Origin of the sequence: Aquirufa sp. (assembly GCF_044239315.1) — a bacterium.
Taxonomy (GTDB): domain Bacteria; phylum Bacteroidota; class Bacteroidia; order Cytophagales; family Spirosomataceae; genus Aquirufa.
The window spans coordinates 57,672-104,410 of sequence record NZ_JBIIBQ010000008.1; the positions used below are offsets into that span (position 1 = coordinate 57,672).

Below are 46,739 nucleotides of genomic sequence, written 5' to 3' on the forward strand. Positions count from 1 at the left end.
AGGTTACGAAGTAACAAAACTAGATCGCACCACATTCTCAGGATTAACGAAGAAAGATCTTCCACGCGGAAGCTGGAGATTCTTGACCGAGAGGGAGCTGGTGAAGTTGAAGTATCTACTTTAGTCGAAGCGAGGCTTCGACAGTCACCAGTCGAGAGTTAAAAGTCGCGACTTCGTCGCTTAGTCATCGCTTCGCGATTTAGTCTGCTAGCGACTAGCGACTAGTGACTAACAAAAAACCCGCTGAAGAAATTCAGCGGGTTTTTTGTGCTAAAAACTCACTTGGCGTACATTTCATCTGCTTTTTAAAGGCAGAATTAAAGGTCGCTTTATTGACAAAACCAGCCTCCATTGATAGTGATTCTAAGGTATATTTTTCTAAGTAATCCCCTTTCATTTTTTCAATGATATAGTCGATACGATGCAAATTAAGAAAATCGGTGAAGCGTTGATTATAATGATTGTTGATGATAAAAGATAAGTTTTTAGCAGGGATTTCAAGAATAACGGCAAGCTTATTGATATTTAAATTTGATTGCAGGAAAATTAAATCCGTCTTAAATGCCTCTTCGATTTTATGAATCTCCTTAGCATACATATTTATAATTAGCTCTTTATCTTCTTTTGAAATCTCGGAATTAGTGCCATTTTTTATTGACGTTATGAACGGAATTCCATACAATACTTCTGGATTAAGCAATAAATAAATACTAAAACAGAAAATGCTCGATGAAGTTATTAGTAGAGATAAATTTATTTCATTTCCATTTATTTGATTACTATATGCAAGTAAACCCGAAGATATAATCATGCTTACAATCGAAATAATTCTAGAAATAACAAAGAATTTCAGCCAATTAATAACTGATTTTAAGTGAAGTTGAGGTACAAAAAAATGGTTATTTTTTTGAGCAATTAATATGAGTCTCAATTCAAAAAAATGGTAGGTCAATCTTTGAAAAAGATGAAAATAATGAAATATTTTTTCTGGAATAATTCCATCATTTGAAGTGTAAATTGATGAAAAATTGGCCACTACTTTTTTAACTAGCAAGGCCTTTTCTGGTCCTGAAATAAAATAAAATGGCAGATAACTAATGGTGAAAATGACGAATGGAAGAAGGTGTAATAAATCTAAATAGGCCATTTTTTTCTCGTTTTTTAAGACAGAACGGACGTACAGAAAACTAATTGGCGCAAATAGTAAATTTAAAGGGGCGGCAGTCTTATACAGGAAAGGTACCTTTATAATTTCCCCCGAAACAATCAGCAAATATGCCGTAATGCAATAAGCATAGACGATCATTAAAAAAGCTAATAACTTAGTGGAATAAGGCTGGTGGAGATTTTTTTTATATAACAGCAGATAAGCCGTTATCAATGAGCAAAATATACTACCTAGAAAAAAAATATTTGACATTTAGAATAGAAATGAATTCCAAAAGTTCAAATATAGGCAGTCTTTTAGAATTAATTCACCTAAAATGGCATTTGTTAGAATTATTCCACTACTTCAAATTCTTGAGTTACAAGAATGATTGCAGCCTCTTGTTTGGTATCAGTGATGATGGCGGTATTTTTTCCACTGGTCAGAGCGATTTTTTTAGTTTTAGTTCCATCCGCCAGAAAAGTCATTTCATCACTTGTTCCATTAAATGTGTATTTTAATTTGATACCATTGGTTGGGATCGTTCCGTTAAATTTGACAGAAATAGCAACAGCATAACTGGTAGCAGGATTGATACAACCTCCAGCCTCGATGGGATTCCCATTTTCATAAACAAAACTGATATTAGTCGAAACTAAGGAGGTATTTTGGGAAGTAGGAGTAACAGGAATTGGCTCGGGAGCTTCTTCTTTTTTGCAGCTTACGAAAACAAAGGAGAATAGTAGAAAGAAAAGTAATCTCACGAGCTTTATATTAAAGTTGAAGGATAGTAATGGATTTCGAAATTCCGGCGGCTTTTACAATATAGGTCCCTGGATTTAAATTCGTAAAAATAGTTTCTCCGTTGCTAATGGATTGGGTGGCTAGAATGGTTCCATTCTGCTCTAGCGTAATAGGGGAACCGGCTTTTGCAAAGCCAACTTTAATTTGGCCTTTCGCATAGCAAGTAGCATTTTTTCTCTGGTAGGTAATTGAAGGAGGAATCTGAACTACCCACTCTTTTACCACGGTCTCATCTTCTGACCTTATTTTTAAGGTAACTGGAGAAGAGAAATCAATGGAGTTATCTCCTGATACCAGTGGACTAGTGCCTCTATAAATGCTGGCACCTGGGCTGGTACTTACTAGGGCGTTTAAGGCTGTCAAGTTTTGGTTGGCGTCTAGGAAGACCGAAATAATATTTCCATTAAACGCGATACTTTTCCTGGCAACTCCCGTAAAGTTCACATCTACAATTTCTGCACTTGAACTTAGGGCTGGACTTGCAAAGCTATAGCCTTGAAATAAATTTCCTGAGTGCTGATTATTCACAAAAGAGACCGTTTTAGGAACATCTTTAATGATATTCAAGCTTGAGTCATAGATTTTAAACTGAACGACCTCGTTCTGGGTGTTTGAATAAACCGTAAGGTAGGCATAATACCGGTTTTGGTTAGCGACAAAAATTAAATTCGCCACGCCACGGCATTGGCCATTAACAAAGGCTCCCACCATGTCAGTCGTTTTGTTTAATCGAACTCCATCTAATGTGAGAAAGCCCACATAGGTCATGGTGTATTGGAAGTCATTTTCTTTGACCGTCCATGCAGGAGTTTGGGCATAGCTTGTCAAATTACCTAAGAGGAGTAATATGCTCAGGCAGATCCACCTGAAATATCCTAGCGCTTTCGTATGCATAAACTGATCTCTCATTAATTGGTATCGGCTTGTTTGATGACTTTTTGGACGAATTCTTTTCCATCGATTTGTACCCTAACAAGGTAAATACCGTTGCTAATAAGTGGTCTGCAGGAAATTACATTTGTTCCAGCTTGAACTTGGATTGCTTGTGTATAAACAACTTGACCAGTCAAAGAAATAATTTCTATCTGAGATTCTTGCTTAACACCGGCATTTAGTTCAATAGTTAAATTACTAGAGAAAGGATTCGGATATAATTGAACACTTCGGCCCTCAGCTAGTTCGAGTACGAAAGGATTTGCAGGAGCTCCTAGGATGCGATTAGCTTCGAATTTAACGGAGGCAGTTGTCTTCTGTTTATTTCCTCCATTACTTATGTAGAAGAATAGATTTTCTGGTTTTTCGCCAAAAATTGTCAAGTAAACGAGTTCCTTATCTTCACTTCGAGATGCTTTTGCTTTTAGGACTTGTGCTTCGTCATAAACGAATACATCAGTAAAACCTGAAGGAAGCGAAATAACTGCGTTCATGTTTTGACTAAACTTATTAAATTCAGCAACCTTCTTCTCTGCCTCAAATGGCGCAGTTGTTGCCACTTGCAAAAGGCCAGTCACCGGTTTAGCCACACCCATATTCTTTGCTAAATAAGAAGGGAAACGGAAGGTCTGGTCTTTCGATGATTTTAACATATAGCCTTTTCCTGATTCTAAGTATTTCATTGAACCATTCCAGCCTAAGATTGGATCGAAGATTGCGAACTGAGTTTGGGACTTAATTACATCCCCATCTACTGCATCAAAATAGGCCATAGATTCCGATAGTAATCGATTTCCTGGAAGTGGGAAAGGAAGCCAATTCCAATTCGTTTTCACTGGGAAAGTCCAAGTAGAAATATCGACAGCGGCCCCTTTAATGTTTAAGGTTTGCTCTTTGTTAAGATACATTTTATACATAACCGAGGTGCTAAGTCCTCCGTTGCTACTAATACTTCCTGACCAGGTAGGAATAGCAATGTTCTTCGAATAGATTTCCTGTCTCGATCCTGCTACAATGCGGTCATCTGTTTCCAACGATAGCTCTTTTGTTAGCGTATTTAAATTGCTAAAATTAGGGTCGTCTACATTCATAGAAACCCAGGTCCATCCTTTATTCAAAGCAATATTTTGTTCGACCAGGCTAGTATTTGCTAGCAAGACAGGACTGCTCAAACTACCGCGAATGTCATTGTCTTGGAAATCGAGCGTTAAATTGCCATTTGCGGTTGCTTCTACTATTTTTCCAGCAGAGGCATCCCAAATTTTGAATGTGATTTTATCCGTAGTTAACTCACTACTATAGAGCGTTAAGAAGATAAAGTATTGTTTATAAGCCTCATTATAGATGGGCTTTGCGGTACCTACAAGCTTGCCATTTTGGAAGGCAGCGACTAGGTCATACAGATCATTAGAGAAGACGCCGTTAACCTGAATGCGTCCTACTAGGGTCATACTTTTATTAAAACTAGCCGCGTTGACATTCCACGAAGGCTCTTTTGCTAAAACACGTACCTTAACTTGTAGTTTTTCGTCGTAATTAAAGTCTGTTTGTAAATGTAGATTTTCAATATACTCACCCGGCGTATAATCCTTGTCAATTGTCGCTATGATAACTAATTTGCTATCTGCCGCTATAGATCCCGTGGTTCTACTTAAACTTAACCACCTCGGAATATTGGTGATAGTGAATGGACGTGTTTTACCTCCTTTGTTCAATAGCGTGATCTCAAAGCTATTCGCCTCCCCGGCTGGCTTCACTATATCGACGATTTCATTATAACCCTCTGCAAACCAGCTGATTTCATGGCGTCTATAGAAGGCTGTCCAGGTAATAGGAGAGGCCTGAGCATTATTAGCTGCATCAAACATTCGGTGAACGGTGATGTCTACCATTTGGCCTTCTAGCGATGCGATATCAGTTATGACCGGTTCGAGGATCATTTCTGTATTGTTGATGACGCGGTTTACCTCAAAGTTGATTACGGATCTTTCTGGTTTTACCGCCGGTGCGTCGACAGAAAAATTCACTTCGGATAATGTTGTGTCTGTTCTGACTACCGCAAAGCTAGTACTGATTTTATTACCCTCTATTGCATGATAATACCTTGGTCCATCAGATGAAGCAGGAGTAGGTTGATTCATGCGCGCATAAAGCAGTAGACCTATACTATTTGGACTCACTTCAAAGAAACGATCTCGCTTGATTTGATCCTCATTGCGTAAAGTATTCCAAAGTTGGAATTCATCTATTTTTCCAGTGAACCTGCGATCTACAGAATATCCAGCTAAATCTTGGCTTCCTCTAGCTCCTAGCCAAATGCGACCTCCGGAGAATCCACCAATACCTGTCATCAGGTTAGCGGAAACCGATGCTGCATCTACATAGGTTGTTAGCGCACCTTGTCGATTCAGCAGGATACTAACGTGATGCCACAAATTATCCGAGATAGGAGTGGTTGTTAATACCAGTTGCTTTCCTTCACTGTTAAAGGTTAAATTTCCAGCAGTTGTTAAATTAACTGCCCATTTATTATCAAAACCATCAGATTGGGTAATATCGGTTCCGTCCCCTTTTCCGTTTGAGAAAATGGTAGCCTCTTGATTTCCTTCCGTTTTTATCCAGAAGGAGATCGTCGCATCCATTTCTTTGGTTAATTGAACAGAAGTAACATTCTCTAGACTAAGGTGCTGCTTATTTGCAAATGAATAAGCCGTTCCTCTAGGTTTGATATCCCAGTTCGTTTTGATTTCCGCATGCTTAAATCTTGCCTTATCATAGGCAATAGTTCCATTTCCTTCATCCATAGGCCAAAAACCGATAAGGTTAGGCTCATTCCCGCTAAGTCTTGTTTCTCTATTCGCATATGCATCGGGTTGGCTGATTGTTTTATTCCAAATCCGTAAATCATGCACATTACCTTTAAACGTATTTCCCCCTAGGATAATAGCTTCGTTGTTCGCTGTAGGCAGGTTGATTCCTCCCGTTTTATTTTCTGGATCCAGGGCATCACGGAAAATAGAGACCTCTCCCGTCTTGTTTTTATATACAAAGGTATAGTGGTGGAATAAGTCATCCGTCGGAGCGCTACCTTGTACTTGTATCCCCCCGATTGTGAAACTTATTTTACCATCGATTAGGTCTATATTTATTCCGTCATTTTGTTTTAAGATCGTTGCATTAGCTGTTGAGTTTAATTTAAGCCAAAACTCTAACGTTAAATCCCCTGTCATAATCTTAGGTTGATTAATCACCATCGTATTGTTTGTTCCTTCGAATAACAAGGAGACATCGTGATTAATCTTTAGCTGGTTTGTTTGGCCCTCAATCTTCACTAAACTGGTTCCTGAACTAAATATGATAGGCTCGTTGAAACTTACCTTAATATCCTCGCCTGCACCTAAAATTCCATCTATAGGTAGGGGCGCGTTGAATTTAACAGGTGCGTTAAGGTCGATTTTCCCCGTAATAGGATCTGAAATATAGGTTGTATTATTTGTGCAACTGCTTCGGGCTCTAATTTCGTAGTTGCCGTCTGCTAGGTTTAATGCCAATACATCCATTTCGAAAGGCAGTGTAGCGCGCGCGGCTATCATCGATTTTTTATCGGGGAAACTACTCGAATTCAATAGGGTTTCGTTATTAAAATAGGTTTGCAATCTAGTCCAATTCGCGGATCCCGATGCTCTGTATTCTAAATCAATCTGCTTGAAACTCGCAAAGTTTGCGTTAAATCCGCTGACGTTAACAGTTAATTTATTCGGAGAGGCAGCCTTGTTGTAGACCCAGTTCCCTAAGGGATTACTTACTTCGACATCCGTACATGCAGGTACAAATTGCGCAGATATTACGACGGAAGAACTTACATCTACTCCATCACAAAGGGACTCTAACCGAATCTTAATATTATTATAATTGTACACATCTGAAATGGACTTACCTAACGTTAATTTGTAGATAACGGTTTGACCATAAGGTACGTGCACAATGGTACCATTTTGTTCAATGTTGATTAAAGCATTATTCGGATTCGTGGTATTATCCACCACCAGTTTAAAATCTGCATCTACACCCGCTGTACTATTATTTCTTAATTTTAATTCAAATTCCGCTTTTTTCGCTTCAGGGACATTGATAATGTTATCTTTAGTCACATTTAATTCAGGAACTTCAACTTTCTGAGTGGCTTTATTCAATGGAGCCTTCACAGCACTTACATATTTATCAAAGCTATTTTCAATTAAACTATCCAAGCTAATTAGCTCGTTTTCTAAGCGATTTTTTGTAGCAATCAAAGCAGCCTTTTCTCTTCTATTATTTCCTATAGCAGCTACGGTTCCCGTTGTTTTTATTAGATTATACGCTTTTTCTTTTTCATTAATTTGTGTTTCTATCGAAGTGATGGCTGTTTTCTTGGCATTAATCTTTTCAAAATGTTCCTTAAAGACTGTTTCAGGGAAAAATTCTGATGTTTCTGCCCCTTCATAAGGGCAGGAGGTTCTTCCTCCTAAGACAGAAAAAATGGGGCCATTACCATCAAATGAATTAACCACGTCTACACTCAGAAAATTAGCCGGATCGTTATCTTTTAGGCGATAAGTTATGGTATTAGAGGCAGCATATTCTTGAACCATTGCCGAATTTATATCTTGCTGAAAGAATGCACTTGTTTTCGCATTTATGCCTATTTTATTAATCGAAAAGCCAAATGTGGTTGCTACGCTTTGGTCAAATATTACATTATAATTAGTCGTAATGGTATTGATCACACTTGTTCTAACGCTTTGAGAATATTCTCCCACGCCGGCATCAAAAGAAATGTTTTTCTCAAATTCTGTGTTAAAAACAACGCGAATACTATCTGAATCTTCTATTTGTGCTTCTATATTGTCCTGCGCTAACGGGTCGCTCACTCCATCAAGGGCAGTTTTAAGTTTGTTCTCATAAGCAGTGATTTGTTCTTCAAGACCCTCTTTATATTTTGTGCGATCATTTTTAGCTAGGTATTTGCTTTTTTCATTATCGAAAATAACTTTTTTCCAAAGTCTGATTTGTTCTGCCTTCTGCGCTAACAATTTTAAATTGGCTGCTGATCCCGGGTTAGGCCCATTTTTAATTGCTTGCATGGCTAATGTATACTCCGGAATGAGTGTGTTTAGAATATGCTTTTGGGAGTAAATAAAAAATGTTTCCAAAGGCTTATCAATATAACTCAAAGCTTTTTGCTTACTGATATAGATTGGAAAATCCGATGTACCTAAAACAATATATTCATTAGGGGATAAATTTGTCGCTATCCCATTCACATATTTTTGTGGAATAGTTCTGGAGGCTACCATATTATCATAAGAACCATAATAGATATTCTTCGAATTGCCAATATATAAATCTCCTTCCGAACCTACATAATCAGACTCAGAACTTGTTGAAATGGTTTTATTGAATGAATAGGATGTATTCATATTCTTTCCATCTGTTGTCGTATTCTGAAAGCCTAATCCAATATCTAATGATTGTTTGTTTTCAATACTTACCCTAGGAGTAGGAACTAGCCCTCCTTGAAGTTCAAAATAGGTTCCTCCACCTATTTCAGTTTCTATTTTTCCACCCTCTCGTCTACCAAATGAACTTCTCGTGTTAAACGAAATAACTGTTCCTTTTTCTATGGAGGCAGAGCTATTTGTTCCCGGTGGATCCCTTAAAATAATAGCAGGAACATCTGGCGCTTCAGTTACGAACGTTTGGCTGCCATCTGATGCCCCACCTAAAATGATACCTTCTGCTTTTAGAGTAACAGGAATTTCTATATTATTAACTCGGTAGAATAAACCAATGGATTTCCTAAAGGGGGGAGCAATGTTCGGAATACCCGCCTTAAACGAATAATGTAATATACTCGGATCAGTTGCATCCGTAGTTACAATTTCTGTATTTGATAAGGCTAAGGTGTTAGAAGCAATGAGTTGTCCATCTGCAATAGGTACGTTATTGGTATCCACTGGAGTAACGTCTTTATTTAGATACCGTTCTATTCGTTGAAGATCAATTTCATAAGGAAAGAATTGGGTATAAATGGGGGTAGTAAAATTAGCTGTCGATATTTCTACTCCTGCTACTTTTATGATCTCATCAGATGTTTGCTTGAGTACTTTTAAAAGGGGTGTAGATCTATATATGTAATTTTTTGCATAGTGATAAGGTTCTCCATTAAGCACAGTAGAATCTTTATCTCCAAAGGACTTATATTTAAATACTGGAGTTGTTTTAGCAACTATTTTTGTAAAATCTAGCGTTTCACTCGTGCCATTGCCAATTAAGCGAATATCAGATTGGGTAGGAATAGTTATACTAGATTGCCCTTCTAATTTGTAGAGTAAAGGCAATAAATTGACCCGAAATTCTCCTGAATTTACATTGGTTTGGAAGGTACTAATCTGAGTGGGAGGAACTAGTCCTGATCCGTATTCTAATTTAAATCTTGCGACTCCAATATTGTTTTTTGCACTTACTTCCAGGATTTCTTTATTTCCAAGGGAGTCACTTTTTATCTCTCTGGTTAGTAGTCCATTTTGCCCAAAACCAATCTTTTTAGCTGCTTCGATGGGTCCACCTACCACTTTACCTACGAATTGAATCTTCGTACTATCAATAAATACAACGGGTTCATTTGAATCTTCAAAAAACTCTTGGAAAGTCCCAGGTGCTGCCGGATAACGTCCATTATAGCTGAAGGTGTGCCCCTCTTTTTTGACAGTTATCGCGTGATTCCCAATTGGGACACTGATATCAAATCGACCCTCTTTAGTAGTTTCTACAGGTAAGTTATTCGCATCTAATTGTAAGACGCCATCCACATACACATTTGCGCCCTCAACATAGATAGTACTGTATCTTTCTAAGTAATCATCCGATGGGGAGGATGTTCCATTGGTATTTTTCCAAAATTCCCCTTTGCTATATTTTTGATCTACTATTTGATAGTAATTATATCCAATGTCTTGAATGCTAGCGCCACCCTCCACATAATCAATAAACTCCCTTAATAAATTAAATTTATTATTAGGATTGGTAATAGCATTCACTGCCACAAACGAAGGGAAAACGCCCCTTGAATCATACAAAACTTTCCCTTTAAAGCTAAAGGATGACACATCCGTAAAGTCGATCTTATTCGCCACTTCGGACCCCTGACCTAAAAAGACTAATTGCTGATTTGGTTCAAATTTATGTTGACCAAACATAGGTGTAATCGTATACGATTCCCCTGTTCCTGAATAAGGTATATTGGTAATTTCATAATTTCCCTTTTCATCAGTCACCCCTAAAATGCCTAATTGATTAGTATTTGGTGTATTTCCTGCACCTCTCACCCAAGTTGTTGATACTCCCAACATACCATTATTTTCGTTGTAGTCGAAGCCTGTTCTTGATAAGTCATAAGCATATTCGCCTGCCCCTTCATTTAGGGATAGATAGGAAATAAGGCTAGGCTGATTGCCACTGATATATCTTTTGTAATCAGTTCGGATGGCTGCCGTATCGACGGCCTTATTCCAAACACGTATCTCATCAAATCTAGCGCTATTATTTCCTCCCACAAATACATCATTCCATTTTGCAAATTGGGACAATAAGGTAAGCGAAATAGTTCCAGTGGGAACACTCACAGTAAAGTAAGGTGCAGCGTAAGAAGCTACTTTCGCATTAATTAAATTAGTATGCGTTTGTAAACGATAAGCAGCGGAGATAGGTCTTCCATTGATATAAAGCGTAGGCACGCTTCCATGATTAATAACTACAGAAAGGTGTGTGAATTGTGTATTGAATTCAGACACTGGGATTAGCTCATCGTTCCCTCGATCATCCGTTTTTCCAGAAGGGAAGTAATTGCTTATTTGATAGACTCTACCCCCAATAGTTATTTCTAGTATTTTACTTGCTAATTTAAGATTGGCTAAAACGTCGATCGTATTCGTAGCTTGAGTAGAACTACGAATCCTGAATACTCTGATTGGATTACCTTGATCGTTTAAAAATGGACTTGTCGGTTTTAGCCAGGCTTGCATTGTAAGGGCATTCGTTATCCCATTTTTCATTTCTTTAATGGCTAAATCGCTTGATTCAGGAATTTGTAATCCGATGAGAGGACTTGTAAATCCTCCTTTAGAATTAGCCTGGACTAGCACATCTTTTACGGGATTTCCTCCTTTGAAATTGATATTTCCAGTTACGATAGCGGTAGGGCTCCGGAATCCAATGCCAGTAATAAAATTCCGGTACTTAAGTTCAGTAGAATTTACGCCATTTGCATATAACTTATACTCGTAGAGTATACCACCCTCTATGTATTTATCCTCATAAGAAGTACTTGTAGCGGCTAAGTTTGCAATAGGATTACCCCAAGAATTAGGGTTAACAGGATTATAGACTCTTCGGAAAATTTTCAAACCGGTTACAGCAGAACTTCCAGTTATATTATTCTTTAACTCCCATTCTATTTTAACTTTATCACCAAAATACCCTTTAGAAACAGTAAAATAATCTTCTCCAAAAGTGTCGTATAGATACAAGATATCCCAAGGGAATCGAATATCTAAGGGTTTGATAACCCGAGTAGTGTCCGTGCCTGAGCGTTTCCCATAAATGGGCGTACCTACTGTTATTCTATATTTTTTTGCGGTAGATCCTGTTCCGACAGTTTTAACAATAAATTGGCCACCATGTATGAATTTAGCGCCCTTCCTGTCTTGAGAAAAGGAAACAATGGAAATGAATAATAGGAAAAGAACCAATAATGTTTTTTTCATCTGAGGGCGTGAAATAGTTATTAATCTTTAATGGGGATCTGCAGAATTATAGCTTGATAATATAGTTTACTCCATAGTTTACTGGACGCGTTTCTAGTAAGTCACCTGTAAGTGCAGTAGACCCTGTAATTGTGTGAGTATGCGCACCATTGGAAGAGGTTGGTGGTTGGGGTTTTCTGTTGCCATTTATGTTTGAATCGTTCTCTAAGCCCCATTGTTGATCAGCGCTTCCTCCACTACCATCGAAATCATCATTATAAAACGTCGTTGTGTGAGTGTGATCGCCTGCTGAAGATGTAGCGATTGTTCCTTTTTCATGAAGGTGAGATTTCAGTGCATCTGCTTGAATTGCCCTCAAATCAGGCCCCACTCTCGTAGTATATCCCGTAGTTCCATTTGTACCAGTACCTCTAAGGAACATAGCTCTTAAGTCAGGGGCATTATCACCTATCATGGCTTTTAGTGTTACGGCTGTGGAAGGAAGTGGAGCTCCATTACACAAAACCCATCCTCGTGGTGCAACACTACCCGCAAAAGGCATAATTGACCCTGTAGGAACGCCATTACTTGCTGAAACAGCATAAGGAACAAAGCGTAGATCTTCATCGGAAATTAATGCGTCGGGATTTGTTTGTCTTATTTTTAATTTTAATTGGTAATCGTAAAAGAGGGTATTTTCAATGGAGGACATATCTAACACATAAGAGAATACTCCAAAAGCATCCGTCGTAAGAGAGGCAGTGGTTGGGGAAAGCGCCACATCTGATCCCGCTTTCGTGTAATGGACAGTAAATTCTAGTCCTATTGTTGCATTTGTGATTGCATTATTACTAGCATCTCTAGCAATCCCCTGGATAGCCATCCCAGTTGTAGTTATTTGAGCGTTCACTGTATTGCTAGTAAAAAGCAATGCTATTGTTGCCAGAAGTAAAATGGTAGATTTCATAAGAAAAAGAGTTAATGTGAATAATTTTCAGGACTTAATCTGACACCTGAAGCTCGCGAAATTAGAGTATCTCACAAACTAATAGTAGAATACCAAATTAATTGAGGTATAATTTTCGGAATTTTATACGAATGAATGGGCTTAGGGCATAAAAAAGCCCGAATGCGATGCATCTGGGCTATTAAAAAATTCTATTCGATTAGCGACTAGTGACTAGCGACTAAACAAAAAACCCGCTGATTTCAGCGGGCTTTTTTGTTTAAATATTCATCAACGACTCTCGTCTTCTCATCTTTCCAGCTGGAATGCCAAACATCATTTTGAATCGACGGCAGAAATAAGCCGTGTCCTTGTAGCCTACCTCGGAACCGATCGCGCGGATCGATTTCTTCGTTGTGCGAAGTAAACCTACCGCTGCTTCCATGCGTTGGTACTCGATATAATCTTGTGGGTTGATACCCGTTAACATCTTGAAATATTGTCCTACATAGTCTTCAGAAACGTTAGCCACGTTTGCTAATACTTTGTTAGATAAATCACCACCCAAATGATCTTTGATGTAAGCGAAGATATCAATTAAGCGTGGGTCTTTAAAGTAAGTCGAGTTCGTAGCTAATTGCTCAACGAATAAACGGTTTTCGATGATGTAGCGAATCACTTCGATAACGATCTCCTCCGTTTTGATTTTGATGATACGTCCTTTCCCGATCGCATCTGATAAATCCTCTTCTAAGATTTCGCGGATGGTAGCTGCTAGTTTATCGTCACGCTTGATTAAGAACGGAGGGATATCTAAAGAAGTAAAGAAGTTAACAGAGTCAAACACCTTTGCTTCAAAGGCTACCATTCCGAAGGAATTAGGTTGCGTTCCGATTTGCGTAGCATCCGTATTTTGGTCAAAATACAATTCGCGGTGTGTCATGAACTCTTCGTTGTTCACCGCTTTCGGTTTTTCTGCGTTTCCGTAGGTTACGCTAATCATTTTTCCACCTGGGATGAAAAGCATGTCGCCTTCTTCCACTGGAGTCTCTTCTTCACCAAAAGACACCTCACCTTTGTACAATATCAAGAGCGAATTTTCTACGTCATAGAAATTCTTGATACGAATAGGTTGTAATATTCTAATGTTTCTCGCTTTGATGAATTTAACACCCAAGGACTCAATGATCTTGTTATAATCTTCCATAATTTGTCACCAAACGGAGTAAATAATACGATTATTCAAATAAACTTGGACAAAACTAATAAATCAGATAACAATTCCAAATTATTTCGTCGATTAATTTGAACAAGTTGTCCTGTTTTTTTTCGGGTATTTATTTGTAATATATCAATAAAGAGTCGATTTATCGGAGGAAGTAATTTGTAGTCCCTGCTTTGGCCTATTTTATAATTATTTCGAGGAAATTGTAAAATTCGATTTTTTTCAAATTTTAGCTCAATTTTTATGTAAATTTGTGTTTTACTATCACAAAATCAGATGGGCTTATTTAATTTTCTTTCGAAGGATATTGCCATGGACTTAGGTACGGCAAATACCTTGATTATTCACAAAGATCAGGTAGTCGTAGACGAACCTTCCATCATCGCATTAGATCGCAATACCAATAAAGTATTAGCAGTAGGTCGTCAAGCGATGATGATGCACGAGAAAACGAATGATAACATCAAGACGATTCGTCCTTTAAAAGATGGTGTGATTGCTGATTTTACCGCTGCAGAGTTAATGATGCGTGGTTTAATCAAAATGATGGATAAAGGAAATTCCTTCTTTTCTCCAGCATTAAGAATGGTTATTTGTATTCCATCCGGAATTACGGAGGTGGAAAAAAGAGCCGTAAAAGACTCCGCAGAACATGCTGGAGCACGTGAAGTGTATATGGTACACGAACCGATTGCCGCGGCTATTGGTATCGGAATTGATATTGAGCAACCGAACGGATCCCTTGTAGTGGATATCGGAGGAGGAACAACCGAGGTAGCAATTATTTCATTAAGCGGTATCGTCGTTGAAAACTCGATTCGTGTGGCGGGAGATGAGTTCACACGTGATATTAAAGACTATTTGTTGCGTGAGCATAAGTTAGTGATTGGTGAGCGTTCTGCTGAGCAAATTAAGATTCAAGTAGGATCTGCGCTTCCAGAATTAGAGAATCCACCAGCGGATTTTGAAATCCGTGGCCGTGATCAAATGACAGGTATTCCGAAAGAAATCTTGATTAATTATTCTGAAATCGCCTATGCGTTAGATAGTTCAATTACGAAGATTGAAGTAGCTATCATGGAAACGTTGCAAAGAGCTCCAGCTGAATTATCAGGTGATATCTTCCACAATGGTATTCACTTGGCAGGTGGTGGTGCGATGTTGCATGGATTAGACAAGCGTATTGAGAAAAAGACGCAACTTAAAGTGCACGTGGCAGATGATCCATTGAAAGCTGTAATTCGTGGTACTGGAGAAATCTTGAAAAACTTAGAGAAATACCGTCCGGTATTGATTACCTAGTAGGGGATGAATCAACTGTTTGAGTTTTTATTGCGTCAGCGAAATCTGCTTCTGTTTATTTTGCTGCAGGTCATCAGTCTTTGGTCTGTGTTTAGCTACAATAATTACCAACATACGCTTTATTTCAATACCACGAATGCTTGGGCGGCATCTATTTTGTCTACTCGTCAAGAAGTAGCGACCTACCATCAATTACGGGAAATCAATGGGGAATTAGCCCTGGAGAATCAAAAGCTGCATCAACAAGTTTTTCGATTGCAAGCCCAAGTCCAACAAAAAGCTGAATTGCCGGTATTTTTTAGTCAAGCCGCCCTTGATCGTTATAAGCCGATTGCCTGTAAGGTTATCGATCAAAGCACCCGCAATTCTCAAAACTATTTAACCATTGAAAAAGGCTCATTAGATGGTATTAAGCCAGGTATGGCTGTTATTTCTTCGACAGGCGTGGTAGGAAAAGTTATTTCTTGTACCGAGAATTTGGCTTTAATTGTATCTGTTTTGCATACAAGCAATACGGTTTCGGCTAAAATTAAGTCCTCAGGTGAATTAGGTTACATCAAGTGGCCTGGCTATCAAACAGAAGTCGCGGAGTTAATGGATGTGTCTAAATATAAGAAAGTTGTTAAAGGCGATACCATCGTAACTTCTGATTACAACGCGGTTTATCCTCCTAATATTCCGATTGGAATTGTGGCCAAAGTGGGCTTACAAGATGATGGAACTTTCCACGATATCAAGGTGATGTTATTAACGCGCTTTTCGACTCTGCGTTACGTATATGTGATTGAAAACAAGTTTTCTGGACAACAGGATAAATTAGAACAAGCTAAACCTAAAATCGACTAGAATGAGTGCTAATTTTCAATACAAATGGTGGATTGCGGTGGTATTGTCCATCGTAGTACAGCTATTGTTTTTGCGGGATTTGGCCTTGTTTTATTACGGTTTCTGTTTTATTTATTTATGGGCTCTTATCAAAGCACCCATTGAAACACCTCCGCTATATCTCATTTTGGGAGGATTTGTATTGGGCTGGTTGTTGGATACATTTTATAATACCCATGGGATGCACGCTTTTTCAACGGTATTGATAGCGTGGTTACGCCCCACTTTCTTTAAAATACTGACTCCTGCGAACGGATATGATGAGCGATCTTCCATTAGTTTAGAGGAGATGAAGTGGATGTGGTTTTATCCCTATTTGGCCTTAATGCTATTTACTCATCACGTGGTTTTGTTCTTATTAGAAGCCAGTGACGCAAGTTTGTTTGGTCTCAGTCTTTTGAAGGCACTCTTAAGTACCTTGTTAGGAATCGCTGTGTTTACCTTGTTAGAGCTATTTAACAAGGGGAAATAAGCCTTTTTGTCATCATTTATTTTTGGCGTTTAAATTGTAAGTGCTGCGGTATCTTTTAGATAAACCGCCATGAGTACAGAATCAAGTTCAGCTATTGCGCTGACCGAATCGCAAGCCAGGGATCTCTTTGAAAAGGAGTTTGTTCCACATATGGATGCGATGTATAATTTTGCCCTTCGACTCACCAATGACGAGGATGATGCACATGATTTAGTTCAAGATACGTGCATGCGGGCCTTTCGTTTTATAGGCTCTTTTGAACCAGGTACGTATGCCAAAGCTTGGTTGTTCCGCATTCTCAAGAATAATTTTATCAATGATTACCGCAAGAAATCCCGCGGCCCTTCGAAAGTTGAATTTGAATGGGTAGAGCAATCTTTTACTGGGGATGATGATCCAGAACCTGCTTTTCAAGCAGATTTGCAGGCGGAGACAGTAAATGAAATGCTAGGCGATGAGATTACTTCGGCTATTCAAGCTTTGCCTGTGGACTTTCGAATGATTATCATTTTGTGTGATTTAGAGGAGTTCAGCTACGAAGAAATGGCTAAAATTCTGAATATTCCTATCGGTACCGTTCGTTCTCGACTTCATCGGGCACGTACCATGCTAAAAGAAACCTTAGCTGTGTATGCTGCAAAAAGAGGTTACAAAACTGACATGTTGTCAGCCTAGCTCGGAACTATTTTTTTGCCATCGATGTTTAAAACACTATGAAGTCGAATTGTTCCCATCAGCCTGATTGCCTGAAGTTGATCCAACGCATCTTGGATAAAGAGGCGTCAGCTGAGGAAGAAGCCCGTTTTTTGGTCAATAAAGAGCTCTGTTCTTCTTGTCAAGAAGGGTATAAACTTGAGCTCGCTCTTCGTCAGGCCTTAAAATCCAAATGCACCTCTACCTGTCCAGCCCAGTTAATCGATAGCATTCGGTCAAAAATATCATCTATTATCCTCCTTATATTGCTCTTAATTCCCTTATTTTGTTGGTTCATATAATCATCAGAATTTTTGGAAGGCAAACTTATCATATTTTCAGCCCCGTCTGGCTCTGGGAAAACAACCATCGTTAAAGAATTATTAGCGCGCAATGCTGATTTAGGCTTTTCTATTTCTGCCTGCACCCGCGATAAGCGAGGTCGACATGAAGAGCACGGTAAGGATTACTACTTTTTAACGCCAGATGATTTTCGTGCAAAAATTTCCAATGACGAGTTCGTCGAATGGGAAGAGGTATACGCTGGGGCCTATTACGGTACATTAAAGGCTGAAATTGAACGTATTTGGGCTTCCGGGAAACAGGTGATTTTCGATGTGGACGTCCGCGGAGGCTTAGCTTTGAAGAAGTATTATGGCGATAGGGCATTAGCCGTTTTTGTGAAGGTACCTACTCTTGAGATGCTGGAGGAACGTTTGCGTTCACGTGGTACGGAAGATGAGGAGGCTTTGTCCAAGCGTATCTTCAAGATGAAATTCGAATGGTCCTTCCAAGATCAATTTGATGTTATATTGGTGAATGACAAATTAGAAGAGGCCGTTGCGGAGGCTCAAGCTTTGTTCGATAAATTAAAGCAATCATGAAAGTAGGCCTGTTTTTTGGTTCATTTAATCCGATTCATCAGGGTCATTTGATCATTGCGCAGGCGGTGTTGAATCAGGCGGAGGTGGACCAAATCTGGTTCGTCGTTTCTCCTCAAAATCCACATAAAAAGAGTAAATCGTTATTGCATGAGTTTGATCGGTTAGATCTAGTGGACCGCGCCATAGCAGCTAATTATGCTTTCAAATCTTCCGACATTGAGTTTCATTTACCTCGTCCTTCTTACACGATTGATACGCTAGTGCATTTAGCAGAGCGCCATACCGAGAACGAATTCAAATTGATTATCGGAGGTGATAATTTAGAACAGTTCAAGAGCTGGAAAAACTATAACCAGATACTTGATTATTATGGACTCTTCGTTTACCCGCGTGGAGAAGAGCTGGTTTCTGATTTATGGTCTCATAAAAACGTTCAGCGGATCGAAGCACCTGTTTTACATATTTCTGCGACTTATATTAGGGCCTGTATTCAACAAGGTAAATCGATAAAATATCTAGTTCCTGATGAAGTGGAGGCACTTATCTCCTCCAAAAAATTCTACCTTTAGGCATTTCCGCCTAATCGATGATCTCTTATTTTTCGCGTTTCCCTTTCGTCCGAATTCTGTTGTTTTGGATGGTAGGAATCTTGCTTTCAGGATTCACTTATTGGCCTTTTCTCGGTTTTTTAGGATTTCTACTATCCGGTAGAGTTTTTAAAAGTGTTGGAATATCCTGCTTGCTTGTTTTTTTTGCGATGGCTTGGACTGACTATACGAAACCTGTTTTGCCTGCACTTCCTTCTGATGGTTTTGTGTTTCGAGTAGAAGGGCTTGTAGAAGCGAAACCCAAAACTTGGTCCGTTTTAGCTAGAAGCATAGCTCTGAGGGATTCCTCCAGTAACTGGTCTTCTTCGGCTGGTTTATTTCGGTTATATCTTGCTAAGCAATTGCCTAAACCGAGCGCCGGAGATGTCTATGTTGTAAGGCAGGCAGTTAAGCCGTTCCCGAAACCTCTTTTCCCCTTTGAGAAAGATTGGGGAGATTATTTTGCTCAAAAGGGGATTGGTGGATCTGCCTTTGTTTCGTTTGATCGAATTCGACTCATACAAAAAGGAACAGTTGAGTCCACTTTTTTCCAAAAAGCTCAGTCTCATTTTGTTCGTCTACTAGAACGGGCATTTGAACCTGGTCGGGATCGGGATGTGGCCGAGGCGATGTTGCTCGGTGTGAAGACGAAGATTGATTTCGAGACCTTATCGACTTATTCCGCTCTAGGGGCAATCCATATATTATCTGTTTCAGGGCTTCATGTGGGATTGCTTTATCTGGGCTTGAGTTTTTTATTAGGCTTTTTGCTGAAATTAAGGCCGGTTGGACCCTATGTATTTTTCGGATTAATGATGGCTTTGCTTTGGTGCTATGCCGGGATTAGTGGGTTCTCTTTGCCTGTGCTACGCTCTGCGTGGATGTTTTCGGTGATATTATTTGCTAAAACTTTTCTTAAACGGCAAGAAAGTCTGAATACCCTCGCTTTTAGTGCGTTTATTTTGTTGATTATTCAGCCGGAGTCCTTGTTTCAAGCAGGTTTTCAGTTGTCTTATTTAGCGGTTTGGGGATTAATTGTTTTTCAGCAGCGTTGGGCAAAGCTCTTGACATTTCGAGGCTGGTTTAAGTGGCCTTTAACGCAAATTTGGGAGTTGACTTGTGTCGCTCTAGCTGCACAGGTTTTTACCTGGCCATTAATTGTCTATTACTTTCATCAATTACCGCATCCGCTTTCCTTTTTTCTCTTGAATCCGTTTTTGATTTTATTTTCCTCTATCGCCTTATTTTTGGGTTTTTTACTGCTGGTGATAGGTACTTTTTTGCCCGATTGGGCTTTTCAGCCTTTGGGCTATCTTTTGAATACCAGCTTTAAATTATTGCATGGTTTGATGTTCAGCTGGGTGGAGCGAGTCACATCGGTTATGCCGTTTTTGCAAATCTCACTTCTTGAAATAGCGGTTTATTTTCTAGCTATTGCCGTACTTGTTTTGGCTCCTCGCGGCTGGAAGAGTTGCGCGCTTTTGGGGCTGCTGTTTTGGCAAACACCTGAATCAAAACCGCAGGCATACCTTAGTACGTATAAAGGGGAGGCGGTTTGGGCAGAAAATGTGGGAGAAATTGCGTTAGCCTCTTTGCCAGCTGTTGCGGAACCCGCCTGGATTCAATCGCACCTAAGTCCTATGTGGGCGAACGAAGGTGTGAAAGATACGCTGACGCGACGGTGGCCTGAAAAGGGGAATCTTCATTGGAAATACCGAAAGCAAACCTATGCCTATGTCCGTGAACCCACCGAGTCCAAAGGACAACAGCATTTGATTCTAGGGAGCGAGCTAAAGTTCAGGGATGCCCACTGGTTGAAAAGCTGGAGCGGCGCGACCTGGTACTTCTTGAAAAAGCCTTCGCCCTATTGGCTAGGAGTATTGAAGCCTTATTTGCCTGAGGAATATTATTTTCTGGAGGAGAGACCTGCTGTTAGGCTATAAAAAAAGGCTGCCGGTGAGGGCAGCCTTTGAAATATTAGCTTGGCTTCTTTTCGTTACGCTTACGCTCATTCGGGTCTAACCAAATTTTACGCATACGTAATGACTTAGGAGTAATTTCTAAGTATTCATCCTTTTGGATAAACTCCATACACTCTTCTAATGAGAAGTTTAATTTAGGAGCAATTTTGGTATTCGAATCCGTACCTGACGCACGCATATTCGTTAATTGCTTTGAAGCTTGAAGGTTCACTTCGATATCGTTTTGGCGATTATGCTCACCTACAACCATCCCTGTGTATACTTCTTCACCTGGATCGATGAAGAACACCCCTCTATCTTGTAATTTATCAATCGCGTAAGGAATCGCAGGACCTGTATTCATCGAGATCAATGATCCGTTGATACGGCCTGGAATAGGACCTTTGAATGGTTCGTAAGCGATGAAACGGTGGGCCATGATTGCCTCACCAAATGTCGCCGTCAATACTTTAGAACGTAAACCAATCAAACCACGAGATGGAATGTTGAATTCTAAGTGTTGCAAGTCACCTTTTGGTTCCATAATCAACAACTCACCTTTACCTTGAGTGGCTAATTCGATTACCTTTCCAGCTACTTCTGCAGGAACGTCTACTACCAATGATTCAACTGGTTCTAAACGCTCGCCGTTCTCACCTTCTTTGAAAATAACCTGAGGTTGACCTACTTGTAATTCATAACCCTCACGACGCATCGTTTCAATTAGAACTGACAAGTGAAGAATACCACGACCAAATACCAAGAATTTATCTTCGCTTTCAGTCGTCATAACCTTCAAGGCTAAGTTCTTCTCCGTCTCTTTGAACAGGCGATCACGGATGTGACGAGACGTTACTAATTTACCTTCCTTACCGAAGAAAGGAGAGTTATTAATCGTGAATAACATGTTCATGGTAGGCTCATCGATCGCGATACGAGCTAAAGCCTCTGGATTTTCTGCATCAGCAACCGTATCACCGATTTCGAAATCTTCAATACCTGTGATCGCACAAATCTCACCACACTCTACTTTATCTACTTTCACTTTTCCTAGACCTTCGAAAACCTGAAGTTCTTTGATACGCATCTTTTTCGTCGATCCATCCGCTTTGCAAAGTGAAATTTGCATGCCTTCTGTCAAAGTTCCACGCTCTAAACGACCGATCGCGATACGACCTACGAATGAAGAGTAGTCTAATGACGTAATCTGCATTTGTGGAGTACCCTCTTGTACTTTAGAAGCTGGGATATGCTCGATAATCGCGTCCAATAAGGGGATAATATTATCTGTAGGTTGTTTCCAATCTGTGCTCATCCATCCTTGCTTCGATGAACCGTAGATACATGGGAAGTCTAATTGATCTTCTGTTGCTTCTAAGTTAAACATCAAGTCAAATACACTTTCGTGTACCTCGTCTGGACGGCAGTTTTCTTTATCTACTTTGTTCACAATAACGATAGGCTTGAGGCCTAAAGCGATTGCTTTTGATAATACGAAACGTGTTTGAGGCATCGGGCCTTCAAAAGCATCCACTAATAAAATAACACCATCCGCCATACGTAGAACACGTTCTACCTCACCGCCAAAGTCGGCGTGACCAGGTGTATCGATAATGTTGATTTTCACTCCATTGTAACGAACAGATACGTTCTTAGACGTAATTGTAATCCCTCTTTCTCTCTCTAGGTCGTTATTGTCAAGGATCAAATCTCCAAATTCTTGATTTTCTCTAAAAATCTTGGAGGCATGAATGATTTTGTCAACTAGGGTCGTTTTACCGTGGTCAACGTGGGCAATAATGGCAATGTTGCGAATGCTTTGCATAAAAATGTATTCGTTGAATGAAACGAAATTCCTTAATTTGGGAAATTCAAGGTGCAAAGGTAGGGATTATTTCTTTGAAAAGTGCTATTAACACTTTAAGAAACAAGTGCTTTCGGATTATTTTTCGCAGGAACTGGAGTAGTGTTCGCTTGGATTTTTGCTAAAATGCCGTTTGCATCGATTCCGCAAAGGGCATAGAGTTCTTTTTGCTCTCCATGCTCTACGATTTCGTCTGCAATTCCTAGTCGAATTATTTTAGCGGTATAGCTGTGGTCGACCATAAATTCAGCGATAGCAGAACCAAAGCCTCCTTGAATCGCCGCATCTTCCACGGTAATTATCGTCTTGAACTGCTTGAAAATGCGGTGCAATAATTCCTCATCGAGCGGTTTTACGAAACGCATATCGAATAAGGCTGGTTTCAAACCTAACTCACGTGCTTTTTCACAAGCGGCGATGGCTTCGTTTCCAATATGACCAATCGATAAGATGGCAATTTCTTCACCTTCCATCAGTTGAACACCCTTGCCGATTTCAATTTCTTCTAAGGTAGTTCTCCAAGCGGGCATCACACCCTCTCCACGTGGGTAGCGGATGGTAATGGCTTTTTCATGCGACTTGAAAGAATCTAACGAAGCAGTGTACATGATGTTACGCAATTCTTCCTCGTTGCGAGGAGCGGCTACGATCATGTTAGGCACACAACGCATGAAGGCTAAATCCAACAATCCGTGGTGGGTAGGGCCGTCAGCTCCCGCTAAACCAGCGCGGTCTAAGCAGAAAATAACGGGTAATTTTTGCAAGCAGACATCGTGTACGACTTGGTCGTAACCGCGTTGCATGAAAGAAGAGTAGATATTACAGAATACGGTTAAGCCCTGTGTCGCTAATCCCGCAGAGAAAGTCACCGCATGTTGTTCCGCGATTCCCACGTCAAAAGCGCGATCAGGCATTGCCCGCATCATAATATTCAAAGAAGAACCGGAAGGCATCGCCGGGGTAATTCCCATGATTTTCGGATTCTTCTCGGCTAATTCTAATAAAGTATGGCCAAAAACCTCCTGGTATTTAGGCGGTTGTGGGTCATCATAAGTCTTTTTATGAATTTCACCCGTAAGTTTATCGAACTTACCGGGCGCATGCCACAAGGTTTGATCCTTCTCGGCTAGTGAATAACCTTTCCCCTTGGTCGTTATGCAATGCAAGATCTTAGGGCCAGGGATATCTTTTAAATCGTTTAAGACTGTCGTTAAATTATCGATATCGTGGCCATCGATAGGGCCAAAATAGCGCAGATTCAATGACTCGAACAGATTACTTTGATTCAGTAATGTCGCTTTCAATCCATTCTCAATCTTCGAAACGATCTCTTGAGCCGTCTTTCCGAATTTGGACATCTTGCCTAACAGATTCCAAACGTCATCTTTCACCTTGTTATAGGTGTGAGACGTCGTGATATCTGTCAAATATTCTTTTAATGCACCCACATTCGGGTCTATCGCCATGCAGTTATCGTTCAAGATAATCAACATGTTGTTCGGGATGTCGCCCGCGTGGTTCATGGCTTCGAATGCCATTCCCGCGGTCATAGATCCATCGCCTATAACTGCGATATGTTGCCTGTGTGTTTCTTTTTTGTAACCAGAAGCTACAGCCATCCCTAACGCTGCAGAAATAGAAGTAGAGGAGTGACCTACGCCGAAGGTATCGTATGTGCTTTCGGAGCGTTTCGGGAAACCCGAGATTCCACCCATTAAGCGATTCGTATGGAAATTGTCGCGGCGACCTGTTAAGATTTTGTGACCATAAGCCTGGTGGCCTACGTCCCACACGAGTTGATCGTCTGGCGTATTGAAAACGTAATGAAGGGCAACCGTTAATTCTGTAACCCCTAAAGAAGCGCCAAAATGGCCTCCATTCACAGAAACGTTGTCAATGATAAATTGACGCAATTCTTGACAAACTTGGGGTAAGTCTGACTTCGGCAACTTACGCAAATCCTCCGGAGTGGATATTTTGCTAAGTAATGGACCGGCTTCAAATTGCATAGACGCTTTTAATGAGTGTGAAAGATTAACCTTACAAAGGTAAAAATGTTTTTAAGCCTTAGTCATTTTTTTGACTCGCTTTGAATAATCTTTTTTGTTCGTAGTCAGATAAACTATCGTAACCCGATTGAGATATTTTATCCAAAATAGCATTCAGTTCATCCTCGGGTACTGTTTCGGGCTCTTTTCGTGGTTGGAATTGCTGGTTAACCACTTGAGCAAATTCTTTGATTTTTATTTCAAAGATGGCTTGTGGTTTGGAGGCGGCTAAAAAGTTTTTGGCAAATATGAAACCAAGAGTGGCTCCCCCTAAATGCGCAATATTTCCGCCCGCGTTCGAACCTGTCGTTTCGATAAAAGACCACAAAACGTAAAAGGCTGCTATATATTTAATGCGTACAGGCCCTAATAACAGCAAATGTACTTGGTAGTTAGGTCGAATGGTCGCAGCGGCTACTACCACCGCAAATACGCCGGCAGAGGCTCCATTGAGAAAATTAGGACCTTTGGCAATGAAAAAACTCACCGTGTTCATCGCTAAAAGAAAGGCCACTGCACCCGCTAATCCGCCATAAAAAAAGAGCTGGACAAGTCGTTTATTTCCTATAAAATCCTGTATAATGATTCCAAACCAATACAGGAACATCATATTGAAAATGAGGTGAAATACCTCAATGTGCAAGAAAAAATAGGTGATTAAACTCCAGGGTCTTTGGATAAGTAAATCTAGTGCAGATGGCAGTGAAACTTGGGTGAAAAACGCATCAAATAATTCAGATTTACCTGCTATCAATAAACCGACACGAGCGATCATTAAAGTCACGAAAATGGCTCCGTTGGCTATAATAATCTTCATCAAGCCCTGTCCGGGCTGTTGAATAATGTTTTTTATGTCGGTCCAAATGCTTCTCATCTTAATAGAAGCTGTCGCGCTTTTGTCTCCAAATCAACAATAAAATCACCGCAAAAAGCATACCCCCTAGGTGTGCAAAATGGGCTACATTATCACCCTCCGCAGCAGCTTTCCCCGCATATAGCTCGTAAAAGGCAAAACCCATCACTAAGTATTTCGCTTTCACTGGAATGGGAATAGGGAAGACGAACATTTCTGAGTTAGGAAATAAATAGCCATAAGCCATTAAGATCCCAAAAACACTCCCAGAGGCTCCCACAACTGGATTTTGAGTCGTATATTCTTTATAATGGTCAATCGCTCCTATAGCATTCAGGCGGCCTTCATTAATTGTAGTGCTCCCGTCAAAACGATTGAAATAGTCCATCAAGAAATCAGAATTAGGATTGGAAAGGGCTAATTCAAGCGCCTTTCGGATGCTCGCGTAATCATGGAAATACTGAATGGCTTCGTGTAATAAACCTGCGCCCACTCCACAGAAGAGGTAGAAAAACAAAAAACGTTGACCTCCCCAAATTCGCTCGAGTATAGATCCAAACATGTAAAGCCCAAACATATTCATCAACAAATGCATAAAATTCGCATGCACGAACATATAGCTAATCAGTTGGAAGTATTGAAACTTGTTGGATTGGAAAAAATACAAGGCGAACAAATCATCCGGAATAAAGGATGATCCTAAGAAGATGGCGACATTCGCGAAAATCAAATTTCGTACGGTAGGTGTAATATCTCTTAGCATAATTTATTCTTCGTATCCCCAATCAATGGAGTTTTTCATGTCTTTAATTAATAATCCGGCAGATTTGAACGCCCCGCGGATTTCATCAACTTTATCGTATTGTCTACTTTCCTTGAAACCCTTATAGAGCTGAAGAAGTTCATCGGTCAAGCCATTCATCTGCTCGGGAACCTCTTCTTTGATCCCCAGCACGTCTTCTAAAATGCTAATATAAGAACGCTGTAAATTCGAAAATGTTTCAGCGGAAAGCGACTCAAACGGCAGAGAACCCGTATAAATTGAATTAATTTTCTTTAACAAGGTAAATAAGTGTGCAATCGCCACAGCCGTGTTCAAGTCGTCGTTCATGCCGTCGTAGCAGCCTTGAATCGCGTCGTTGATTTCTTTTTCTTGTACGGCATCTGAGTTCGCGGAAATTCCAGCAGGATACTCGAGCTTTTTGATGATGCGCAAGCCGTTAGCGATCTTTTTGTAGCCTTTTTGGGCCGCTTTTAAGGCATCATTTGAAAAGTCCAACGTACTGCGGTATTGCGACTGCAACATAAAGAAACGCACGGTCATCGGGCTGTAAGCCTGTTCTAAAAGCGCGTGACTACCAGCAAATAATTCGGATGGCAAGAAGGAGTTTCCGAGGGATTTACTCATTTTTTGGCCATTTACCGTTAACATATTCGTGTGCATCCAGTAGCGTACAGGAGCTCGATCATAGGCTCCTTTTGCTTGGGCAATCTCACATTCGTGGTGTGGGAATTTCAAGTCCATTCCGCCACCGTGAATATCAAACGTATCTCCTAAGTATTTGTGGCTCATACAAGTACACTCTAGGTGCCAACCTGGGAAACCCTCTCCCCAGGGTGATGGCCAGCGCATAATATGCTCGGGTGCCGCTTTTTTCCAAAGCGCAAAATCCAATGGATTTCGTTTTTCGCCCACACCATCTAAGTCGCGTGTTTCGGTTAATAAATCATCTAAAACGCGGCCAGACAAATGACCGTAGTTGCCGCCGTTTTTATTGTAAATTTCTATGTCAAAATATACCGAACCATTCGATTCATACGCTAATCCTTTTTCAATTAAGGATTTTGTTGTCTCGATTTGTTCCACGATATGTCCCGTCGCCGTAGGCTCGATGCTAGGAGGCAAGACATTGAATTTTTCTAATACTTGGTGGAAATCTTGGGTAAAGCGATGCACGATCTCCATCGGCTCTAACTTTTCCAGTTTGGCCATCTTCCCAATCTTATCCTCTCCCTCATCGCCATCGCCTACCAGGTGGCCTACATCCGTAATGTTTCGAACATAACGCACCTTATAACCGATATGCAATAAATAGCGGTTTAAGATGTCAAATGAGGTAAAAGTGCGCAGATTGCCTAAGTGAACGTAATTATATACCGTGGGTCCGCAGACATAAAGTCCGACGTGATTTTCGTGTATCGGGGTGAAAAGTTCTTTTTCACGACTCAGGGTATTGTATATTTTTAAGGGCTGCATGTAAAGCGGATCTTTTCTGATCGAAAGGGGATAATAAGGAATTAAAATTAATTGGATTCTTTTAATTCACCAAACCCAAACGCAATTCATTACCTTTGTATGTTTTTTAGCATACAAACGTTATTCGCATGTTTTTACGAGAAGTAGGAGACGACACTCGCTTAAAGAAGATTTTTCTAACCTTTCCGGTTCAGCTGTACGCTACTGATCCAAATTGGATTCGTCCGCTAGATAACGATATCTCTTCGGTGTTTGACCCACGGAAGAATCCCCATTTTAAACAAGGAGAAGCTATTCGTTGGATCCTTTTCGACGAATCGGATCAGCCCATTGGTCGCGTAGCCGCTTTTTATGAGCGGAACACGAAGGAGGGCGAGGTTCCCGTAGGTGGAATGGGTTTCTTTGAGTGCATAGAAGAGGAGAAAGCAGCATTTATGTTGTTTGATGCCTGTAAAAATTGGCTTTCAGAGCGAGGAATGGAGGGGATGGATGGTCCCATTAATTTTGGTGAGCGCGACAGTTTCTGGGGTTTGATGGTCAAAGGTTGGGAGTTTGAGCCCACCTATAAAATGCCTTGGACGAAAGCTTATTATATCTCCTACTTTGAGAACTACGGTTTCCAAGATTATTTCCAACAATACGTGTTCGTTTCGCCTATCGCTGGCGCTAACGTGACGCAAGGAATCGAAGAAAAGGCGCAACGCATTTTTGATAACCCAGATTATGTTTTTCAGCACATCGAAAAAAGTAATCTACCTAAATACGCAGAAGACTTCCGCTACATTTTTAACGCGGCTTGGGCGAAATTCCCAGGGGTGAAGGAGATGAGCTCGGAATCTGCCCAAAAACTCGTAAAAACCATGAAGCCCATCATCGATGAGCAATTATTGTGGTTTGCTTACACAACAGATGGAACACCAGTGGCTTTCTTTATTGTTATCCCCGATTTGAACCAAATTGTGAAACACCTAAACGGGAAACTGAACTGGTGGGGGATGATTAAGTTCCTGTTATTAAAATTAAAAGGAACCTTGACGCGTACGTGTGGGGTGATTTTTGGAGTAACTCCAGATCACCAAGGCAAAGGGGTCGAATCCGCTATCGCCCTTCGATTCCGCGAAGTCGCGCGTACGAATCCCTTCTATCCTTACTCAACTATGGACATGAACTGGGTGGGTGACTTTAATCCAAAAATGCTTCGCTTTGTCTCCCAACTAGGAGCCACTAACGATAAAACTTTTATTACATACCGCAAATTTTTCAATCCAAACCAACCCTTTAGTCGTTGTCCTAAAGTAGGTTAATATCTTTATTATGAGCTTATTATCAATCGGAACCGTTGCGTTCGACGCCCTTGAAACTCCTTATGGAAAAACCGATAAAATCATCGGTGGATCTTGTACCTACATCGCTTTATCAGCGGCCTTCTTTTTGCCAAAAGTAAATGTTGTCGCTGTAGTTGGTGATGATTTTCCTCAAGAATACATGGACACCTTGACGTCTCGCGGCATCAATTTGGATGGATTACAAATCAAGAAAGGCGAGAAATCCTTCTTCTGGGCAGGTAAGTACCATAACAACATGAATTCACGTGACACTTTAGTGACGGAATTGAACGTGTTAGTGGATTTCAAGCCAGCTATTCCAGCGGCTTACCAAGATTGTGAATATTTAATGCTGGGTAACTTGACGCCTCAGGTTCAAATTGAGGCGATTCAGGGCCTCAATAAGCGCCCGAAATTAGTCGTAATGGACACCATGAACTTCTGGATGGATGTGGCGATGGATGATTTGAAGCGCGTGTTGACGATGGTGGATGTGCTTTGCATCAATGATGAGGAGGCACGTCAATTATCCGAGCAATATTCGTTAAGAACGGCAGCTAAAATGATTATGGCGATGGGGCCTAAGACCTTGATCATCAAAAAAGGAGAGCACGGTGCCTTGTTATTCCAAGCAGATCGTATGTTCTATTGCCCAGCGCTTCCATTAGAAGAAGTTTTCGATCCGACGGGTGCGGGTGATACGTTCGTAGGCGGATTCATTGGTTACCTAGCGAAGACGGATGATATTTCGTTTGAAAACATGCGTCGCGCAATCGTTCACGGATCTGCGATGGCCTCTTTCTGTGTGGAGAAATTCGGAACTGAGCGATTATTTGAAATTACGGAAGCTGATTTAGCGAGCCGTGTGAATGAATTTAGAGAGTTAGCTTCGTTCTAATTCTTATCCTACGACTACCTCGTGCATTAAATCCAGGTTCAGGTATTTAGCAGCCATGTTTCTAATATCCTGGGCCTGGATATTTTGTATGCTGTCTTGGAATTGGTCATAGAAATCAGGTGCTAATCCATCCAATTGAATCACGCGCACTTTTTCCGCAATATCAAAAGCCTGTGTTAGCTCACCGGTAAAGCTTCCCATGAGATAGCTTTTGACGATATCTAGTTCCTCTGAAGGAATCAAATCGTTTTGAAGGATAATGATTTCTTTTTTAATTTCTGCCAAAGTGGCTTCGACATTCTCCCCATTCACATCTGTTCCCACCACCCAATACCCACCCCGTGGATAAGGTACTAAACTGGAGGAGATACCATAGGTAAAACCTTTATCTTCTCTAATATTTTTCTGCAACCTCGATCCAAAGTATCCGCCTAATACCGTATTCATGAAACTGCATTGAAAATAATCTGGATGTGTTCTAGAAATAGCCGGTAGCCCGAATCGAATGGAGCTCTGTACGGATCCTTCTTTTTCTTCTCTTATTTTAATGGGTTTGGAAGTAGCATTTAGGGGATGGACCTGGAGCTCTGTTCCACTGAATGAAACTTGACCAATGGTCTGATCTAAGTAGGCAATCTGCTCTTCGGAGATCTTTCCGGAAAGGAAGATGACTGGTTTTTGTGAAGACCAAGTCAGCTGGTATTGATTGATCAGCGTTTGTTGATCTAAATTGTCAAAATCCTTAGCCACCGTAAAACGGCCATAGGGATCGTCTTGAAATACTTGAGCGCGAAATTTTTGGCTAGCGGCATAGGAGGTTTTCTCCCAATTTAATTTCGTTTTTTGGCGTTCGATTTCGATCTCTTTTTCTACCTCCTCCGACGGGAAAGTCGCATCTTGTAGTATTTCTCGAACAAGCGGAATCAAAGAATGAAAGTGCTTGGTTAATCCGTAAACGGTGAAAGTGCCATGGTCTAAACTGGCTTGTATATCCCAGAACGCCCCATAAAAATCAAAAGCCTGGTGAATTTCTTGTGCAGAACGAGACAATGTTCCGCGTTTCATCAATGAGGCTGTCATGCCGGCTAATCCAGCCAAAGGGCTATGAATAGCACCAGCCTTGGTAGTTAATTCAAATTTAAAAACTTCCTGCTCTCCCGCGGAAATGACCCATACTTCGATGCCATTGGCTAAGGTATATTGGGCTGGTTTGGGGAATAAAACTTTCTCTACCGGATAGGCAGCAGGGGCAATTCTACGGTCTAACATATTATCTCACGGACTGATTAATGCCCGCTATGAGGGTTAATCGTAAGGTATTGGCTAGAGGACTACCTTGACCACTTGGAACCAGGTAAGCAAAATCTAATCCGTATTTTTGATCCATCTTAAAGCCAAGGCCAAAAGTAAAATACTTTCGATTTCCCTTCATTTCGCTCTCGTGAAAATAGCCTGTTCTTAAAGCAAAAGAATTGTTGAACAAATATTCTGCACCTACAGAGGTGGTCACCTCTTTAATCTCCTCACTTATTCCATCTGGAGCATCAAATAAGGATCCGAATATTCCCCCAATCGCTGAAACGGTAGCGGGGTCTGTCCCCACAATTTGCCCATTTTCAAAGGCTGGTGGAGTTGGAACCATTAACTTATTGAAGTCTACCGTGAAGGTAAGCTTATTTAATTCGTCTATTTCATGGGTTGCGGCCATACCCATTCGTAAATTAGTGGGAATAAAGTTCTTCTCAGATCCCCCATAGGTCACTTTACCCGAGATGTTCGAAAGTGTTAATGCATAACTATAGTTCCAAGGGTTGGAGGTTTTGTTCGCATAAAACAAAGAGATATCTGCTGCAACTGTTTGAGCGGGCTTTAAGGCACTGCTTACACCGCCAGAACCTTGGTAATTTCCTAATAGATTTGAATTGATATACTTTAAATTCATTCCAAGGGATAGCGCTGAAGATAATCTTCTTGCATGCGAAATTCCCATAGCAAATTCATTTGAATTGAAATTACCAGCACTTGTTCCGTTATCTAAGGTCGCTTGGAACATTCCTTGATCGAAGTAATTTAAAAAAAAACCAAATACTAAATTTTTCTTACTAACCGTATATCCAGAGATGTTATACAGTGCCATGTCATTCACTAAGTTGCGTAACCAAGGTGTATAAGAGAGTGAGAAACCCATCTTTTTTTCTGTTGTCGCAAGTTTAGCCGTGTTCCAATGGATTGCATTAGCATCCACTGATAAAGCTGCTCCGCCATCTCCCATGGCAGCTGAACGAGCATCAGGCGCGACATTTAGGAACATTAGGGTAGGTGTAGGAATACGTCCTGCATTGATTTGGCCAGAAACGAGGGTTGTTTGTGCTTGAGCGGAAATTCCAATCGCAATAAGAATTAGAAAGGTAAGTAATTGTTTCATGGGCTATTTAATATTTCCTATTCGTCCTGTAAAAAATGCGAATGGGGCTCCTGTATCGTATTTTATTTCTAATTGGTAGTAATTAATATAATCTAATTGGTTTTTCTCCGAAGGACTCCAATCAATAGAGAAAGTTTGGTTAGCGGAATCACTTCCTGGAACTATCCCAGTTCTCTCTAAAATTTGTTTCCCTAAGATACTATAAATTTTTAGTTTGTAGACGTAGCTCGTCCATCGTTTATCTTGTAAAAATGAAAATGTACTTCGCTCGCTCATCGGGTTAGGGTAGATGCTGAGCGCTCCACTCTCTTTCTTAGTGGCAGATACTGTGAATTCAAACGATAAATTTCCCTGGTTCGTATGTACGTCAAAACAATTTACTGAAATTTTATATTTCCCGGGGGCAAGTGACTCAAAAGGGAAAGTGATGGAGCCTTGCTTGCTTGAATTTAAGGCCGGTACAAAAAGCTGGGACAAGGGAAAAATTAAGGTATCATTGATAGAAAAATAAGCTTTTTCTCCTTTAGTTCCTGTAAAACGAAGTGAGCTGGCATCTTTTATGTTTACCTGTAAGATAGGATTAGGCGAGGTTGCGGTGAGGTCTTCCTCATTCAGTAAGGTAGCTTCTAAAATAGGACCATTGGATTCTTTGGTTTCCTTACTTGGTTTTACGAAACTTTTCATTCCACCACCATAGGTAGTTCCATCGTTTGAACTAGCACGCCATTTCAATCGAGAGGCAGGAAGATTCGCTAGAGTAAATTTACCATTTTGAACGGTTGCAAGACTTTTCCCCTCTAACTCACCCGCAATAACATAGTTGAATTTATCTGTTTTTGTACCTAAAGTCTGCTTTTTTTGATCTTCTCCAAAATAATAGACTTGAATTTCACCCGTTATGCTGGGAGACGTTTGCCCTTGAATAACTCCGTTGGCTAAGGTATCAATGCGGATACTGAGTGCCTGTTGGCTCCAAGGTAGGACGGAAGAAGGGTCACCTAATAGCGTAATATTTCTGTTAATTACGCCAGATTGACTCTCATTTTTCGCGTCTCGATACAAATCCCCTAATCTGTAATCTTTATTATTTAGATGTTTAGTTAAATTTCTATAAAATGCTTGACCAAATAGATAATTACTGCTCTGAAATACGGGTCGAGTCGTGGAAATAAGCCCGATGGCTCCCCCTTGGTTAGACAATAGGCTGACCTCTGCACCTGAAAGCTGATTGGGATCATCAAATCGTCCAAATTGACAAGTTGCAGTTAATAATAAGGGTAGATTTCGGCTATTTTTCAATGATTGTAACTCATTATTCGTGATCACTTTTTCATCCGTCCAGGCAGATTCTGAACCATGGCCTAAGAAATGGATAAAATCTGCTTCGTTATTAAATAAGTCGAGACTGGCTTTTTTCCCGGCCATTGAAGTGTAAACACCATTTGATGTTTCTTGAGGAAATTGATCCAGATAGGTTTTTTGTACCTGAAAGGCCTCAGGAATATAGGCTGCAAAATCTTCTGCATCTTGAACATGTAGATTCGAATCTCCATCATCTGCCAGCCAGGCGAAACGGTAAGGATGAGATAAGTTTTGCCTTTCGTAGCTGATAATTTTATTTACAAGCATATTGGCTTCTTCAAAGGATCTCACTGGAATTCGGCCTATTCCTACGGATAAAAGCTCATTTTTAGCCTCATTTCCCTCTAACCATTCGCCTTGATCTAACCCTAATAGGCCAAAGTAATCATCTGACACATAAGTCTGTAGCGGCTGGAAAGATTCCCTACTTTCATAACTAGGTACATAATTTACACGCTCAGTAGCTGTTGCCACCTTATTTATTCCTTTGTAATCGACAGAAGCATCTCCCATCAATAGTACGTAGCGCGGTTTTTTAAGGCGAATAAAATCTCTTATGGCTGTTACATCCACTTTGCCTGCTGAGAATTCGTTATAAATTTCTTGGGTGGAGTAAGCTTTAGCTTTTATTCCGTTCGAACTTCGGTAACGAGCGAATAGTGTAGCGACGGGTAAAATGGATGGGCTAGATAGGACAAGCAGATCAGCTGATTCATCTGCTCTGATATTTTGATTATCAAGGAGAGTAAGCGTCTTGGGATCTGCAGCCTTGGCTGGGTCAAAAATTAATAATTCTGATCCTGGGGGTACTTTATTAAGCAGTAAGCTTGTCAATTTTTTCCAGCTATTACCATTTGTTTTCAACCAAATCTGATGGCTTGCTTGTTTATTTAGAATGCTAATAGCAAACGTGGAGTCAGTTTTGTTTGGCAGATAATAGTGTGGGTTTTCATTCAACGCATTTAGCTTTCTAGGGTATTCTAAATCGATGAAATCGATATAACCAGAGCCTGTGGTGTTAGCATAGGCTAAATTCCAGCTCCAACTTTGGTCCTTAATCACTGGATTTACAGAGGCAGAAAATGTCTGCAAAAAGGCTTTTTGGTCATAACGACCTCCGGTAATGGCTGGAAATGTCATAGCAGAAACCGAGTTGCCAGGAATAGAAAAGGTGAAACTTCCGGGTGCTACAGAGGAGGAGGCTAATCTACCAGTGAGCAAACTGGGAATTCCTGTTTTATAGTCTGATAAGGGATATTGAATGCTTCGATTTACATTACCAAAAAATCCGTCTCCTAACCATTCTCTCCCAGATTGCAATAGGTTATAGGTTTCTGGTTCGTAATGAAATCGACTTAAGGCATAATCTATGGCTGGACCTGAAACAGACGAATTGGAGCTCGTGGTTAGTTCTGAGATAAGCTTGGGTGCAGGGTCGTCTAAACGGATAAAGTAAAACGTAGTATCGCTGTAGTGGTGAGTAAATTTCTCTGCCCAAAAAACAACATTTTCTCCTTGTTTCACGAAAGGGATGGGCTGTAAATCTGTCGGTCGTGGAGCTGCATTTGCCTGGGGTAATTCACCTATTTCGTGTCCATATACTCCTATTTGCGAGGCCTTTAGATTGAATTTAGCAAGCCATGATGGGGTAATTTGGTAGATGCCTGACTGAGTAATACCCACTTTGATCCAACGGCCACTTGATAAGATGGAATTTTGGGCATGGCAGATGAAGACCGCAAGTAAAAGGGGCAGGAGTAATTTAAGAAATCTCAATTGGTAAAACGTACGCATTCTTAGCCACTAAGTAATTTCGACCTGAATTTAATTCTTTGCAAATGTAACGTGTTCGGCGAAGTTTCCCTTTGATGAAGCGAAGGTTTTTTAAGGCGAATGTTGCGCCCTCTACTAATTCGACTAAGGGAGTTCCTGCAGGAGGTTCTGCATCGAAACTTTTGAGTATGTCAACAAGGGGTTGGTAGCCATTCGAGGAGGCTGCAGGGTTTTTTAAATAGGCTCTCAGGATGTTGACAAGTTCCCCTGGTAACAAATCTTCGTCTAGAATGGGCTCGAAGAGATTATAAAATTCCGTCTTCCATTCTTGACCATGGGGAAGAACTTTGTTTTTGTGTGCTAAATAAGTAGTTAAGTGGGCAACTTCGTGAATGTAGGTGACTAGAAAAGCATAAGGATTCAGGTTGTGATTAACCGTCACTTGATGTCCTTTTGTTGGGCTGAATCGATAATCACCCAGCTTCGAATCACGGGACTTACTGACAATAAAGTCAAAAGAATAATCATGCCAAAGTTGAAAGCAGTATTCCGCTACTTTGGGTGGGAAGTGATCAAAAAAGGAATCAATCTTTTTATTCTTCATCCGGTAATTAGACATAAAAAAAGTCCTTCGCATGCGAAGGACTTTTTTCTGATCGTTGTGCTAAAATTATTTAGCAGCAGCAGTGTCAGCAGCAGCAGTGTCAGCAGCAGCAGAATCAGCTGGAGCAGCAGCAGCAGCAGAATCAACAGCAACAGTGTCAGCAGAAGCTTCTGCTTTCTTCTCACCACAAGATGCTAAAGTTACCATTGCAGCAACGAAAGCTAGAGCGAATACTTTTTTCATTTCTTATTTTGTTTAAGGTTTGAGTCACAAATCTACGGCATTATTTTATAAGTACAAATAAATGCAAATAAATTTTTAAGATTTTTTTAAGGAATGGCTATAATTTTCAGAAAATGTGCCGTATTGGCCCGTATTCGGCTTAGGAATTCTTAAGAATTACCCTCTTAAATTTGGGCTAAATTAGATTAGTCCTATTTTATCAGATCCTTAAGGCGATCGTAGAATCCACTTGACTTGAAGGTAAAAGTCTTATGCAAGATATAATTCGATATGAAGCTATAGCACATCCCATGAATAGTCACCGCAATCTGTGTTATGTTTAACTTTTTGACAGAATAGGGAATAGTAAAAAAGAAATCGGGGTAACGGGCGTGTATGAAGTCGTATGGAATAGAACTGAATATCCAGGTGATCCCTCCAGAAAAACTAGACACGAGTAGAAATTTCAGCATTTCTCGTCTAGTTTGTTGGCTTTGACGCGCATTGAATGCAAAAAGCTTGGTAAGGAAAAAACCAAAAACTAAGGCGATAAAATAGGCTGGCAGAATGGAGTCTTCATAGGATACTTGGAACCAATCTTTGATTAATCCACCGGCTAATAATTGAACACATGCTCCTAGTCCAGCTACAATAAAGTAAGCGAATAAGTCTTTTTGATTGAAGAGGGCTGGTTTCTTTTGGCTCAAATGACTGGATTAAAAGAGATTTTTAACGATACTGGGATATACGCCTAATAGCAAAGTACCTAGGGTACAAGCCCACATCGCGAATTTCACTAAACCTGGTAATTCAATGCGTTCGATGTCTCCTTCTTTGAAGTAGATCGCAATGATTCCTTTGAAATAGTAGTAAACTCCGACCGCTGACATCACGATGGCTAAGATCACTGGATAGTAGACATGGCGATTAAAGATATCAGAGAAAACGAAGAATTTACCCCAAAAACCTGCTGTCAACGGAATACCCGCTAAGGACAACATGGCGATGGTGAAACAGAAGGCTAAGCCTGGATTTTGCTTCGCTAAACCTTCGAATGAACTGATGTTCTCGGGTTTCTCGGTGCGCCCTGTTTGGTACTCAGCTACTAACATCACCACACCGAAAGCTACAATAGTCGCTAGGGTATAGGATAAAGAATAGTACAAAATGGTCGATGGAGTAGTCACTTGGTTTGCGCTTACCGTTAACAACATATAACCCGCATGTGAAATACTCGAATAGGCTAACATACGCTTTAATGACTGTTGGTAAACTGCGGTGATGTTACCCACCAGAAGCGTTAACATGCTGATGTAGTAGATCGGGTATACCCACGTTCCATACATGGATCCGAATGGGCCATTTAATAATTGATATAAAGCTGCGAAACTAGCTGCCTTCACCACAGTCGACATGAACATGGTAAAGATCGTAGGAGCTCCTTCATATACGTCTGGTGTCCAGAAGTGGAAAGGGGCTGCTGAGATTTTGAATAAGAAACCCACTAAGATTAATAAAACACCAATCGAAAGGAAGATAGGCGTAGATTCTGGTGGAGTATTCGCAATCATCTGGGCGATGTTTGCTAGGTAGAATGAACGAGTCGCTCCGTAGACTAACGTGATTCCAAATAACAAGATTCCCGTTGCGAAAGACCCCATTAAGAAGTATTTCAAGGCGGCTTCGTTCGAACGCAAATTACGTTTATCTGATCCCGTTAACACATACATCGCGACAGATAGGATCTCTAATCCGACGAAGAACATGATTAAGTGGTCAAATGAAACCATTAAAATGGCCCCCACAACGGAGAACAATAGGATCGCGTAGTATTCTGCTGGATGTGTATGCTCTTCATCAATGCCAAAGCCTTTGGAAAAACTAACTACCATAAAGGCCGCTAACTGAATGATTAAGCTAAAACTAATGGACATGTTCGTAGTATGGAACATGTTTCCATACCACAATATTTCATGGTTCCAATCCATCGCCGTTAAGGCCATGCTGCCCACTAAAAATAGGAGTGTCGCTGCTTGGATGGATTTTCTGGAAAGCCAAAAGCCCAAGAATAAATTTAAAATACCTAGAAGTGATAATGCAATGATAGCCGTCATAATGCTTTTAAATACTATTTTATTTGAACCATTGGATTAATTGCTGAACCGCTGGCTCACTAAAACCTAAAACTGTCGATGGGAAAATTCCACCTAAAATAACTAATGCGCTCAAAGGAATTAATACCGCTTTCTCAGCACCCGTTAAGTCTGCAAAGTCAGAGGTGATACGAGATACATTCCCAAACATTGATTTTTGAATCAAACGCAACGTATAAACGGCACCTAAGATGATGGTGATACCGGCGATGATTCCGAGTGTTACGTTTTGGTCAAATACACTCTTTAATAATAAGAACTCTCCGATGAAACCGTTCGTTAATGGTAAAGCAACAGATCCTAAACTTAAAATCACAAATGTCACTGTTAGTGGATAAGAGAACTGGGTGATGCCTCCTAATTGTGCAATTTCTCTCGATTTCGTTCTGCGCTCGATAATTTCGATCACGAAGAACAAGCCGACGATGTTGATACCGTGAGATAACATTTGATATAATGCACCCTGAATACCTTCGATGCTACCGGTTAAAATACCCGCTGACATCAAGCCTACGTGGGCGAAAGAAGAATACGCTAACAAGCGCTTCGCATCTTTTTGTTGAATCGCGATTATGGATCCGTAGATTACACCAATTACTGATAGGATCGAGGCTGTCAATCCCCATGTCGCTACAGCTACGGGGAACATGGGTAGCACTAAACGAATTACTCCGTATGTACCCATCTTTAACATGATACCTGATAACAACATTGTTCCTTGTGCAGGGGCTACAGTATAGGTATCTGGTTGCCACGTATGGAAAGGGAAAACCGGCATCTTAATGGCGAAGGCCAAGAAGAAGGCGGCGAATAAGTAGCCTTGCTGATCTGCGCTAAGTCCTTTGGCAGTTTGGTACAAGACATCCATGTCCGCTGAGTGGAACTCTCCTGGCGTTTGTAAGTAAACAAATACTAAAGCAATTAAGAAGAATAAAGACCCAAATAAAGTGTAAACGAAGAACTTAAACGTGATCGCGTTCTTGTTTTCACCGCCATAAATGGCTGCTAAGAAGTAAATCGGCAATAAGGACGCTTCGAAAAAGAAGTAGAACAAGAAAGCATCTTTCGCTAGGAAAGCACCCATTAAGGCTGTTTGCATGGCTAGCATTAAGCCTTGGAATTGTGAATTATTGGCACGATCCGTGTTAGCGGTAGTCGCTACAATGAACGGAACTAATAACGCGCAAAGGCCTATTAGCACTCCGCTGATTCCGTCTACATATAAAGAGAAGGATAAGCCTGCTTCAGCTACCCAAGGGGCAGAGAAAGAAACGGGGCTCAAACTTGCTTCTTGTAATACAAAAGCGGTTGCAGCTAATTCAATGAGGGAAGCCGCTAGAGAAATGGCGAACGCATTTTTTGGCTTGAAGATCAATAAAGCTGATCCAATCAAAAGCGGGAATAAAAGTATAAATAGTAGATACATAGCTATGTGGCGATCGAAGGATTAATGAAGGATCGTACTTTTTAAACTAACAAATAAGATAACAACGATGGCCGCAACCATGCAGAATAAGTAGATTCCTACGTTACCTGTCTGGGCTCTTCGGAACTCGCTCGACGCATATTTCACGAATCGACCTAGGCCTTCTACGAACAAGTCGATTACTAAGAAATCGATCACTTGGAAGAAGAAATTAGATAGGAACGCAATAGGCTTTACAAATAACGTATCGTATAATTCGTCGATGTAGAATTTGTTATAAATCACTTTTTGGATACCAGAAACTTCTGCATCTTCTGCTGGAACCGATTTCTGCATTCCGAATAGATAGATGGCTAAGAACGCTGGTAAGAAAGCGGCTAATAGAGGAGCTCCTCCTTCTAAACTCAAAAAGTTTACCTCTCCAGCTGCACCTGCTTCTGGCAATAATGGCGCTAACCAATGTGCTAAGAATTCATTACCTCCTGCAAAATGTGGCAGGTTAATTAAACCGCCACCCACGGAGAATACGGCTAAAATAATCAACGGCAACGTCATCGTGATAGGAGACTCGTGCAAGTGATGTGCTTGTTTTTCTGTCCCTCTGAACTCTCCGTAGAAGGTTAATATGAACACACGGAACATATAGAATGAAGTTAAGGCAGAACCTAAAATCGCTAAACTCCACATGATCGGATCATGGTGGTAAAGGCTCGCTAAAATTTCGTCTTTCGAGAAGAAACCGGCGAATGGAGGAATACCCGCAATGGCGATAGTACCTAACATAAAGGTGATAAACGTAATAGGCATCTTCGATTTCAATCCACCCATGCGGCGAATATCTTGTTCATCTGACATCGCGTGAATGACCGAACCGGCACCTAAGAACAACAAGGCCTTAAAGAAGGCGTGTGTCATTACGTGGAAGAAAGAAGCGGTGTAGGCTGATGCGCCTAAACCCATGAACATGTAGCCTAATTGGGATACGGTAGAATAGGCAAGGACTTTCTTAATGTCGTTTTGGAACAAACCGATTGCAGCGCCTAATAGGGCAGTCGCTAATCCGATCCAACCTACGAAGTGCAATACTTCTGGGCTTAATTCGAACAAGGCGTTTGCACGGATAACCATGTAAATACCTGCTGTCACCATCGTCGCTGCGTGGATCAAAGCAGATACGGGAGTAGGACCTGCCATCGCATCTGGAAGCCAAGTAAACAACGGTATCTGCGCTGATTTACCCATTGCGCCGATGAATAAACAGAAAGCGATGATGCTTAAATCTGTTGTATAATCACCGCTTTGAATCGCTGCGAAAATCGTGTTGTAATCTGTTGTCCCAAAATCCTGGATCAACAAGAAAATACCCACTAAGAAGCCTAAGTCACCAATACGGTTCATGATGAAGGCCTTGCGAGCCGCATCTCCGTAGGAATTCTTTTGGTTCCAGAATCCAATCAATAAATACGAACACAAACCTACGCCTTCCCATCCAATGAATAGTACGGTGAAGTTTGCCCCTAAAACCAAGATTAACATGAAGAACACGAACAGGTTCAAGAAGGCAAAAAACTTACCAAAACCCGCATCATGCGACATATAACCGATCGAATAGATATGAATCAAAGTGCCTACCCCGGTAATTACTAAGAGCATCAGAATCGATAATTGGTCGATTTGGAAGGCAAAAGGAATCTTCAAGGAGCCTACATTAATCCAATCCGCGATGGGCAAAATTTGCGCCTGGCCATCAAAATTTAAGAATAACTGAAGCGATAAAGCGAAGGCAACCAAGGGAGGAATTGTTCCAATTATGCCCGCGATTTGCTTCGGCAATTTAGGGTACGCTAAACCATTAATAGCAAATCCTAATAAGGGTAATAGTGGAATAAGGAATAGTAAAGACATATTAATTTGGCGGAATGGGTTCGCTGAATTAGTTTTTTAACTTGTTGAGAACACCGATGTCGATGCTTTGAATATTGCGGTAAATCATCACGATAATCGCTAAACCTACAGCTACTTCCGCTGCGGCTACGGCCATGATGAAGAACACGAAGATTTGACCCGCAGGATCTGAATAATACGATGAAAAAGCGGCTAACAACAAGTTAACGGCGTTTAACATTAATTCGATCGCCATGAATACGATGATCGCGTTTCTGCGAGTTAATACGCCCATAATACCGATACAAAACAAAGCAGAGCTTAAAATAATGTAATGCGTTAATGGAATCGTACGAATAATTTCAGGTATTGATTGCATAGTCTTAAATAATTACCAAGGCTTCAGGCAAAAGCCTGTCCAAAAAATGCATTTATGCGAGGCAAAAATACGAAAATATCTGATAGCCTCGACATCAAAAATGCCTTAACGCTGAAAACCTTGCAATTTTATTTCGGTTAGTTTGCGCTTGGTGTCCATTGGGAAATCACCCTTCATCATCCAGTCATAATAGGAGGGGTCAGACTTTAAAACTTCGATGACCGGTTTGCCTATGTGTTTGCCAAAATTAAAGCAAGCCACACGCTCCTTATTGTACGCCATTCGATTTGCGTAGTCTATTGAATTCGAGGCGCTTAGCTCGTGTAGTTTATCCATATCGTTTTGGATCGGGAAGACTTCCTTGCCGTCTGCATCCTTAATGGACTTATTCGCGTAGTGTTTTACTTGAGCATTCAATACCTCAAGCGTGGCTAACACATCCGCCTCAGCTCCGTGGGCTCCGATTAATTCTTTGCCACAATAAAATTGGTAAGCAGCAGTTAAGTTGCGAGGCTCCATTAAATGGAAAATGCGTTGGGCATCCACTAATTTTCTATTTTTCATGTCAAAATCCACCTCAGCGCGAAGCATTTCTTCCACTAACATAGGTACATCGAAACGGTTCGAATTAAATCCGGCTAGATCACAGCCGTCCAAAAAAGTCGCTAAAGACCTAGCTACCATGCGAAAAGTAGGCTCATCCTTCACATCTTCATCGTAAATACCATGCACTAAAGAGGCTTCTAATGGAATCGGGATGCCAGGATTCACACGACGCGTTTTTACCTCCACGGTTCCGTCTAGATTGGCTTTGGCAATCGAAATTTCCACAATGCGATCGCGGTTAATTTGAATGCCGGTTGTCTCTAAATCGAAAAAGGCTAGAGGTCTCTTTAGTTGTAATTGATGTTCCATGGGATTTTTTAAAATGGGCCAAAGCAAAGATAAGTTATTATTACCTTTGTCGAATGAATTTTCAACCGAAAGCGCTTTTTTTTGACTGGGATCATACCCTGTGGGATCACGATTTGAATGCCCGAGAAGTTTTACTGGATTTAGCGGTTGAATATGAGCTCGACATCGAGCCGGATAGCTATTGGTCGACCTTCGAAAAAATCAACAACGGTTTATGGGACCAATATGCTGCAGGTGAGATTTCGCAGGCAGAATTACGGGAGATTCGTTTTGTTCGCTTTTTTGAGGAGGTCGGCATCCAGGGACCCGCGCAGGAATTCGGTGATAAATACCTTTCGCGCGCGCCACGAAAAACGAATTTAATGCCGGGCGCTTTTGATCTTATTCAAGATTTAGCTGAGCATTTTCCCCTGTACATTTTAACGAACGGCTTCGATGATATTCAATACGTGAAGATTGAAGGAGCAGGTATGCGTTCTTTTTTCAAAGAAATTATCACATCGCAGCAAGTGGGGACGAAGAAACCGAATCCTCAATTTTTCCACTATGCTTTATCACGTGCTGGAATTGAAGCTCATGAAGCCTTAATGATTGGGGATCATGTGGAGGCAGATGTGCGCGGTGCTTTGCAGGTGGGAATTCCGGCGATTCATTACAATCCTTTTTCAGTGGAAACGGATTTACCTCACGAAATACAACACTTGGATGAGCTGAGGGCTTTACTCAAAAATCGATAATTGGTTATCGCTCGATTTGCGATCAAAAATTTTCTTATCTCGGATGAATTTTTTGTTCTCTTCTAAGAACAAAATGAACTTCTCGATTTGCTCGTATTGAACACTGAAATCGATATTATTCACGTCGTATGATTCTACGTACACCTGCTTAAAATCCGTAATAACGTAGTCTAGGCGTTGGATTCCGTATTTTTGAAGTCCTAAGAGGTACAGATTTTGGTGGTTGGTCAAAAAGCGATTCGGTTCATAATATGCCGTACTTTTTAAATCGAAAGCCACCGTATCGCCTACACCATCTACATAACCGTATATCTGGGCGTTCTTATAGCGGGATTCAACGTAAAACTGGGTCTTGTATTTTACAGGTAATAATTCGCGGGCTTGATCGATGATTCCCTCAGCAAAGGCTTCTTCATTCTCTCCTAAAGTGACAGCTCGCTCGAAATCGATCCCTTTTTGCTGTGCATTCGTCGTTGGTTTTCTCACCCGATTAATGCGGTCAATTAACTCGATTTCATCCACAATGATTTTACCATTCCCGTCACGAGACTGGTTCACGTAGAGATTAAAAGAATTTAAAAGGGTAGGATACAAGCGGTAAATCATGTCGCAATTTATTGAATTTGGAGGCGAGTCACAATCTCATCTTCGATTAAATGCGATTTTGTGATCTCTGCCACATCTTCTACTTGAACATTGCCATAGAATACACCTTCAGGGTAAACGACCATGGTAGGGCCTTTTCCACAGAAATCAAGGCAGCCTGATTTTTGAACGCGGATTTTAGCGGTTCCTCCTTGTGCAGCATAGCTCGCTCTGAAGGCGTCAACTAATTCCATTCCGTGGCCAGAACCACAACATTTTTTAGGGGCATCTTTGTCGTTAGCGCAGATAAATACGTGTTTTTCGAAATGCATAATTAGCTATTTAAAAGTAATACGATAGGACAATGGTCTGAATGCTTTACGTCTGGAAGGATGGACGCATGTTGAATTTTAGAGGCCAAAGTCTCAGACACCATTTGGTAATCAATTCGCCAGCCCAAGTTTTTACCTCTTGCTCCGGCGCGGTAAGACCACCAGCTGTAGTGGTGTGGTTCCTCATTCACCGCTCTAAATGAATCTACGAAACCACGGCTCACAAATCCGTCCATCCATTCGCGCTCCTCGGGTAAGAAACCAGAGCTGTTCGCGTTGCCTTTTGGGTTGTGAATATCAATCGCTTTGTGGCAAATATTATAATCACCTGCGATGACTAAATTCGGAAATTCAATTTTGAGGGCATTAATGTAATTTTGAAAATCGCCTAACCAATCCATTTTGAAGGCTTGACGTTCATCTCCGCTTGAACCAGATGGCATGTAGACAGACATCACGGAAAATCCATCATAATCAGCACGCAAAACACGGCCTTCTGCATCGTATTTATCAATGCCGCAACCTACGGATACGTTGTTTGGCCTAATCTTACTAAATATCGCAACCCCTGAATAGCCCTTTTTCTGAGCGGAATGCCAATAGACTTCGTAGCCTAACGCAAAGATTTCTGACAAGTCCACCTGCTCGATTTCTGCCTTTAATTCTTGAATACAGACGATGTCTGGATTTTCTTCTTTAAGCCAAGAGATGAAACCTTTCGTGATGGCGGCACGGATGCCGTTGACGTTATAACTAATGATCTTCATTCGGGAATACCTCGGTTTTGAAATAATGAATGATATGTGCCTTTAAGAGTATTTCTTGCTCTTTCAAAGGCAGCGAAGGAATTCCTTGCACATTCTCCCAATGCGGCCAACCTTCCTCATCTAAGCCCTCCAATCGATAAAAATCGCTGTAGCTCAGCACCTTACAAGTGGCGATGTGTAGGAGATCTTGCTTTTGTTCTTTGGTAAAATGTGCGTGACCCTGCCCTAATTCTTGTACACCAATCATCAATAAAATGGGTTCCATTTCAGAGGGGCGCTTGCCAAACGAGTTTTCAAAAAAATCGAGAATCATCTCCCATTCTTCTTTAACTATACCTGGCTCGAATTCCATAAAGGGTGTGTATTTAATGAGGTGCAAATTAACCACAAAAAAATGATTAATTGCCGTAGATGTCGTAATTTTGGAAACCAATAACCCTAAAAGTAGTTTATAAAATGCATTCAATTGCACAAAAGCGTACATTCTCAACACAAACTCCTCTTAAACGAACCTTTAAAAAAATGAAATCCTTTTCTATCCCCTCTTTGTTTAAGAGTAATTTGATCGGTCGGATTAAGGAGGCTCGTCGTATTCAAGATAAATTAAAGAAGGATTTTACACCTACGCACCTGGATTTTGGTCCGGTGGAGGTATTGCTTTCGAGGCACTTTGGATTTTGTTATGGTGTCGAGAATGCCGTAGAAACGGCGTATCACATTATTGATCAAAACCCTGATCGCCGCATTTTCTTATTGTCTGAAATGATTCACAATCCAGCTGTAAATGCAGATTTATCAGACCGCGGTGTTCGTTTTATTCAAGATACATCTGGAAATCAGTTAGTGGCTTGGGAGGAATTGAGCTCAAACGATATTGTGATTGTACCTGCGTTTGGAACGACATTAGAGATTCAAGCGATTCTTCAGTCTCGTGGAATTGATCCCTATGCTTATGATACCACGTGTCCTTTTGTAGAAAAGGTGTGGAATAGAGCAGATGCGATCGGGAAAAAAGATTATACGGTGATTGTGCACGGGAAACCAAGTCACGAGGAGACGAAGGCCACGTTTTCGCATTCACAGTCTGTCACGCCTACGCTGATCATTAAAAATATCGATCAAGCCGTTGCTTTAGCGGCGTATATTAAACAGGAAAAAACGTCGAAGGAATTTTTTGAGGAATTTGAAGGGCAATATTCAGCGGATTTTGATCCGATGAAAGATTTGAAGCGAATCGGTGTCGTGAATCAAACGACCATGCTCGCGACGGATACGCAAGAAATTGTTGATTATTTGCGTCAAGTTATC

37 protein-coding genes and 1 pseudogene (1 of these 38 only partly in view) are annotated in these 46,739 nt (G+C 40.8%); 12 read left to right on the forward strand and 26 right to left on the reverse strand.

From position 1 onward, the window contains the following. Positions 1 to 124, forward strand: the final stretch of a protein-coding gene (locus ACILP5_RS04475) for a pseudouridine synthase (protein ID WP_395617458.1). It extends 1,466 nt beyond the left edge of the window; the window shows 124 of its 1,590 coding nt (coding positions 1,467-1,590); its start codon lies beyond the left edge, outside the window; the stop codon is at positions 122 to 124. Positions 125 to 253: 129 nt separating this feature from the next. Here the strand turns inward: ACILP5_RS04475 and ACILP5_RS04480 are convergent, their stop codons facing one another. The 6 genes from ACILP5_RS04480 to ACILP5_RS04505 all read right to left on the reverse strand — a co-directional run bounded on the left by ACILP5_RS04480 (position 254) and on the right by ACILP5_RS04505 (position 13,820). Then, positions 254 to 1,147 (reverse strand): helix-turn-helix domain-containing protein, encoded by an 894-nt coding sequence (locus tag ACILP5_RS04480; RefSeq protein WP_395617459.1) that lies wholly within the window; start codon positions 1,145 to 1,147, stop codon positions 254 to 256. A gap of 353 nt (positions 1,148 to 1,500) precedes the next feature. After that, positions 1,501 to 1,911 carry a hypothetical protein gene (locus ACILP5_RS04485; RefSeq protein ID WP_395617460.1) on the reverse strand — a complete coding sequence of 137 codons (411 nt, stop codon included), beginning with the start codon at positions 1,909 to 1,911 and terminating at the stop codon, positions 1,501 to 1,503. Positions 1,912 to 1,921: 10 nt separating this feature from the next. Then, positions 1,922 to 2,860 carry a hypothetical protein gene (locus ACILP5_RS04490; RefSeq protein ID WP_395617461.1) on the reverse strand — a complete coding sequence of 313 codons (939 nt, stop codon included), beginning with the start codon at positions 2,858 to 2,860 and terminating at the stop codon, positions 1,922 to 1,924. Continuing rightward, positions 2,860 to 11,688, reverse strand: a complete 8,829-nt coding sequence (locus ACILP5_RS04495; RefSeq protein WP_395617462.1) for a LamG-like jellyroll fold domain-containing protein — start codon at positions 11,686 to 11,688, stop codon at positions 2,860 to 2,862. Before ACILP5_RS04495 ends, ACILP5_RS04490 begins: the two co-directional genes overlap by 1 nt. A gap of 46 nt (positions 11,689 to 11,734) precedes the next feature. Next, positions 11,735 to 12,634 carry a phage tail protein gene (locus tag ACILP5_RS04500; protein ID WP_395617463.1) on the reverse strand — a complete coding sequence of 300 codons (900 nt, stop codon included), beginning with the start codon at positions 12,632 to 12,634 and terminating at the stop codon, positions 11,735 to 11,737. Positions 12,635 to 12,893: 259 nt separating this feature from the next. Further along, positions 12,894 to 13,820: a helix-turn-helix domain-containing protein gene (locus tag ACILP5_RS04505; protein WP_395617464.1), complete on the reverse strand. Its 927-nt coding sequence runs from the start codon at positions 13,818 to 13,820 to the stop codon at positions 12,894 to 12,896. A 294-nt stretch (positions 13,821 to 14,114) separates the two neighbouring features. On the opposite strand from ACILP5_RS04505, the gene ACILP5_RS04510 reads away from it, so the two are divergent. The 7 genes from ACILP5_RS04510 to ACILP5_RS04540 all read left to right on the forward strand — a co-directional run bounded on the left by ACILP5_RS04510 (position 14,115) and on the right by ACILP5_RS04540 (position 20,604). Then, entirely contained in the window at positions 14,115 to 15,140 is a 1,026-nt protein-coding gene (locus ACILP5_RS04510) for a rod shape-determining protein (protein ID WP_130895380.1), read from the forward strand. Between the two features lie 6 nt (positions 15,141 to 15,146). Further along, a complete protein-coding gene (mreC, locus tag ACILP5_RS04515) occupies positions 15,147 to 15,986 on the forward strand; it encodes a rod shape-determining protein MreC (RefSeq protein ID WP_395617465.1) in 840 nt (279 codons plus the stop codon). A gap of 1 nt (position 15,987) precedes the next feature. Further along, on the forward strand, positions 15,988 to 16,497 hold the full coding sequence (locus tag ACILP5_RS04520) for a hypothetical protein (RefSeq protein WP_395617466.1): 510 nt from the start codon (positions 15,988 to 15,990) through the stop codon (positions 16,495 to 16,497). A 69-nt stretch (positions 16,498 to 16,566) separates the two neighbouring features. Beyond that, entirely contained in the window at positions 16,567 to 17,172 is a 606-nt protein-coding gene (locus ACILP5_RS04525; RefSeq protein ID WP_395617467.1) for a sigma-70 family RNA polymerase sigma factor, read from the forward strand. A gap of 332 nt (positions 17,173 to 17,504) precedes the next feature. Continuing rightward, the gene (gene gmk, locus ACILP5_RS04530; protein WP_395617468.1) at positions 17,505 to 18,074 is read left to right on the forward strand and encodes a guanylate kinase; all 570 of its coding nucleotides are present in this window, start codon (positions 17,505 to 17,507) and stop codon (positions 18,072 to 18,074) included. Then, positions 18,071 to 18,643 carry a nicotinate (nicotinamide) nucleotide adenylyltransferase gene (gene nadD, locus ACILP5_RS04535; RefSeq protein WP_395617469.1) on the forward strand — a complete coding sequence of 191 codons (573 nt, stop codon included), beginning with the start codon at positions 18,071 to 18,073 and terminating at the stop codon, positions 18,641 to 18,643. The genes gmk and nadD overlap by 4 nt, the downstream gene beginning before the upstream one ends. A 17-nt stretch (positions 18,644 to 18,660) precedes the next feature. Then, positions 18,661 to 20,604, forward strand: coding sequence for a ComEC/Rec2 family competence protein (locus ACILP5_RS04540; RefSeq protein WP_395617470.1), 1,944 nt, complete (start codon positions 18,661 to 18,663; stop codon positions 20,602 to 20,604). Between the two features lie 34 nt (positions 20,605 to 20,638). Here the strand turns inward: ACILP5_RS04540 and typA are convergent, their stop codons facing one another. From typA to cysS, 5 genes are all read right to left on the reverse strand, one after another. After that, on the reverse strand, positions 20,639 to 22,447 hold the full coding sequence (gene typA / locus ACILP5_RS04545) for a translational GTPase TypA (RefSeq protein ID WP_395617471.1): 1,809 nt from the start codon (positions 22,445 to 22,447) through the stop codon (positions 20,639 to 20,641). A 95-nt stretch (positions 22,448 to 22,542) separates the two neighbouring features. Further along, complete coding sequence (dxs, locus tag ACILP5_RS04550; protein ID WP_395617472.1) at positions 22,543 to 24,495, reverse strand: 1-deoxy-D-xylulose-5-phosphate synthase; 1,953 nt, start codon at positions 24,493 to 24,495, stop codon at positions 22,543 to 22,545. Between the two features lie 58 nt (positions 24,496 to 24,553). Further along, positions 24,554 to 25,408, reverse strand: coding sequence for a rhomboid family intramembrane serine protease (locus ACILP5_RS04555; protein ID WP_395617473.1), 855 nt, complete (start codon positions 25,406 to 25,408; stop codon positions 24,554 to 24,556). Position 25,409: 1 nt separating this feature from the next. Beyond that, a complete protein-coding gene (locus ACILP5_RS04560) occupies positions 25,410 to 26,150 on the reverse strand; it encodes a rhomboid family intramembrane serine protease (RefSeq protein ID WP_395617474.1) in 741 nt (246 codons plus the stop codon). Between the two features lie 3 nt (positions 26,151 to 26,153). Further along, positions 26,154 to 27,644, reverse strand: a complete 1,491-nt coding sequence (gene cysS, locus ACILP5_RS04565) for a cysteine--tRNA ligase (RefSeq protein ID WP_395617475.1) — start codon at positions 27,642 to 27,644, stop codon at positions 26,154 to 26,156. 128 nt (positions 27,645 to 27,772) lie between these two features. On the opposite strand from cysS, the gene ACILP5_RS04570 reads away from it, so the two are divergent. Continuing rightward, a complete protein-coding gene (locus tag ACILP5_RS04570) occupies positions 27,773 to 28,948 on the forward strand; it encodes a hypothetical protein (protein WP_395617476.1) in 1,176 nt (391 codons plus the stop codon). A gap of 10 nt (positions 28,949 to 28,958) precedes the next feature. Further along, complete coding sequence (locus ACILP5_RS04575; RefSeq protein WP_395617477.1) at positions 28,959 to 29,867, forward strand: PfkB family carbohydrate kinase; 909 nt, start codon at positions 28,959 to 28,961, stop codon at positions 29,865 to 29,867. A gap of 3 nt (positions 29,868 to 29,870) precedes the next feature. Here ACILP5_RS04575 and ACILP5_RS04580 read toward each other — a convergent pair whose 3' ends face one another. The 11 genes from ACILP5_RS04580 to ACILP5_RS04630 form a co-directional block, all read right to left on the reverse strand. Continuing rightward, the gene (locus ACILP5_RS04580; protein ID WP_395617478.1) at positions 29,871 to 31,136 is read right to left on the reverse strand and encodes a M16 family metallopeptidase; all 1,266 of its coding nucleotides are present in this window, start codon (positions 31,134 to 31,136) and stop codon (positions 29,871 to 29,873) included. A gap of 1 nt (position 31,137) precedes the next feature. Beyond that, on the reverse strand, positions 31,138 to 32,292 hold the full coding sequence (gene porV, locus ACILP5_RS04585) for a type IX secretion system outer membrane channel protein PorV (RefSeq protein WP_395617479.1): 1,155 nt from the start codon (positions 32,290 to 32,292) through the stop codon (positions 31,138 to 31,140). Between the two features lie 3 nt (positions 32,293 to 32,295). Then, positions 32,296 to 35,448, reverse strand: coding sequence for a type IX secretion system sortase PorU (porU, locus tag ACILP5_RS04590; protein ID WP_395617480.1), 3,153 nt, complete (start codon positions 35,446 to 35,448; stop codon positions 32,296 to 32,298). Beyond that, entirely contained in the window at positions 35,417 to 36,064 is a 648-nt protein-coding gene (locus ACILP5_RS04595; RefSeq protein WP_395617481.1) for a SprT-like domain-containing protein, read from the reverse strand. The genes porU and ACILP5_RS04595 overlap by 32 nt, the downstream gene beginning before the upstream one ends. Positions 36,065 to 36,097: 33 nt before the next feature. Beyond that, on the reverse strand, positions 36,098 to 36,238 hold the full coding sequence (locus ACILP5_RS04600; RefSeq protein WP_377978441.1) for a hypothetical protein: 141 nt from the start codon (positions 36,236 to 36,238) through the stop codon (positions 36,098 to 36,100). Positions 36,239 to 36,465: 227 nt separating this feature from the next. Further along, a complete protein-coding gene (locus ACILP5_RS04605) occupies positions 36,466 to 36,960 on the reverse strand; it encodes a GtrA family protein (RefSeq protein WP_395617482.1) in 495 nt (164 codons plus the stop codon). A gap of 9 nt (positions 36,961 to 36,969) precedes the next feature. Next, positions 36,970 to 38,367 (reverse strand): NADH-quinone oxidoreductase subunit N, encoded by a 1,398-nt coding sequence (locus ACILP5_RS04610; protein WP_395617483.1) that lies wholly within the window; start codon positions 38,365 to 38,367, stop codon positions 36,970 to 36,972. A gap of 19 nt (positions 38,368 to 38,386) precedes the next feature. Next, entirely contained in the window at positions 38,387 to 39,832 is a 1,446-nt protein-coding gene (locus ACILP5_RS04615; RefSeq protein ID WP_395617484.1) for a NuoM family protein, read from the reverse strand. Positions 39,833 to 39,853: 21 nt separating this feature from the next. Beyond that, complete coding sequence (gene nuoL / locus ACILP5_RS04620) at positions 39,854 to 41,737, reverse strand: NADH-quinone oxidoreductase subunit L (RefSeq protein WP_395617485.1); 1,884 nt, start codon at positions 41,735 to 41,737, stop codon at positions 39,854 to 39,856. 28 nt (positions 41,738 to 41,765) lie between these two features. Continuing rightward, a complete protein-coding gene (nuoK, locus tag ACILP5_RS04625) occupies positions 41,766 to 42,095 on the reverse strand; it encodes an NADH-quinone oxidoreductase subunit NuoK (RefSeq protein WP_395617486.1) in 330 nt (109 codons plus the stop codon). A 105-nt stretch (positions 42,096 to 42,200) separates the two neighbouring features. Next, positions 42,201 to 43,010 carry an exonuclease domain-containing protein gene (locus ACILP5_RS04630; RefSeq protein ID WP_395617487.1) on the reverse strand — a complete coding sequence of 270 codons (810 nt, stop codon included), beginning with the start codon at positions 43,008 to 43,010 and terminating at the stop codon, positions 42,201 to 42,203. Positions 43,011 to 43,063: 53 nt separating this feature from the next. Between ACILP5_RS04630 and ACILP5_RS04635 the strand changes: the two genes are divergently transcribed. Then, a complete protein-coding gene (locus ACILP5_RS04635; protein ID WP_395617488.1) occupies positions 43,064 to 43,747 on the forward strand; it encodes a YjjG family noncanonical pyrimidine nucleotidase in 684 nt (227 codons plus the stop codon). Here the strand turns inward: ACILP5_RS04635 and ACILP5_RS04640 are convergent. Genes ACILP5_RS04640 through ACILP5_RS04655 form a run of 4 tightly spaced genes read right to left on the reverse strand, consistent with a single transcriptional unit; the run spans position 43,730 to position 45,783 of the window. After that, entirely contained in the window at positions 43,730 to 44,353 is a 624-nt protein-coding gene (locus ACILP5_RS04640; RefSeq protein WP_395617489.1) for a hypothetical protein, read from the reverse strand. The two genes, ACILP5_RS04635 and ACILP5_RS04640, sit on opposite strands and share 18 nt — an antisense overlap. An 8-nt stretch (positions 44,354 to 44,361) precedes the next feature. Continuing rightward, positions 44,362 to 44,664 carry a (2Fe-2S) ferredoxin domain-containing protein gene (locus ACILP5_RS04645; protein WP_395617490.1) on the reverse strand — a complete coding sequence of 101 codons (303 nt, stop codon included), beginning with the start codon at positions 44,662 to 44,664 and terminating at the stop codon, positions 44,362 to 44,364. A gap of 2 nt (positions 44,665 to 44,666) precedes the next feature. Beyond that, entirely contained in the window at positions 44,667 to 45,431 is a 765-nt protein-coding gene (locus tag ACILP5_RS04650; RefSeq protein WP_395617491.1) for an exodeoxyribonuclease III, read from the reverse strand. Continuing rightward, positions 45,418 to 45,783 carry a hypothetical protein gene (locus ACILP5_RS04655; RefSeq protein ID WP_395617492.1) on the reverse strand — a complete coding sequence of 122 codons (366 nt, stop codon included), beginning with the start codon at positions 45,781 to 45,783 and terminating at the stop codon, positions 45,418 to 45,420. Before ACILP5_RS04655 ends, ACILP5_RS04650 begins: the two co-directional genes overlap by 14 nt. Positions 45,784 to 45,953: 170 nt before the next feature. Between ACILP5_RS04655 and ACILP5_RS04660 the strand changes: the two are divergent. After that, positions 45,954 to 46,739 (forward strand): annotated as a pseudogene (locus tag ACILP5_RS04660) (4-hydroxy-3-methylbut-2-enyl diphosphate reductase); the annotation flags it as partial.

Bases quoted from the DNA above. Each gene is read 5' to 3' on its own strand.
- ACILP5_RS04505 (WP_395617464.1), bottom strand. From the start codon at position 13,820: ATGGAAGATTATAACAAGATCATTGAGTCCTTGGGTGTTAAATTCATC.
- ACILP5_RS04640 (WP_395617489.1), bottom strand. From the start codon at position 44,353: ATGATTTACCGCTTGTATCCTACCCTTTTAAATTCTTTTAATCTCTAC.
- ACILP5_RS04650 (WP_395617491.1), bottom strand. From the start codon at position 45,431: ATGAAGATCATTAGTTATAACGTCAACGGCATCCGTGCCGCCATCACG.
- porU (WP_395617480.1), bottom strand. From the start codon at position 35,448: ATGCGTACGTTTTACCAATTGAGATTTCTTAAATTACTCCTGCCCCTT.
- ACILP5_RS04635 (WP_395617488.1), top strand. From the start codon at position 43,064: ATGAATTTTCAACCGAAAGCGCTTTTTTTTGACTGGGATCATACCCTG.
- typA (WP_395617471.1), bottom strand. From the start codon at position 22,447: ATGCAAAGCATTCGCAACATTGCCATTATTGCCCACGTTGACCACGGT.
- ACILP5_RS04540 (WP_395617470.1), top strand. From the start codon at position 18,661: ATGATCTCTTATTTTTCGCGTTTCCCTTTCGTCCGAATTCTGTTGTTT.
- ACILP5_RS04630 (WP_395617487.1), bottom strand. From the start codon at position 43,010: ATGGAACATCAATTACAACTAAAGAGACCTCTAGCCTTTTTCGATTTA.
- mreC (WP_395617465.1), top strand. From the start codon at position 15,147: ATGAATCAACTGTTTGAGTTTTTATTGCGTCAGCGAAATCTGCTTCTG.
- ACILP5_RS04570 (WP_395617476.1), top strand. From the start codon at position 27,773: ATGTTTTTACGAGAAGTAGGAGACGACACTCGCTTAAAGAAGATTTTT.
- ACILP5_RS04560 (WP_395617474.1), bottom strand. From the start codon at position 26,150: ATGCTAAGAGATATTACACCTACCGTACGAAATTTGATTTTCGCGAAT.
- ACILP5_RS04645 (WP_395617490.1), bottom strand. From the start codon at position 44,664: ATGCATTTCGAAAAACACGTATTTATCTGCGCTAACGACAAAGATGCC.
- ACILP5_RS04655 (WP_395617492.1), bottom strand. From the start codon at position 45,783: ATGGAATTCGAGCCAGGTATAGTTAAAGAAGAATGGGAGATGATTCTC.
- ACILP5_RS04490 (WP_395617461.1), bottom strand. From the start codon at position 2,860: ATGAGAGATCAGTTTATGCATACGAAAGCGCTAGGATATTTCAGGTGG.
- ACILP5_RS04555 (WP_395617473.1), bottom strand. From the start codon at position 25,408: ATGAGAAGCATTTGGACCGACATAAAAAACATTATTCAACAGCCCGGA.
- ACILP5_RS04525 (WP_395617467.1), top strand. From the start codon at position 16,567: ATGAGTACAGAATCAAGTTCAGCTATTGCGCTGACCGAATCGCAAGCC.
- ACILP5_RS04500 (WP_395617463.1), bottom strand. From the start codon at position 12,634: ATGAAATCTACCATTTTACTTCTGGCAACAATAGCATTGCTTTTTACT.
- ACILP5_RS04615 (WP_395617484.1), bottom strand. From the start codon at position 39,832: ATGTATCTACTATTTATACTTTTATTCCCGCTTTTGATTGGATCAGCT.
- ACILP5_RS04575 (WP_395617477.1), top strand. From the start codon at position 28,959: ATGAGCTTATTATCAATCGGAACCGTTGCGTTCGACGCCCTTGAAACT.
- ACILP5_RS04580 (WP_395617478.1), bottom strand. From the start codon at position 31,136: ATGTTAGACCGTAGAATTGCCCCTGCTGCCTATCCGGTAGAGAAAGTT.
- ACILP5_RS04520 (WP_395617466.1), top strand. From the start codon at position 15,988: ATGAGTGCTAATTTTCAATACAAATGGTGGATTGCGGTGGTATTGTCC.
- ACILP5_RS04480 (WP_395617459.1), bottom strand. From the start codon at position 1,147: ATGGCCTATTTAGATTTATTACACCTTCTTCCATTCGTCATTTTCACC.
- porV (WP_395617479.1), bottom strand. From the start codon at position 32,292: ATGAAACAATTACTTACCTTTCTAATTCTTATTGCGATTGGAATTTCC.
- nuoL (WP_395617485.1), bottom strand. From the start codon at position 41,737: ATGTCTTTACTATTCCTTATTCCACTATTACCCTTATTAGGATTTGCT.
- nadD (WP_395617469.1), top strand. From the start codon at position 18,071: ATGAAAGTAGGCCTGTTTTTTGGTTCATTTAATCCGATTCATCAGGGT.
- ACILP5_RS04595 (WP_395617481.1), bottom strand. From the start codon at position 36,064: ATGCGAAGGACTTTTTTTATGTCTAATTACCGGATGAAGAATAAAAAG.
- dxs (WP_395617472.1), bottom strand. From the start codon at position 24,495: ATGCAATTTGAAGCCGGTCCATTACTTAGCAAAATATCCACTCCGGAG.
- nuoK (WP_395617486.1), bottom strand. From the start codon at position 42,095: ATGCAATCAATACCTGAAATTATTCGTACGATTCCATTAACGCATTAC.
- cysS (WP_395617475.1), bottom strand. From the start codon at position 27,644: ATGCAGCCCTTAAAAATATACAATACCCTGAGTCGTGAAAAAGAACTT.
- ACILP5_RS04610 (WP_395617483.1), bottom strand. From the start codon at position 38,367: ATGACGGCTATCATTGCATTATCACTTCTAGGTATTTTAAATTTATTC.
- ACILP5_RS04600 (WP_377978441.1), bottom strand. From the start codon at position 36,238: ATGGTAACTTTAGCATCTTGTGGTGAGAAGAAAGCAGAAGCTTCTGCT.
- ACILP5_RS04495 (WP_395617462.1), bottom strand. From the start codon at position 11,688: ATGAAAAAAACATTATTGGTTCTTTTCCTATTATTCATTTCCATTGTT.
- ACILP5_RS04510 (WP_130895380.1), top strand. From the start codon at position 14,115: ATGGGCTTATTTAATTTTCTTTCGAAGGATATTGCCATGGACTTAGGT.